At 65.4% G+C, this 53,530-nt stretch carries 60 protein-coding genes (2 of these 60 cut by a window edge); 34 read left to right on the top strand and 26 right to left on the bottom strand.

Going from position 1 to position 53,530, the window contains the following annotated elements; all coding sequences use genetic code 11:
• The 7 genes from G3572_RS15920 to G3572_RS15890 all read right to left on the bottom strand — a co-directional run.
• Window positions 1-130, bottom strand: the beginning of a protein-coding gene (locus G3572_RS15920; RefSeq protein ID WP_164613681.1) for an ABC transporter ATP-binding protein. 548 nt of this gene lie to the left of the window's left edge; 130 of the gene's 678 nt are visible here — the first part of the coding sequence; the start codon lies at window positions 128-130; its stop codon lies off the left edge, out of view.
• Window positions 123-1,406: a lipoprotein-releasing ABC transporter permease subunit gene (locus tag G3572_RS15915; RefSeq protein WP_164613679.1), complete on the bottom strand. Its 1,284-nt coding sequence runs from the start codon at window positions 1,404-1,406 to the stop codon at window positions 123-125. The genes G3572_RS15920 and G3572_RS15915 overlap by 8 nt, the downstream gene beginning before the upstream one ends.
• 97 nt (window positions 1,407-1,503) lie before the next feature.
• On the bottom strand, window positions 1,504-2,166 hold the full coding sequence (gene trhA, locus G3572_RS15910) for a PAQR family membrane homeostasis protein TrhA (RefSeq protein ID WP_164613677.1): 663 nt from the start codon (window positions 2,164-2,166) through the stop codon (window positions 1,504-1,506).
• A gap of 78 nt (window positions 2,167-2,244) precedes the next feature.
• Window positions 2,245-2,895, bottom strand: coding sequence for a ThuA domain-containing protein (locus tag G3572_RS15905; protein ID WP_164613675.1), 651 nt, complete (start codon window positions 2,893-2,895; stop codon window positions 2,245-2,247).
• A 70-nt stretch (window positions 2,896-2,965) separates the two neighbouring features.
• On the bottom strand, window positions 2,966-4,306 hold the full coding sequence (proS, locus tag G3572_RS15900; RefSeq protein ID WP_164613673.1) for a proline--tRNA ligase: 1,341 nt from the start codon (window positions 4,304-4,306) through the stop codon (window positions 2,966-2,968).
• An 867-nt stretch (window positions 4,307-5,173) separates the two neighbouring features.
• The gene (locus G3572_RS15895; protein WP_164613671.1) at window positions 5,174-6,514 is read right to left on the bottom strand and encodes an ABC1 kinase family protein; all 1,341 of its coding nucleotides are present in this window, start codon (window positions 6,512-6,514) and stop codon (window positions 5,174-5,176) included.
• Complete coding sequence (locus tag G3572_RS15890; protein ID WP_164613804.1) at window positions 6,514-6,906, bottom strand: thiol-disulfide oxidoreductase DCC family protein; 393 nt, start codon at window positions 6,904-6,906, stop codon at window positions 6,514-6,516. The genes G3572_RS15895 and G3572_RS15890 overlap by 1 nt, the downstream gene beginning before the upstream one ends.
• A gap of 111 nt (window positions 6,907-7,017) precedes the next feature.
• On the opposite strand from G3572_RS15890, the gene G3572_RS15885 reads away from it, so the two are divergent.
• Window positions 7,018-7,485: an OsmC family protein gene (locus tag G3572_RS15885; protein WP_164613669.1), complete on the top strand. Its 468-nt coding sequence runs from the start codon at window positions 7,018-7,020 to the stop codon at window positions 7,483-7,485.
• A 109-nt stretch (window positions 7,486-7,594) separates the two neighbouring features.
• A complete protein-coding gene (locus G3572_RS15880; protein WP_164613667.1) occupies window positions 7,595-9,208 on the top strand; it encodes a GMC family oxidoreductase in 1,614 nt (537 codons plus the stop codon).
• A 270-nt stretch (window positions 9,209-9,478) separates the two neighbouring features.
• Here G3572_RS15880 and betC read toward each other — a convergent pair whose 3' ends face one another.
• Window positions 9,479-11,020: a choline-sulfatase gene (gene betC / locus G3572_RS15875; RefSeq protein WP_164613665.1), complete on the bottom strand. Its 1,542-nt coding sequence runs from the start codon at window positions 11,018-11,020 to the stop codon at window positions 9,479-9,481.
• A gap of 110 nt (window positions 11,021-11,130) precedes the next feature.
• Between betC and G3572_RS15870 the strand changes: the two genes are divergently transcribed.
• From G3572_RS15870 to G3572_RS15850, 5 genes are all read left to right on the top strand, one after another.
• Window positions 11,131-13,131, top strand: coding sequence for a CocE/NonD family hydrolase (locus G3572_RS15870; protein WP_164613663.1), 2,001 nt, complete (start codon window positions 11,131-11,133; stop codon window positions 13,129-13,131).
• A gap of 119 nt (window positions 13,132-13,250) precedes the next feature.
• Entirely contained in the window at window positions 13,251-14,834 is a 1,584-nt protein-coding gene (locus G3572_RS15865; protein ID WP_164613661.1) for an ABC transporter substrate-binding protein, read from the top strand.
• 12 nt (window positions 14,835-14,846) lie between these two features.
• Window positions 14,847-15,803, top strand: a complete 957-nt coding sequence (locus G3572_RS15860) for an ABC transporter permease (RefSeq protein ID WP_164613659.1) — start codon at window positions 14,847-14,849, stop codon at window positions 15,801-15,803.
• Window positions 15,800-16,612 carry an ABC transporter permease gene (locus tag G3572_RS15855; protein ID WP_164613657.1) on the top strand — a complete coding sequence of 271 codons (813 nt, stop codon included), beginning with the start codon at window positions 15,800-15,802 and terminating at the stop codon, window positions 16,610-16,612. Before G3572_RS15860 ends, G3572_RS15855 begins: the two co-directional genes overlap by 4 nt.
• A gap of 96 nt (window positions 16,613-16,708) precedes the next feature.
• On the top strand, window positions 16,709-18,343 hold the full coding sequence (locus G3572_RS15850) for an ABC transporter ATP-binding protein (RefSeq protein ID WP_164613655.1): 1,635 nt from the start codon (window positions 16,709-16,711) through the stop codon (window positions 18,341-18,343).
• A gap of 74 nt (window positions 18,344-18,417) precedes the next feature.
• Here the strand turns inward: G3572_RS15850 and G3572_RS15845 are convergent, their stop codons facing one another.
• Both G3572_RS15845 and G3572_RS15840 read right to left on the bottom strand, forming a co-directional pair.
• A complete protein-coding gene (locus G3572_RS15845) occupies window positions 18,418-19,164 on the bottom strand; it encodes a class II aldolase and adducin N-terminal domain-containing protein (protein WP_164613653.1) in 747 nt (248 codons plus the stop codon).
• Complete coding sequence (locus tag G3572_RS15840; RefSeq protein WP_240335579.1) at window positions 19,164-20,087, bottom strand: alpha/beta hydrolase fold domain-containing protein; 924 nt, start codon at window positions 20,085-20,087, stop codon at window positions 19,164-19,166. Before G3572_RS15840 ends, G3572_RS15845 begins: the two co-directional genes overlap by 1 nt.
• Before the next feature lie 113 nt (window positions 20,088-20,200).
• Here G3572_RS15840 and G3572_RS15835 point away from each other — a divergent pair, with 113 nt between their 5' ends.
• Entirely contained in the window at window positions 20,201-20,626 is a 426-nt protein-coding gene (locus G3572_RS15835; protein ID WP_164613651.1) for a hypothetical protein, read from the top strand.
• Between the two features lie 121 nt (window positions 20,627-20,747).
• Here the strand turns inward: G3572_RS15835 and G3572_RS15830 are convergent, their stop codons facing one another.
• The 4 genes from G3572_RS15830 to G3572_RS15815 all read right to left on the bottom strand — a co-directional run bounded on the left by G3572_RS15830 (window position 20,748) and on the right by G3572_RS15815 (window position 23,221).
• Window positions 20,748-20,954: a cold-shock protein gene (locus G3572_RS15830; protein ID WP_108436549.1), complete on the bottom strand. Its 207-nt coding sequence runs from the start codon at window positions 20,952-20,954 to the stop codon at window positions 20,748-20,750.
• 174 nt (window positions 20,955-21,128) lie between these two features.
• Window positions 21,129-21,344: a hypothetical protein gene (locus tag G3572_RS15825; protein WP_164613649.1), complete on the bottom strand. Its 216-nt coding sequence runs from the start codon at window positions 21,342-21,344 to the stop codon at window positions 21,129-21,131.
• Window positions 21,345-21,438: 94 nt separating this feature from the next.
• Window positions 21,439-22,332 (bottom strand): DMT family transporter, encoded by an 894-nt coding sequence (locus tag G3572_RS15820; protein WP_240335578.1) that lies wholly within the window; start codon window positions 22,330-22,332, stop codon window positions 21,439-21,441.
• Between the two features lie 4 nt (window positions 22,333-22,336).
• Window positions 22,337-23,221 carry a LysR family transcriptional regulator gene (locus G3572_RS15815; RefSeq protein WP_164613647.1) on the bottom strand — a complete coding sequence of 295 codons (885 nt, stop codon included), beginning with the start codon at window positions 23,219-23,221 and terminating at the stop codon, window positions 22,337-22,339.
• A gap of 215 nt (window positions 23,222-23,436) precedes the next feature.
• Here G3572_RS15815 and G3572_RS15810 point away from each other — a divergent pair, with 215 nt between their 5' ends.
• The 8 genes from G3572_RS15810 (at window position 23,437) to trmD (ending at window position 29,085) form a co-directional block, all read left to right on the top strand.
• Window positions 23,437-23,949 carry a hypothetical protein gene (locus tag G3572_RS15810; protein WP_164613645.1) on the top strand — a complete coding sequence of 171 codons (513 nt, stop codon included), beginning with the start codon at window positions 23,437-23,439 and terminating at the stop codon, window positions 23,947-23,949.
• A 301-nt stretch (window positions 23,950-24,250) separates the two neighbouring features.
• On the top strand, window positions 24,251-25,747 hold the full coding sequence (gene ffh / locus G3572_RS15805) for a signal recognition particle protein (RefSeq protein WP_164613643.1): 1,497 nt from the start codon (window positions 24,251-24,253) through the stop codon (window positions 25,745-25,747).
• Window positions 25,744-26,250, top strand: a complete 507-nt coding sequence (locus tag G3572_RS15800) for a GNAT family N-acetyltransferase (RefSeq protein ID WP_164613641.1) — start codon at window positions 25,744-25,746, stop codon at window positions 26,248-26,250. The genes ffh and G3572_RS15800 overlap by 4 nt, the downstream gene beginning before the upstream one ends.
• Window positions 26,247-26,543, top strand: coding sequence for a chorismate mutase (locus G3572_RS15795; RefSeq protein ID WP_164613639.1), 297 nt, complete (start codon window positions 26,247-26,249; stop codon window positions 26,541-26,543). The genes G3572_RS15800 and G3572_RS15795 overlap by 4 nt, the downstream gene beginning before the upstream one ends.
• Before the next feature lie 57 nt (window positions 26,544-26,600).
• On the top strand, window positions 26,601-26,954 hold the full coding sequence (gene rpsP, locus G3572_RS15790; protein WP_164613637.1) for a 30S ribosomal protein S16: 354 nt from the start codon (window positions 26,601-26,603) through the stop codon (window positions 26,952-26,954).
• A gap of 55 nt (window positions 26,955-27,009) precedes the next feature.
• Window positions 27,010-27,522 (top strand): ribosome maturation factor RimM, encoded by a 513-nt coding sequence (rimM, locus tag G3572_RS15785; protein ID WP_164613635.1) that lies wholly within the window; start codon window positions 27,010-27,012, stop codon window positions 27,520-27,522.
• A gap of 52 nt (window positions 27,523-27,574) precedes the next feature.
• Entirely contained in the window at window positions 27,575-28,198 is a 624-nt protein-coding gene (locus G3572_RS15780) for a hypothetical protein (protein ID WP_164613633.1), read from the top strand.
• 56 nt (window positions 28,199-28,254) lie between these two features.
• Window positions 28,255-29,085, top strand: coding sequence for a tRNA (guanosine(37)-N1)-methyltransferase TrmD (gene trmD / locus G3572_RS15775; RefSeq protein ID WP_164613631.1), 831 nt, complete (start codon window positions 28,255-28,257; stop codon window positions 29,083-29,085).
• A 10-nt stretch (window positions 29,086-29,095) separates the two neighbouring features.
• Here the strand turns inward: trmD and G3572_RS15770 are convergent, their stop codons facing one another.
• A complete protein-coding gene (locus G3572_RS15770; protein ID WP_164613629.1) occupies window positions 29,096-29,971 on the bottom strand; it encodes a DMT family transporter in 876 nt (291 codons plus the stop codon).
• A gap of 313 nt (window positions 29,972-30,284) precedes the next feature.
• Here G3572_RS15770 and rplS point away from each other — a divergent pair, with 313 nt between their 5' ends.
• From rplS to G3572_RS15755, 3 genes are all read left to right on the top strand, one after another.
• Window positions 30,285-30,659, top strand: coding sequence for a 50S ribosomal protein L19 (gene rplS / locus G3572_RS15765; RefSeq protein ID WP_164613627.1), 375 nt, complete (start codon window positions 30,285-30,287; stop codon window positions 30,657-30,659).
• An 11-nt stretch (window positions 30,660-30,670) separates the two neighbouring features.
• The gene (gene rpmE / locus G3572_RS15760) at window positions 30,671-30,892 is read left to right on the top strand and encodes a 50S ribosomal protein L31 (protein ID WP_100197358.1); all 222 of its coding nucleotides are present in this window, start codon (window positions 30,671-30,673) and stop codon (window positions 30,890-30,892) included.
• Window positions 30,893-31,083: 191 nt separating this feature from the next.
• Window positions 31,084-31,893 carry a division plane positioning ATPase MipZ gene (locus G3572_RS15755; protein WP_164613625.1) on the top strand — a complete coding sequence of 270 codons (810 nt, stop codon included), beginning with the start codon at window positions 31,084-31,086 and terminating at the stop codon, window positions 31,891-31,893.
• Here G3572_RS15755 and G3572_RS15750 read toward each other — a convergent pair.
• Entirely contained in the window at window positions 31,877-32,029 is a 153-nt protein-coding gene (locus tag G3572_RS15750) for a hypothetical protein (RefSeq protein ID WP_164613623.1), read from the bottom strand. The two genes, G3572_RS15755 and G3572_RS15750, sit on opposite strands and share 17 nt — an antisense overlap.
• A 175-nt stretch (window positions 32,030-32,204) precedes the next feature.
• Between G3572_RS15750 and G3572_RS15745 the strand changes: the two genes are divergently transcribed.
• Window positions 32,205-33,725, top strand: a complete 1,521-nt coding sequence (locus tag G3572_RS15745) for a malonate--CoA ligase (RefSeq protein ID WP_164613622.1) — start codon at window positions 32,205-32,207, stop codon at window positions 33,723-33,725.
• Here the strand turns inward: G3572_RS15745 and G3572_RS15740 are convergent.
• Complete coding sequence (locus G3572_RS15740; protein WP_164613620.1) at window positions 33,713-34,090, bottom strand: ArsR/SmtB family transcription factor; 378 nt, start codon at window positions 34,088-34,090, stop codon at window positions 33,713-33,715. The two genes, G3572_RS15745 and G3572_RS15740, sit on opposite strands and share 13 nt — an antisense overlap.
• Before the next feature lie 261 nt (window positions 34,091-34,351).
• On the opposite strand from G3572_RS15740, the gene G3572_RS15735 reads away from it, so the two are divergent.
• The 5 genes from G3572_RS15735 (at window position 34,352) to G3572_RS15715 (ending at window position 36,945) form a co-directional block, all read left to right on the top strand.
• The gene (locus G3572_RS15735; RefSeq protein WP_435530984.1) at window positions 34,352-34,690 is read left to right on the top strand and encodes an AtpZ/AtpI family protein; all 339 of its coding nucleotides are present in this window, start codon (window positions 34,352-34,354) and stop codon (window positions 34,688-34,690) included.
• Complete coding sequence (locus tag G3572_RS15730) at window positions 34,683-35,441, top strand: F0F1 ATP synthase subunit A (RefSeq protein ID WP_164613616.1); 759 nt, start codon at window positions 34,683-34,685, stop codon at window positions 35,439-35,441. Before G3572_RS15735 ends, G3572_RS15730 begins: the two co-directional genes overlap by 8 nt.
• Before the next feature lie 49 nt (window positions 35,442-35,490).
• On the top strand, window positions 35,491-35,730 hold the full coding sequence (locus G3572_RS15725; protein ID WP_100197355.1) for a F0F1 ATP synthase subunit C: 240 nt from the start codon (window positions 35,491-35,493) through the stop codon (window positions 35,728-35,730).
• Window positions 35,731-35,813: 83 nt separating this feature from the next.
• The gene (locus G3572_RS15720; protein WP_164613614.1) at window positions 35,814-36,383 is read left to right on the top strand and encodes a F0F1 ATP synthase subunit B'; all 570 of its coding nucleotides are present in this window, start codon (window positions 35,814-35,816) and stop codon (window positions 36,381-36,383) included.
• Window positions 36,384-36,387: 4 nt separating this feature from the next.
• Entirely contained in the window at window positions 36,388-36,945 is a 558-nt protein-coding gene (locus G3572_RS15715) for a F0F1 ATP synthase subunit B (protein ID WP_164613612.1), read from the top strand.
• A gap of 60 nt (window positions 36,946-37,005) precedes the next feature.
• Here the strand turns inward: G3572_RS15715 and G3572_RS15710 are convergent, their stop codons facing one another.
• From G3572_RS15710 to G3572_RS15700, 3 genes are all read right to left on the bottom strand, one after another.
• Window positions 37,006-37,776, bottom strand: coding sequence for an FCD domain-containing protein (locus G3572_RS15710; protein ID WP_164613610.1), 771 nt, complete (start codon window positions 37,774-37,776; stop codon window positions 37,006-37,008).
• A 131-nt stretch (window positions 37,777-37,907) separates the two neighbouring features.
• A complete protein-coding gene (locus G3572_RS15705; protein WP_164613608.1) occupies window positions 37,908-38,561 on the bottom strand; it encodes a YiaD family glycine zipper/OmpA-like lipoprotein in 654 nt (217 codons plus the stop codon).
• Between the two features lie 116 nt (window positions 38,562-38,677).
• On the bottom strand, window positions 38,678-39,538 hold the full coding sequence (locus G3572_RS15700; protein WP_164613606.1) for a methylated-DNA--[protein]-cysteine S-methyltransferase: 861 nt from the start codon (window positions 39,536-39,538) through the stop codon (window positions 38,678-38,680).
• Window positions 39,539-39,644: 106 nt separating this feature from the next.
• Here G3572_RS15700 and nth point away from each other — a divergent pair, with 106 nt between their 5' ends.
• Both nth and G3572_RS15690 read left to right on the top strand, forming a co-directional pair.
• Window positions 39,645-40,289 carry an endonuclease III gene (nth, locus tag G3572_RS15695; protein WP_164613604.1) on the top strand — a complete coding sequence of 215 codons (645 nt, stop codon included), beginning with the start codon at window positions 39,645-39,647 and terminating at the stop codon, window positions 40,287-40,289.
• Entirely contained in the window at window positions 40,286-41,269 is a 984-nt protein-coding gene (locus tag G3572_RS15690) for an adenosine kinase (protein WP_164613602.1), read from the top strand. Before nth ends, G3572_RS15690 begins: the two co-directional genes overlap by 4 nt.
• Here G3572_RS15690 and G3572_RS15685 read toward each other — a convergent pair.
• Together G3572_RS15685 and G3572_RS15680 are read right to left on the bottom strand one after the other, a co-directional pair.
• Window positions 41,247-41,966: a hypothetical protein gene (locus tag G3572_RS15685; protein WP_164613600.1), complete on the bottom strand. Its 720-nt coding sequence runs from the start codon at window positions 41,964-41,966 to the stop codon at window positions 41,247-41,249. The two genes, G3572_RS15690 and G3572_RS15685, sit on opposite strands and share 23 nt — an antisense overlap.
• Before the next feature lie 63 nt (window positions 41,967-42,029).
• The gene (locus G3572_RS15680) at window positions 42,030-42,848 is read right to left on the bottom strand and encodes a sulfotransferase family protein (RefSeq protein ID WP_164613598.1); all 819 of its coding nucleotides are present in this window, start codon (window positions 42,846-42,848) and stop codon (window positions 42,030-42,032) included.
• A 141-nt stretch (window positions 42,849-42,989) separates the two neighbouring features.
• Between G3572_RS15680 and G3572_RS15675 the strand changes: the two genes are divergently transcribed.
• Together G3572_RS15675 and G3572_RS15670 are read left to right on the top strand one after the other, a co-directional pair.
• Window positions 42,990-44,567, top strand: a complete 1,578-nt coding sequence (locus G3572_RS15675) for a DUF5928 domain-containing protein (RefSeq protein ID WP_164613596.1) — start codon at window positions 42,990-42,992, stop codon at window positions 44,565-44,567.
• A gap of 5 nt (window positions 44,568-44,572) precedes the next feature.
• The gene (locus G3572_RS15670) at window positions 44,573-44,944 is read left to right on the top strand and encodes an HIT domain-containing protein (protein ID WP_164613594.1); all 372 of its coding nucleotides are present in this window, start codon (window positions 44,573-44,575) and stop codon (window positions 44,942-44,944) included.
• Window positions 44,945-44,962: 18 nt separating this feature from the next.
• On the opposite strand, the gene polA is transcribed toward G3572_RS15670, so the two are convergent.
• Window positions 44,963-47,773 (bottom strand): DNA polymerase I, encoded by a 2,811-nt coding sequence (gene polA / locus G3572_RS15665; protein WP_164613592.1) that lies wholly within the window; start codon window positions 47,771-47,773, stop codon window positions 44,963-44,965.
• Window positions 47,774-48,065: 292 nt separating this feature from the next.
• Here polA and G3572_RS15660 point away from each other — a divergent pair, with 292 nt between their 5' ends.
• On the top strand, window positions 48,066-48,560 hold the full coding sequence (locus tag G3572_RS15660) for a GNAT family N-acetyltransferase (protein ID WP_164613590.1): 495 nt from the start codon (window positions 48,066-48,068) through the stop codon (window positions 48,558-48,560).
• Between the two features lie 9 nt (window positions 48,561-48,569).
• On the opposite strand, the gene G3572_RS15655 is transcribed toward G3572_RS15660, so the two are convergent.
• The 3 genes from G3572_RS15655 to G3572_RS15645 all read right to left on the bottom strand — a co-directional run bounded on the left by G3572_RS15655 (window position 48,570) and on the right by G3572_RS15645 (window position 50,190).
• Window positions 48,570-48,755 carry a zinc-finger domain-containing protein gene (locus G3572_RS15655; RefSeq protein ID WP_164613588.1) on the bottom strand — a complete coding sequence of 62 codons (186 nt, stop codon included), beginning with the start codon at window positions 48,753-48,755 and terminating at the stop codon, window positions 48,570-48,572.
• A 70-nt stretch (window positions 48,756-48,825) separates the two neighbouring features.
• The gene (locus G3572_RS15650; RefSeq protein ID WP_164613586.1) at window positions 48,826-49,602 is read right to left on the bottom strand and encodes a hydroxypyruvate isomerase family protein; all 777 of its coding nucleotides are present in this window, start codon (window positions 49,600-49,602) and stop codon (window positions 48,826-48,828) included.
• Window positions 49,603-50,190 carry a DUF1285 domain-containing protein gene (locus tag G3572_RS15645; RefSeq protein ID WP_164613584.1) on the bottom strand — a complete coding sequence of 196 codons (588 nt, stop codon included), beginning with the start codon at window positions 50,188-50,190 and terminating at the stop codon, window positions 49,603-49,605.
• 150 nt (window positions 50,191-50,340) lie between these two features.
• Here G3572_RS15645 and rsgA point away from each other — a divergent pair, with 150 nt between their 5' ends.
• The 4 genes from rsgA to G3572_RS15625 form a co-directional block, all read left to right on the top strand.
• Entirely contained in the window at window positions 50,341-51,393 is a 1,053-nt protein-coding gene (rsgA, locus tag G3572_RS15640) for a ribosome small subunit-dependent GTPase A (RefSeq protein ID WP_164613582.1), read from the top strand.
• Between the two features lie 101 nt (window positions 51,394-51,494).
• On the top strand, window positions 51,495-51,971 hold the full coding sequence (locus G3572_RS15635; RefSeq protein WP_205518750.1) for a formate dehydrogenase subunit gamma: 477 nt from the start codon (window positions 51,495-51,497) through the stop codon (window positions 51,969-51,971).
• Window positions 51,968-53,485, top strand: a complete 1,518-nt coding sequence (locus G3572_RS15630; RefSeq protein ID WP_164613580.1) for a formate dehydrogenase beta subunit — start codon at window positions 51,968-51,970, stop codon at window positions 53,483-53,485. The genes G3572_RS15635 and G3572_RS15630 overlap by 4 nt, the downstream gene beginning before the upstream one ends.
• A protein-coding gene (locus G3572_RS15625) for a DUF4287 domain-containing protein (RefSeq protein WP_164613578.1) crosses the window boundary here: on the top strand, window positions 53,482-53,530 show its beginning. 167 nt of this gene lie beyond the right edge of the window; only the first 49 of its 216 coding nucleotides appear in the window; the start codon lies at window positions 53,482-53,484; the stop codon falls past the right edge of the window. Before G3572_RS15630 ends, G3572_RS15625 begins: the two co-directional genes overlap by 4 nt.

Raw genomic sequence — 53,530 nt, 5'->3', positions numbered from 1 at the left:
GCGCGACGAGGGCCACCACCTCTCCGGGCTTGACCGAAAGGGTCGCACCTCGCAGCACCATCACCTCTGACGGCTTGCCGCGATTGTAGGTCTTCTCGATCCCCGCCAGATCCAAGGCAAGATCACTCATAGCGCAGCGCCTCCACCGGGTTCATCCGCGCCGCCCGCCGCGCCGGGAAGATCGTCACGATGAACGACAGCCCCAAGGAAAGTGACACCGCCGAAAGCACATCGGCCCATTGCAGCTTGGCCGGAAGCGCGTAGATGCCCCGGATCGACGGATCCCAGACACCGCCTCCGGCAAGATAGTTGATCGCCGAGAACACCGGGTCGATATACAGCGCGAACAGGCACCCCAAGACGACCCCGAACACCGTGCCGACGATCCCCGTGAAGGCCCCGCACATGAAGAAGATGCGCAGCACCGACCCTTCGGTCAGCCCGATGGTGCGCAGGATGCCAATGTCGCGCCCCTTGTTCTTCACCAGCATGATCAGGCCGGAAATGATGTTCATCGTCGCGATCAGCACCAGTATCGACAGGATGACAAACATGATGTTGTCCTCCACGTCCAAGGCCCGCAGGAAGGCCCCCGAGGAATCCCGCCACGTCCACAAGATCGCCGTGTCCCCGCCCGCCTGCAGCAGTGGTCCGGCAAAGCGGTCTATGTCGTCGGGGCGGTCCACCATCACCTCGAACTCGTCCGCCATCCCTTCTCGGTTGAAATAGCTCTGTGCTTCGGCGAAGGGCATATAGAGCCGCGTCTTGTCGATGTCATATCGGCCGGCGGTGAAGATATAGACCACCTCATAGGCGTTGACGCGCGGGCTGCTGCCAAAGGCGGTCTTGACCCCGTCGGGAGAGATCACGCGCACGCGGTCGCCGACCGTGACCCCGAGGTCCCTTGCCAGCACCGATCCGATGGCCACGCCCTCTTCGAACCGCTCGATGTCGCCGAAGGCATCCGCTCCCAGACCGACACGCGGAATGGATTTCAGATCGGCCTCTGTCAGGCCGTATACCTCGGCCCCGTTGGTGGCACCCTGGCTTGACACCATCACCTGACCGCGGATCAGGGGGGCCGCCCGCGTCACGCCCGGCACGGCAGACAAGGCGGCCGAGCGCTCTTCGTAATCGGGAAAGCCCTTGACCAGATTGCCAAAGGCGTCAGCCTGTCCGGTGGAATACACCGTCACATGGGCATTGGCGCCAAGGATGGTATCGACGAACTCGGCCCTGAATCCGGCGCGCACGGCAAGTGTCGCGATCAGCGCGAACACGGCCAAGGTAATGCCGATCAGGCTGATCCAGGTCATCACGCTGACCCCGCCCTCGGCACGTTTTGCGCGCAAATAGCGCCAGGCGATCATCCGTTCGAAGCGGGAAAATGGGGCTGTCTGGGGCATGGCTGCTCTGTTATCTTTTCGCGCGGACAGTGTCGGTTGCGTCCGGCCGCGTCAAGTCATGCCCATATGCGCCGGCCTCACTTCGGCGGGATCACCCTTAGCTGACCGCAATCGCAATGGCGGCAAAGTGCAAACCGGCGGCGATCGCCACGCACAGGTGCCAGATGGCATTGTGAAACCGCAGCCGATGCCATTTGTAAAACGCAACGCCTCCCACGTAGGTGACGCCGCCCAATACGATCAGCCAGAGCGACACATCGGGCAGCGCGGCGCGCGCAGGGCCAATGGCCAGCACGCCGATCCAGCCAAGCGCGATATAGGCAATGACCGACAGACGGTCGTAGCGGCCGGGCAGCGCAAGCTTCACCACAACGCCCAAGACAGCGCCCGCCCACACGACAGCCCCAAGCGCCCAGACCGTCAGGCCCGGCTCGAACTGCGCCAGAATGGCGGTGTAAGTCCCCGCAATCATGACATAAATCGCCGAGTGGTCAAAGCGCCGAAGCATCCATTTCAGCGTCGAGGGCGGGGCCATGTTATAGGCGAGCGAAAAGCCGAACATCAGGAAGAAGCCGGCGGCATAGACCGCAAGCGCCACGAAAAGCCCGAACTCTGCCCGCGCCAGCACATGATAGAGCAAAGCCGAAAATGCGATCAGCCCGGCCAGCAGGGCAAGGGCATGTACAACCCCATCGGCCACAAGCTCTCCAAGCGTGAAGGGGCGCTTCATCAATCGGGGGTGGTCAACAGGCAGAGACATGGCAAATCCTGTGGCAAGACGCGCCATATGATGCTGCCCGCCGTCTCGGCGTCAATCGATCAGTGGTCTGACGTTGCGTCAGCGCGCAGCCCAGAGCAAACCGCGCCGCATCAGCTCGGCAGCCGGTCCGTGGTCGATCACATTGGCCTGATGCCCGAGCGCATTGTAATAGACGCGGCCCAGCCCCCAGCGCTTGGTGAACACCACCGGCATCTGCACCGGACCGTTGGGTGTATGGGGACCGTCCACCAGCGGGAAATCGCAAACGGCATGCACCTTCACGGCGGGGTCGATATGCAGGTAATACTGCTCGGTCTCCACCTCGAAATCGGCGATTCCGCTGACAAGCGGATCATCGCTCACCATCCGCACACGATAGCGCACCCCGTCATTGCCGGGGTGGGCGACCCATTGCGCGCCGGTCATGAACTGCCACTTCACATTGGCACGAAAGGCATCACACATGCCGCCGTGACAGCCTGCCAGCCCCACGCCGGCGGCGACGGCCGCTGCGGCATTCTCGGCTTGCTCCTTGCCGATCTCGGACATGGTCCAGACCGGGACGATCAGGCTCAGCCCTTCCAACGCGCCGGGATCGTCAAAGCAGGTCAGGCTGTCGGTGACCTGCACCTCCATACCTGCGTCCCGCAGCCAGCCGGCGAACAGGGCCGCGACCAGATCGGGCTGATGCCCGTCCCAGCCGCCCCAGGTAATCAATGCTCGCGTCATCCTCTGCCCCTGTTCCTCTGTTTCCAAGTATCCCGCGGGGTGCGGGGGCGCGCAGCCCCCGCCGGTTCCGCTAGCGATGGCCCGCGTAAACCTGCACGATCCGATCGACGGCGGCCTCTGCACTCATCTCCTCGGACTCGCCCGTGCGGCGGCTGGTCAGTTCCACGACGCCATTGGCAAGGCCGCGTGGCCCCACCGTGATCCGCCACGGCAGGCCGATCAGGTCCATGGTGGCAAACTTCGCACCGGCCCGTTCCTCGCGGTCATCATAGAGTGCCTCGAGACCCTTGGCGGCAAGCGCCTTGTAGAGTCCCTCGCAGGCCAGATCGGTGCTGGCATCACCCTGCTTGAGGTTGACGATCCCGACCGGGAAGGGTGTCACCCCCTCGGGCCAGATGATGCCCTTGTCGTCATGGCTTGCCTCGATGATCGCGCCCAGAAGGCGGCTGACGCCGATACCGTGGCTGCCCATCTCGACCGGAACCTTGGTGCCCTCGGGTGTCACCACCGTGGCCCCCATCGCCTCGGAATACTTGGTGCCGAAGTAAAAGATCTGGCCGACCTCGATGCCGCGGCCCACCTTGCGGCGGTCTTCCGGGATCTGGTCGAACAGGGCGGCGTCGTGGGTCTCATCGGTGCGGGCGTAGAGGGTGGTGAATTCCTGGCAGATGCCTGCCACCTCGTCGCGGTTGTCGAAATCGACCTCGCGGTCGCCCAGTTTCAACTCGGTGACGGCGGCATCGTAGAACACCTCGGACTCGCCGGTGCTGGCCAGCACGAGGAATTCATGGGTGTTGTCGCCCCCGATGGGCCCCGAGGCGGCGCGCATCGGAATGGCGGTGAGGCCCATCCGCTCATAGGTGCGCAGGTAGCTGACCATGTGGCGGTTGTAGGCGTGCAGCGCCGCGTCCTTGTCGAGGTCGAAGTTGTAGCCGTCCTTCATCAGGAACTCGCGCCCGCGCATCACGCCGAACCTTGGCCGCATCTCGTCGCGGAATTTCCACTGGATGTGGTAGAGGGTCAGCGGCAGGTCCTTGTAAGAGCCGACATGGGAGCGGAAGATGTCGGTGATCATCTCCTCATTGGTCGGGCCATAGAGCATGTCGCGCTCGTGGCGGTCCTTGATGCGGAGCATTTCCTGCCCGTAGTCGTCGTAACGGCCGCTTTCGCGCCAGAGGTCGGCGGGTTGCAGGGTGGGCATCAGGAGGGGGATGTGGCCGGCGCGGGCCTGTTCCTCGTGGACGATCTGCTCGATCCGCCGCAGGACCCGATACCCGAGGGGCAGCCAGGAATAGATGCCTGCCGCCTGCTGCTTGATCATGCCCGCCCGCAGCATGTAGCGGTGGCTGACGATCTGGGCCTCGGCGGGGTTTTCCTTGAGGACGGGGAGGAAGTATCGGGAGAGACGCATGCGGGCGGCCTATCGCTAAAGGGGGTCGGAAGGTTCCTAGCCGCTTCGGAAGGGTCAGGCAAGGCTGCTCACGGTTCCCCCTGTGTTACACAAGGGAGACTGTAATGATTCCAATGGCTTGACCTTACGGCATTAAGGGGGTGTTAATCTTTGCTCCCGATCTGCCCCCCGATCTGCCCCCGTCATGTCCGGAGGCTTGCCGATCGCACCGAGGGGTGCTGCCGCCTAGGTTCTTTGGCACCGGATGCCGCGCTGCGCTCGGGCAGGGTCGCGCAGGCACCCTGATCGCGCGTTTTGAAACCACTGCTCCTGATCCGCGCCGCTTACCGGCCCTTTCGGCTCGCCGTCAGGCGGCGCCCCCCTGTCACCCTTGGCCGCGCCCTCGCCGGACTGGTGCCGCGCCTGTCCTGACGGGCCTGCGGCGGTGTTGGAGGTGGATGCGCCTTGCGCGTGGAGTGTTTGCGAAAGGTGCAGCTAAAGTCCCGCCGCAGGACTTGCGCCTTTTCCAAATACCCGAAAGTCCGGCCAGAAACGGGGCTGCGGCCAGAGGGGGCAGGGCAGTCGCGCGCGCCGAGGGGCGGGCCGCGCCCGTTTGTCTTGGGGGGCTGTGGTGTTCGGGCCTCGGGACGATCCGCAGGCGGGCTCGGGCTGGCCTTGACGGGGGCCGGTGTCGGGCGCGCGTGCCTTGCCTCCTTGTTCACCGGCTTGGAGGAGGCGATTGCGGTTGAACGGGGGAGCTTTTCGCGCTTGCGCCGAAGGGCGCGTGGTGACGTCCGGCGGCTGCGGGCCGCCTGCGCGGTGCCTTTCCCCGTGGTTGCGAGAGGCTTTCGGCTGCCGCGCTTGCCAGAGGGGCATCGGCGCGGGCGGTCAGGCGGGGAGGCAGTAGCGTTCCACCATCGGGCGCAGGGCCACACGGGCGCGCAGTTTGGTCGCCATCAGATACATGCCGCCGATCTTGCGGTGCAGGAACAGCGTCGCTGCGGGTGGCACATGGGCGAGGTCGCGTTCATCGCCGATGGCGCGGCCCATGCGGTGCAGGCGGTCGAGCAGATCGCTGGCGGCGAAGTCGAAGGGCGTGGACTGCCGCAGCGGCGCCATCGCGGTGTCGAACATCGACCGGATCAGCGCCTGATGATGCGGGGCGGTGTCTGGCGCGAAATAGCCGATGCGCAGCATGGCGGCCTGAGTCGCCTCGGGCCCGCCGTCAAGGGCGGCTTGGGCGAGGGCGCGGAAATCGGCGGCCAGATCGGGCGAAATGGATTGCACCGCGCCGAAGTCGAGCAGCACGACACGCCGCGTCTTCGGGTCAAAGCGGTAGTTGGCAAGGTTCGGGTCGGTCTGCATGGCACCCAGCACGAAAAGCTCGCGCAGCACCAGATCGATGAGGGCTGCGGCCACCCTGTCGCGCAGGGCTTGCGGCGCGTCAGCCAGGCTGTCGAGCGGATCGCTTTGCACATAGGTCATCGCCAGAACGCGCGGCGTTGACAGGGGGGCGTGCAGGGCGGGCAGCAGGAAGTCTTCGGACCCTGCCAGCCTTTCGCCAAAATGCGACAGGTGCCGCGCCTCGGCGCTGTAATCGGCTTCGGCGTGCAACTGGCGTTTGGCCTCGGCCAGAAGGGGCGTGAGGTCCATTCCGCGCGGCAGCAGCCCCGGCAGGCGCAGGAGCGTTGCCACATTGTCGATGTCGCTGTCGATGCTGTCCCTTACGCCGGGGTATTGCACCTTGATGGCGAGTTCGGTGCCATCGCGCGTGACCGCGCGGTGGACCTGCCCGATGGAGGCGGCGGCGAAGGGGCGCACATCGAAACGGGCAAAGCGCCCATACCAGCCCGGCCCCCATTCGCCGTTCAGCACCGTCTGCACCTGTTTGGGCGGCATGTGGCGGGCGTCGTCGCGCAGGCGGGACAGGATGGCGGTGAGCTCGGGTGGCAGGATCACTCCGGTGTCGAGCGAGAGCATCTGCCCGAGTTTGAGCGCTGCGCCGCGCAGATGCGACAGCCCGTCGGTCAGTCTTTGCGTATTGGACGGGGTGAGCAGCAGGTGCGACAGGCGCGGGCGCTGGCCGCCCGCAAGGGCGCGCAGGCCGCCCGTTGCCACGCTGCCCGCGATGCCGCCCGCCATGCCGCCGAAATGCCACAGGCGCGCCGCGCGTCCGGTGGGGACGGCGGCGGCGGTGCTGTCGTCTTCGGGGAAATCGGGGGGGTGCATCAGCGGCGGTGTGCTGCCGCTTGCCTGCGCTGCCGCCGCAGGTGCCAGCGGTAGATCAGCGGGGCGAGCGCATGGTCATAGGCGAGGGTTGCCACCTGCCGTATGCCGGGCAGGCCGACGATACGCCCCAGGAGCCTGTAGCGCGGCATCTCCGCCCAGAGCACCAGAAAGGCCGGGATGCCCGAGGTCAACTCTCCCCTATGCAGCACATAGAGCCGCCGCGCTGCCGTATCGGCATCAAGCCCCCAATGCGCGCGTTGCGGCCCGTTCAGATCGTCAAACCGGATCGGCAGACCGGCCTGTTCGGCATAGCGCGCGTAATGGCTGATCTCGAAATTGCAGACCGGGCATTGCGCGTTGAAAAGGACCGAGGTGTCGGGTGTGTTTTCCATGCCGCGCAGGTAGGTCGCGCGCGGGGGAAGTCCAGTCGTGGAGCAGGGATAGGCGGGGGGGACGGAACGCGGCATAAGGGGCGCAGCGGCCATGCGGGGAAAGGAGCGGCGATGTCGGAACATGCCTATACGAGCCGGATTGTCTGGACGGGCAATACGGGGGAGGGGACGCGCAGCTATCGCGGTTATGCGCGCAGCTGGGATATCGCGGTGCCGGGCAAGCCGGTGGTGTCCTGTTCGAACGATCCTCTTCTGGGGGGCGATCCGGGCAAGATGAACCCGGAGGATCTGCTGCTTTCGGCGCTCTCGGCCTGCCATATGCTGTGGTATCTGCATTTCGCCGCAGATGCCGGGGTGGTGGTGATCGCCTATGAGGACAGCCCCTTGGGCATCGGCGAGGTGGAGCCGGGGGGCGCGGGGCGGTTCGTGTCGGTGCAGTTGCGCCCGCGGATCACGCTGGCGGCGGGGTCTGACCTGACGCTGGCGGAGGCGTTGCACGCGCGGATTTCGGCCGTGTGCTTCATCGCGCGGTCGGTGGCCTTTCCGGTGAGCCATGCGCCGCACCATGTGATCGTTTAGACGCGACACGGGATGTCGCAACAGGGCAAGTGGGCGGGGCGCGGCGCGCTAGGTTGACGCCTTGGCCCCTGCGCGGGCCGGTGCGGCGGGCGACAGGCAACGGGGCGGTATGGACGAGAGCGATTACATCATCGTGGGGGCAGGGTCGGCGGGCTGTGTGCTGGCCGAACGGCTGAGCGCCTCGGGCAGGCACAGGGTGACGCTGATCGAGGCCGGGGGCAGTGACCGGCGGTTCTATGTCCACCTGCCGCTGGGCTATGGCAAGCTGTTCTATGATCCGGCGGTGAACTGGATGTATCGGGCCGAGCCCGACCCGGGGCTCGCGGGCAATGCCGACCACTGGCCGCGCGGGCGGATCCTGGGGGGGTCTTCGTCGATCAATGCCATGGTGTGGATCCGGGGGCACCGCGCGGATTATGACGAGTGGGGGCAGGCCGCGCCCGGTTGGGGCTGGGATGACTGTCTGGGCGCCTACCGCCAGATCGAGGACAATGAGGCCGGTGCGGATGATTGGCGCGGGCAGGGCGGGCCGCTGTTCATCTCGGCCAACCGGCAGGGGCTGCACCCGCTGGTGCATGACTACATCGCCGCCTGCGGGCAGGCGGGGCTGCCCGAGACGCGCGATTTCAACGGCGCGTCGCAGGAGGGGGCCGGCGTCTACCAGATGACGATCAAGGGCGCGCGGCGCAATTCCACCGCGCGGGCGTTCTTGCGGCCGGCGATGAAGCGGCCGAACCTGCGGGTGGTGACCCATGCGCAGGTGACGCGGGTTCTGGTCGAGGCGGGGCGCGCCGTGGGGGTGGAACTGCGCCGGGGCGGACGGGTCGAGGTGCTGCGCGCGCGGCGCGAGGTGATCCTGTCGGGTGGCGCGGTGAACAGCCCGCAGCTGTTGCAGCTGTCGGGCATCGGGCCGGGGGCGCTGTTGCAGGGTCTGGGCCTGCCGGTGCTGGTCGACAACCCGAATGTGGGCGCGCATCTGAGCGATCATCAGGGCATCAACTACACCTGGTCGATGCGGGTGCCGACCTATAACGACGTGCTGCGCCCGTGGTGGGGCAAGGCATGGGCGGGGCTGCAATACCTCTTGGGCGGGCGCGGGCCGCTGGCCAAGTCGATCAACCATGCGGGCGGGTTCTTCCGCACCGATCCGGCGCTGGACCGGCCCAACATGCAGCTTTACATGCAGGCGTTTTCCACGCTGATCCCGCGCAACGGCGAGCGCCCGATCCTGTCGCCCGATCCGTGGTCGGGCCTGTCGCTGGGGCTGTCGAACTGCCGCCCGACCTCGCGCGGGGAGATCAGGCTTGTCAGCCCCGACCCGCTGGCGCATCCCAGGATCACCGCCAATGCCTTTGCCACCGCGCATGACGTGGCCGAGATGCTGGCGGCGGTGAAGATGCTGCGCCATATCGCGGCGCAGCCCGCGATGGCGCGGCTGATCCGCGAGGAATTGCGCCCGGGGCCGGAGGTCGTCTCGGACGAGGATCTGATCGCGGATTTCCGCGCGCGTTCCGGCACCGTCTATCACCCTTCCTGTACCTGCCGCATGGGCAGCGACCCTGCGACGAGCGTGCTGGACCCCCGGCTGCGGGTGCGCGGGGTGGAGGGGTTGAGGGTGATCGACGCGTCGAGTTTTCCCAACATCATCGCGGGCAACACCAATGCGCCTGCCATCCTGATGGGCTGGAGGGGCGCGGCAATGGTGCTAGAGGATGCGCCCTGAGCGTGGCGGCAAGACGGAGGGTGTTGCAGCACCGTGCCGTCGCAAGCGCGCGCCGCGGGAGGCCGGACCCCGCGAGGCCGGGGCCACCTCGGGGGGCATCGAGCCCCCGCTCGGCGGCGTTGCCAGCGCAGGCATGGGGCGGTCGCGGGCCCCGAGGCGTGGCGCGGCTTTCGCAGCGGACGCTTCGCGGGGAGTATTTTGAAAGCAGCAAGTCATTTGCAGCTTTCTGAAAACCTCCCGCGCGGAGCGCATCCGGCGCCGGCTCGGGCGCTACTCCCCGCGGGGGAAGCGCTTGTTTTCCTCCAGCACGTTCAGATCCATATGGTTGCGCATGTAGCGTTCGGAGGCGGCGCGGAGGGGTTGGTGATCCCACGGGTAATAGGCGCCGTTGCGCAAAGCCTCGTAGACCACCCAGCGGCGGGCCTGGCTTTCGCGCACGGCGGCGTCGAAGCGGGGCAGGTCCCAGCGGGCATCGGCGGCCTTGCGGAAATGCGCGAGGACGGGGGCGGCGCGCGGGTCTGTGGCGAGGTTCTCGCGCTCGGCCGGATCGGCGGCGAGGTCGAAGAGCTGTTCGGGGTCGGCGGGGCAGCGGATGTATTTCCACGCGCCCTCGCGCAGGGCGACCATCGGCGTGATGGTGCCTTCGGCGGCGTATTCCATCGCCACCATCGGGCGGGTGCCGCCCTGTGCCATCGGGGTCAGGTCGACGCCATCGGTCCAGGGCATCACCTCGGCAAGGTCGACTCCGGCGAGGGCGGCGAGGGTGGGCGTGAGGTCGATGGTGGACACCGGATCGGTGATCAGGCCCGGGGCAAGGCCGGGGGCCGAGATCATCAGGGGCACCCGGGCGGAGGCTTCGAAAAAGTTCATCTTGAACCAGAGCCCGCGTTCGCCCAGCATCTCGCCATGATCGGAGAGGAACACCACCACGGCTTCCTGCCGCGTCGCCTCGAGCACGGCGAAAAGCTCGCCGATCTTGGCGTCGACATAGGAGATGTTGGCGAAATAGCCCTGACGGGCGCGGCGGATCTGGTCGGGGGTGATGTCGAAGGCGCGCCAGTCGCAGGCATCCATCAGGCGTTGCGAATGGGGATCCTGGCTGTCGTAGGGAATGGCGGCGGGCGGCTCCAGTTCCGGCGCGCCTTCATACAGATCCCAGTATTTGCGGCGGGCGACGAAGGGATCATGCGGGTGGGTGAAGCTGACGGTGAGGCACCAGGGCCGCGGATCGGCACCGCGCGACAGGTCGTAAAGTTTCTGCACCGCCTGGAAGGCCACGTCGTCATCATATTCGAGCTGGTTCGTGATCTCGGCCACGCCTGCGCCGGTGACCGAGCCGAGGTTGTGATACCACCAGTCGATGCGCTCGCCGGGTTTGCGGTAATCGGGGGTCCAGCCGAAATCGGCGGGGTAGATGTCGGTGGTCAGCCGCTCCTCGAACCCGTGGAGCTGGTCGGGACCGACGAAGTGCATCTTGCCCGAGAGCGCGGTGTGATAGCCCGCGCGGCGCAGGTGATGGGCATAGGTGGGAATGTCGGAGGCGAATTCGGCGGCATTGTCATAGACCCGCGTGCGGCTGGGAAGCTGGCCCGACATGAAGGAGGCCCGCGCGGGCGCACAGAGCGGCGAGGCGGTGTAGCAGTTCCGGAAGCGCAGGGAATGCGCCGCAAGCCGCCGCAGGTTCGGCGCGTGCAGGAAAGGCGCGGGACCGTCGGGAAACAGGGTGCCGGTGAGCTGGTCCACCATGACGATCAGGATATTGGGGCGATCCTTGGCCGGGGCCGCGGCAGGGGCCTGTCGGGGGGCGTTCATCGGGCGGGTCCTTTTCACTTGGGCTGCGGGGCGAGCTTGCAAAGGGGCCCCGGACTTGTCTTGACTGCCTGCGACCAGCGCAGGCCAAATGCGCCACCAAGGGGGGCAGAGTGAGAACGCTAGCAGATTTTCCGCGCAAGATCATGGAATTCGAGGATATGGGCATCGTGATGCCCGACGGGGTGCGGCTGTCGGCGCGGGTCTGGATGCCCGAGGATGCCGAGGCGCAGCCGGTGCCTGCGGTGCTGGAATACATTCCCTATCGCAAGCGCGACGGCACCTTGCCGCGCGACGAGCTGATGCATCCCTATGTGGCGGGGCATGGCTATGCCTGTGTGCGGGTGGACATGCGCGGGAATGGCGACAGCGAAGGGCTGATGGCCGACGAATACACCGCGCAGGAGTTGCAGGACGCCTGTGACGTGATCGGCTGGCTGGCGGCGCAGCCGTGGTGCAATGGCGCGGTGGGGATGATGGGCAAGAGCTGGGGCGGGTTCAACTGCCTGCAGACCGCCTTCTTGCAGCCTGAAGCGCTGAAAGCGGTGATCTCGGTCTGTTCGACCACCGACCGGTTTGCTGATGACATCCATTTCAAGGGTGGCTGTCTTTTGGGCGAGAACTTCGGCTGGGGGGCGGTGATGCTGTCGTTTTCCAGCCGTCCGCCGGACCCGGCCTTGCGTCCGGACTGGCGGGAGGAGTGGTTGGCGCGGCTGGAGGCGGAGCCGTGGCTGGCGCCGCGCTGGGCCGCGCATCAGGCGCGGGATGACTATTGGCGGCACGGGTCGGTGTGCGAGGATTATGCGCGGATGCAGGTGCCGGTGTTGTCGATCGGCGGCTGGGCGGACAATTACATGAACACGGTGGATGCGCTGGTGCGCCATGTCGGGGCCAAGGGCATCGTGGGGCCTTGGGTGCATCAATACCCGCATACGGCGGTGCCGGGGCCGGCGATCGGCTTTCTGCAGGAGGCGCTGCGCTGGTGGGATCGCTGGCTGAAGGGGGTGGAGACCGGGGTGGAGGCGGACCCTGCAATGCGCGCCTACATGCTGCATTCGGCCCCGCCCGATGCCTCGGCCCGCCACCGCGCGGGGCATTGGGTTGTCGAGGCGGAATGGCCCAGCCCGAATGTGACGGTGGAGGAATTGCATCTGGACGGGAGCGGGGCGCTGGGGCGGGCGGGGCAAGGCAAACCGGCAGGTTTTGAGCGGATTGTGTCTACGGCGCAACATCTTGGCCTGTCGGCGGGCGAGTTCTTCCCGATGGGGCTGAATGCGGAAATGCCGGGGGATCAGGCGGCGGATGATGCGCTGAGCCTGTGCTTTGACGGGCCGGTGCTGGAGGCACCGCTGGCGCTTCTGGGCGCGGCGCGGCTGCGGCTGCGGCTGGCGTCGGACCAGCCCTTGGGCTTTGTGGTGGCGCGGCTGTGTGACGTGGCGCCGGACGGGTCTTCGGTGCGGATCGCGCATGGCATGTTGAACCTGTGCCACCGTCACAGCCGCGAGCAGCCCGAGCCGATGACGCCCGGAAGGGCGGAAGAGGTTTGCCTTGATCTTGACCAGATGGCTTACCGTCTTGCGGCGGGGCATCGGCTGCGGCTGGCGCTGTCGAACAGCTATTGGCCTTTCCTGTGGCCGTCACCCGCGCAGGGCCAACTGACATTGACCGAAGGCCGCCTTTCCCTGCCCGTGCATCAGGGGGGCGGCACATGGACCCCGCCCGAGCCGGAGGCGGCCCCGGCGTGGCGTCACCGCGTGCTGCGGGCGGGGCAATCGCGGCGGGTGGTCGAAACCGATCTGATCCGTGGCACGCGGGCGCTTTGCGTGCTGGAGGATGGTGGCGATGTGGAGAATCTGGACCACGGCCTGTGCTCGGGCGAGACGATGACCGAGCGCTGGGAGATCCACCCCGATGACCCGCTTTCGGCCCGCGCGACCCATGTGTGGGAGCAGCGGTTGTCGCGCGGGGACTGGCGGGTGCGCACCAAGGCGCGCGCCGTGATGACAGCGGACGCCGGGCATCTGCACATGGAGGCGGAACTGACCGCATGGGAAGGCGATCAGGTCGTCTTTTCACGGAAATACAACGAAAAAGTGAAACGGCTGTTTGTGTGAAAAATATCGGCCCTGCCAGCACGAATCGTTGCCCCGAGGGGAATCTGCCGTTTCTATTGATCCACCAGTCAACAAAACCGGCGCGGATCTAACCGCAGCCAAACAGGGAGACGACACGAATGACAGATCAGCTTGACCGTATGGTAGCCGCCGCCAAGGCGGGCCGTATCTCGCGCCGGGAGTTCGTCGGGCGCACCACGGCTTTGGGGGTTTCGGCCGCCTTGGCCTCGGCCTTGTTTACCAAGGCTGCGCATGCGCAGCCCAAGAAGGGCGGGCTGATCCGCATGGGGATGCAGGGGGGCGAGTCGACCAACAGCCTTGACCCCGCGCTAGCTGCCTCTCCGGTGCCGTTTGCCATCAACATGAGCTGGGGCGAAATGCTGGTGGATGTGGGGGCCACGGGCGAATTGCAGATGCGGCTTGCCGAGGAGGTGAGCGCCAATGCCGACGCGACCGAATGGCAGTTCAAGATCCGGCAGGGGGTGGAGTTCCACAACGGCAAGACCGTGACCGCCGAGGATGTGGTCGCGACCTTGCGCCGCCACACCGACGAGAAATCGCAATCGGGCGCGCTGGGCATCGTGCAGGGCATCACCGAGATGTCTGCCAGCGGTGATATGGTGACGCTGAAGCTGGCCAGCGGCAATGCCGACCTGCCTTTCCTGATGGCCGATTATCACCTTGTGATCCAGCCCAATGGCGGCGTGGACAATCCGACCGAAGGGGTCGGGGCCGGTCCCTACAAGGTGGTTGTGCATGAGCCGGGCATCCGCCACGGGTTTGAAAAGTTTGCCAATTACTGGGACCCCGACCTTGGTCACGCAGATCAGACCGAGATTCTGGTGATCAATGACGGCACCGCCCGCACCTCGGCGGTGCAGTCGGGGCAGGTTCACATGATCAACCGCGTGGACCCGAAGATTGCCGAGCTTTTGACGCGGGCTCCGGGGGTGCAGGTCAAGAACGTGCCGTCGCGCGGGCATTATGTGTTCATCATGCATTGCGACAAGGCGCCGTTTGACAACAACGATCTGCGGATGGCGCTGAAGCTGTCGATCAACCGGCAAGAGATGGTCGACAAGATCCTGAACGGTCTGGGCAGCATCGGGAATGACTTCCCGATCAACGCGGCCTATCCGCTGTTCGATGACAGCATTCCGCAGCGCGAATATGACCCTGCCGCCGCTGCCGAGCATTACAAGAAGTCGGGCCATGACGGCAGCCCGATCATCCTGCGGGTGGCACAGGGGGCGTTCCCCGGCGCGGTCGAGGCGGCGCAGCTGTTCCAGCAATCGGCGATGGCCGCCGGTATTCCGCTGGAGATCAAGCGCGAGCCCGATGACGGCTATTGGTCGAACGTCTGGAACGTGGAGCCGTTCTGCGCCAGCTATTGGGGCGGTCGCCCTGTGCAGGACCAGATGTATTCGACGGCCTATCTGTCCAGCTCGGACTGGAACGACACCCGCTTCAAGAACGCGCGTTTCGACGAGTTGCTGCTGGCGGCGCGTGCCGAGTTGAACGGCGATACCCGCAAGGCCAATTATGCCGAGATGGCCAATATCCTGCGCGACGAAGGCGGGCTGATCCTGCCGATGTTCAACGATTTCGTCGAGGCGGTGCGCGACGAGATCCAGGGCTGGGAGGCCGACCCTGTACAGGAGATGATGAACGGCCGCGCCCATGCCCGCTGCTGGCTGGCATAAGGGCCGGGTCGCGTGCATCCGGTTCTGACCCTGGTGGTCCAGCGCATTGCGCTGGGCCTCCTGCTGCTGTTCGCGGTGTCGGCGGTGATCTTCCTCGGGGTGGCGGCGCTGCCCGGAGATACGGCGCAGGCCATTCTGGGCCAGTCCGCCACGCCGCAGGCCCTTGCCAACCTGCGCGCCGAGATGGGCCTCGATCAGCCCGCGCTGACGCGCTATTTCAACTGGCTGGGCGGTATCCTGACCGGCGATCTTGGCACATCCCTGTCAAACCGCACCGATATTGCGACCGCCATCGGCCAGCGGCTGGGCAATACGCTGTTTCTGGCGGCATGGGCGGCGGTGATTTCGGTGCCTTTGGCCATCCTGCTGGGGCTGGTCGCGGCGCGCTATAACGGGCGCTGGCCCGACAAGCTGATTTCCGGCGTCACCCTGTCGACCATCAGCCTGCCGGAATTCGTGGTGGGCTATCTGGTGCTGTATTTCCTCGCGGTGAAATGGCAGCTTTTCCCCTCGGTCGCGATGGTGTTTCCCGGCATGGGGATCATGGAGCGGCTGAACGCGGTGATCCTGCCGGTGATCGTTCTGGTGCTGGTGGTGCTGGCGCATATGATGCGCATGACGCGGGCGGCGATCCTGAACGTGATGCAATCGGCCTATATCGAGACGGCGGAGCTCAAGGGCCTGTCGCCGATGCGGGTGATCTGGCGCCATGCCTTTCCCAATGCCGTCGCCCCTGTCGTCAATGTGGTGATGCTGAACCTGGCCTATCTGGTGGTGGGCGTGGTCGTGGTCGAGGTGGTGTTCGTCTATCCCGGCATGGGGCAATATCTGGTGGACCATGTGGCCAAGCGTGACCTGCCGGTGGTGCAGGCGGTGGGGCTGATCTTTGCCGCCGTCTATATCGGGCTGAACATCATGGCGGATGTGATCTCGATCCTTGCCAATCCAAGGCTGAGGCACCCCAAATGAGGATACCGATTTCCGCCCTTGTGGGCATGGTGTTTACCGGGGCCTTCTTTCTGGCCGCCATCTTCGCGCCGCTGATTGCGCCCTATGGCATGGCCGAGATCGTGGGCGGGGTCTGGGACCCGGCATCGGAGGCGCATTGGCTTGGCACCGATGCCATTGGCCGCGATCTTCTCAGCCGGATGATCTATGGCGGGCAGACGACGATCTTCGTCGCCTCGGCGGCGACGGTGCTGAGCTTCACGCTGGGCTCGGTGCTGGGGTTTTCGGCGGCGGTGGCGGGCGGATGGACGGATCAGGGGCTGAGCCGTCTGGTCGATCTGGTGATGGCGATTCCGGCGCTGATCCTTGCGCTGGTGGTGCTGTCGGTGCTGCCGGTCACGCTGACGGTGCTGATCCTCGTGATGGGCCTGCTGGATTCGACGCGGGTGTTCCGTCTGGCCCGTGCGGTGGCGGTGGACATCACGGTGATGGATTATGTCGAGGCCGCGCGCCTGCGCGGCGAAGGCTGGGGCTGGATCATCTTCCGCGAGATCCTGCCCAATGCGCTGTCGCCGCTGGTGGCGGAACTGGGGCTCCGCTTCATCTTTGCGGTGCTGTTCATCTCGACGCTGTCTTTCCTCGGGCTGGGCGTGCAGCCGCCCTTGGCCGATTGGGGCGGCATCGTGAAGGAAAACGCCTCGGGGCTGGTTTACGGCATTCCGGCGGCGCTGATCCCGGCCTTTGCCATCGCGGCGCTGGCGATTTCGGTCAATCTGGTGGCCGACTGGGTGTTGTCGCGCACGACCAGCCTGAAAGGCGGGCGCGGATGATCCTGAAGCCTTTTGCCACCGGCACCCCCGGGGGGCTTCGCGCCCCCCGGACCCCCCGCGGAGTATTTGGAAAAGCTGCAAGTCAGGAGGCCGGGCATGGCTGACACCCTGTTGGACATTCGCAACCTGCGGATCGAGGCCACCTCTTATCCGCCGGGAGAGCCGCCGCGGGATGTGGTGCTGGTCGAGGATGTCTCGGTCTCGGTCGGCAAGGGCCGCGTGCTGGGGCTGATCGGGGAATCGGGGGCGGGCAAATCGACCATCGGCCTGTCGTCGATGGCTTACGGGCGGGGCGGGGTGCGTCTGACGGGGGGCACGATTTCGCTGAACGGGCGCGACATCAGGCTGGCCAATGCCAAGGCGCTGCGGGCCTTGCGCGGGCGCGAGGTGACCTATGTGGCGCAATCGGCGGCGGCGGCCTTCAATCCGGCGATTCCGCTGATGGATCAGGTGATCGAGACCTGCCTGCTGCACAAGGTGATGGGGCGGGCCGAGGCGGAGGCGCGGGCGGTGATGCTGTTTGGCAAGCTGGGCCTGCCCAACCCCGAGAGCTTTGGCCGGCGCTATCCGCATCAGGTGTCGGGCGGGCAGTTGCAGCGGGCCATGACGGCGATGGCGCTGTGCCCGAAACCCGATCTGGTGATCTTTGACGAGCCGACCACGGCGCTGGACGTGACCACCCAGATCGAGGTGCTGGCCGCGATCAAGGAAGCCATCCGCGATACCGGGGTGGCGGCGCTGTATATCACCCATGATCTGGCGGTGGTGGCGCAGGTGGCGGATGACATTCTGGTGCTGCGCCACGGCAAGCGGGTGGAGTATGGCACCACCGCGCAGATCATCACCGCGCCGGTGGAGCCCTATACCAAGGCGCTCGTCTCGGTTCGGTCGATCGAGCATGTGGAAAAGGCCGATGCGCCACCTGTCCTGCAGATCGAGTCGGTCACGGCGCGCTATCAGGGCACGCCCTTTGACGTGCTCAAGTCCATCACGCTGGATTTGCCGGCGGGGCAGACGCTGGCGGTGGTGGGGGAAAGCGGGTCGGGCAAGTCGACGCTGGCGCGGGTGATCACCGGTCTGTTGCCGCCGCGGCAGGGGCAGATCCGTTTTGCCGGGCGCGTCCTGTCGCCGGCGCTGGCAGCACGCAGCCGCGATGATCTGCGCGAGGTGCAGATGATCTATCAGATGGCCGACACCGCGATGAACCCGCGCCAGACCGTCGGCACCATCATCGGGCGGCCGCTGGAGTTCTACTTTGGCCTGAAGGGCGAGGCGAAGCGGCAGCGGGTGCAGGAATTGCTGGACCAGATCGAGATGGGAAAGGGGTTCATCGACCGCTATCCGGCGGAATTGTCGGGCGGGCAGAAGCAGCGCGTCTGCATCGCACGGGCGCTGGCGGCCAAGCCGAGGCTGATCATCTGCGACGAGGTCACCTCGGCCCTCGACCCGCTGGTGGCGGATGGCATCCTGAAGCTCTTGCTGGCCCTGCAGGCGGCGGAGGGCGTGGCCTATCTGTTCATCACGCATGATCTGGCCACGGTGCGCGCCATCGCCGACCGGATCGCGGTGATGTATCGCGGCGAGGTCAGGCGCTATGGCAGCAAGACCGACGTGCTGGCGCCGCCCTATGACGACTATACCGAACTGTTGCTCTCATCGGTGCCGGAGATGAAGCTGGGCTGGCTGGAAGGCGTGCTCGAGAGCCGCAAGATGGCGGCGGCCGGGAACTGAGCGCCGCCCCGGTCCTTGCAGTTTTCTGAACCACGCCCGCGCGGGGGCTTTCAGGATGCGCCCTGCCGCCTGTGTCAGCTGGCGTAATCGGGGGCCTCGGCGTCGAGGATGGCCCTGATCTCGCGCAGGTGGTCGTCGGCGAAGCCGGGGTAGCTGTCCCATTCGCGGGCGGTCTTCTCGGCCACCTCTTCCGGCAGGTGGCGCAGGGGTTGGCCGGTTTGCAGGGCGCGGATATAGGTTTCGGCGGCGCGTTCAAAGTAATAGAGCCGGTTGAAGGTTTCCGCGACGGTGCGGCCGATCACCAGAACGCCGTGGTTGCCCATGATGAGCGTGGTGATCTTCGGGTCTGACAGAAGCTGGACGCAGCGCGCCGCCTCGTCCTCGAAGGCCATGCCGCCGTAATGGTCGTCGACCACGGTGCGGTTGTGGAACATCGCGCTGTTCTGGTCGATGGCTGGCAGGCGGCTGTCGGCAAGGCTGGCCAGCACGGTGGCATGGATGGAATGGACATGCATGGCGCAGACCGCGTGCGGGCAGGCGCGGTGCAGGCTGCCGTGCAGGCCCCATGCGGTGGGGTCGGGCGCATCGGGGCGGTCCATCGTGGCGGGGTCGTTGGCGTCGATCTCGATCAGGCTGCTGGCGGTGATGCGGCTGAAGTGCCGCCCCGCCGGATTGATGAGGAAGCGGCTGCCGTCGGGGCTGACCGCGAGGCTGAAATGGTTGGCCACCGATTCATGCATGTTCAGCCGCGCGGTCCAGCGGAAGGCGGCGGCCATGTCGCGGCGCTGGGTCCAGTGGGTCTGGTTCGGCAGGTCGGTCATCAGGTGTCTCCAAACGGCCAATGGCCTGCGGCAAAGGCCGCGAGGGTGGATGTGACGCGGGCAAAACTGGCCCGCGCGCGGGGCACGGAGTGGCGGGCGCGCAGATGCCCGTGGACCAGTCCGGGTTCGACAAAGGCTGCGGCGCGTCCGCCTGCCGCGGTGATGCGGGCGGCATAGGCGGGGGCATCATCTGCCAGCGGATCACATTCTGCGCCCAGCACGAGGGTAGGGGGCAGCCCGGTGAAATCATGCCCCGCCAGCGGTGCGGCGGTGGCATCCTGCGGGCCTGCGCCGCGCAGGCGGGCGTAATAGGCGACATCTTCGGCCGTCAGCATCGGGGCCTGCGCATGGCGGCGGTAACTGTCGCCCGATCCGCCGAGGCCGGGGTAGATCAGGACCTGACCCAGCAGGCGCGGGCCGCGCAGCGCGGCCGCGACGGCGGCGGCAAGCGCGCCGCCTGCGCTGTCTCCGGCCAGAAGGATCGGGCCGGGGGTGGCACGGGCGACGGCGAGGCAATCATCATAGGCGGCGGGGTGCGGGTGTTCGGGGCAGAGCCGGTAGTCGACCGCCAGCACGCCGAGGCCGGTGGCGGCGGCGAGTTCGGCGCAGACATCGTCATGGCTGTGCAGCCCGCCCACCACGAAGCCGCCGCCGTGGAAATAAAGCACCGCCGGTCCCGCTCCGGCATAGCGGCGGCAGGGAACGCCCGCGACGGCTTCATCGGTGACGTGCAGGCCCGGCGGGCGGCCTGCGTGAAAGGCGCGGCACATCGCATCATAGGCGCGGCGCTGGTCGGCGATGTCGGGGCCGGGGGACTGAGCCGCATAGGCGGCTTCCGTGGCGCGGATGAAGGCCCATGTCGGGGCGTCGATAAGGCTTTGGTAATCCGGGGCGGGCATGCTGGGAGGCGGGTTGCTGTGCATGGGGCAACTGTGGCGCGGCGCCGGACCTGTCACAAGGGAAAAGTCCGCTTTCGGCGGGGTCGGGCCGCGCGCGTTTGACCGCGCCTTTGGACAATAAGAAGGAGGAGCGCTGGATGGAGATGTTCCGGCCCGTCGCATTGGATCGTGGGGGGCTGGCCGGTTGGGGCCTGTCGGCGGCGCTGGTTTGCCCGCTGGAGGGCGGGGGGCTGGCGGGGCGGCGTCTGGCGGGGCTGGGCGCGCGTGTCACGCTCTGGGCGGGGCTCGATGCCGCGCTGGAGGCGGTGCTGCGGGGGGAGGCGGGCTGTGACCTGCTGATGGTCGATTGCGATCACGCGGGGGGCATGGCCTTGGCCGTGCAGGGATACAGGCGGCTGCGGGCGGCGGGAATTTGTCTGCCGGTGATGCTGGTGTCGTCGACCTGCAAAGAGCAGATCTTTCCGGTCCGGTTGGCGGGCCCGTTCCATTTGCGCGCGCCCGTGTCTGCCGTGGCGCTGCAAATCGGGTTGGAACTGGCCTTTGCGCCCCCCGTTCGGGATTGAAGGGGGCGGGATTGAAGGGGGCGGGATTGAAGGGGCGGAATGAAAAAGGGCGCGGCCGGGATGGCGCGCCCTTTGCGTGGCCAGCCTTGGCGTCCGGGGCGGATGCCGCCCGAAGCCCGGCTTAGGCCAGCGAGAGGTTGGTCGCGGATTCGCGGCCATCGCGGCCGGCTTCGATGTCGAAGGTCACAGCCTGACCATCTTTCAGCCCGCGCAGGCCCGCACGTTCCAGCGCAGTGATGTGGACGAATACGTCTTTCTTGCCGCCTTCGGGCGCAATGAAGCCATAGCCTTTAGTTTCGTTGAACCATTTCACGGTGCCCTTGGCCATCGTGAAGTCTCCTGTAGTATCGCCGCCCGCGGGATTGCGGCGGCCCGGCGCAGTCAGCTGATCGTCGATTGCTGTGGCCGTGAGGCGAAGGCAGTGGTCGAGTTAGATAACGTCGCGGCGCAAGTATGGGGTCAGTTGGCCCGCAAGGCAAGAATATTTGCTGAAAATGCTGGATCAGGCCGAGTGTGCATCGGCGCCAAGCGACTTGGCCTGCGCCGTGCCGGCCTGACCGACAAGGGCCGCCATGCCAAGGCCAAGGATCACGACCGCAAGACCCGCGCCGGACCAGATGGCGAGCGCCAGCAGCAGGCTGGCATCCAGCAGGACAAGAGAGGCCATCGCGCTGAGAAAGCCGAACACGCCGCCCGCCAGAATGAAGATCGCTGCCATAGAGCCCTCCTGTCTTTGCTTGGGCAGGATTGCGCCAGATTTGGGCGCAATTGTGGCCAGATGCGAACATTATCGCGATGGTTGTTTTCGCCCGTCAGCGCCCGGGGGCGTCCTCGAGCAAAAGCCACAGCGCGGCGGCAATCAGGACCAGCCCCGCAAGGGTAAGCGCCGACGGCCCCTGATGGCCGAGGCCGAGTTCCCACAGAATCACCCATGCGGGGGTGAGATAGGTATAGGCCATGACCTTGGCTGCGGGCAGGCGCAGGCTGGCGTATTGCAGCAGCACGAAACTGGCCGCGCTGGCGGCGATTGCAAGATAGAACAGCGTGATCCAGACGATGGGGGGCAGCGCCGCCCAGTCGGTCGCGCGGATGGGGGCGGCGGCCCAGATTGTCAGCAGGAGCCAGCCTGCCACCATCGTAAAGAAGGTGAAGGCCACCGCAGGCTCGCCCCGGTTGAACTTGCGCACCAGCGGCGCATAAAGCGCGTGGGCAACGCAGCCCAGAAAGTAGATCGCCTCGCCCCGCCCCAGATCGAGGCGCAGCACCGCCTGCCAATCGGCGCGGAAGATGACCCACAGCGCCCCGAGCCCGCCAAGGGCGAGCGCGAGCGCCATGCGCGTGGTCAGGCGCTGGCGCAGCAAAAGCCAGCCGAAGCCTGCCGCCATCAGCGGGGTGAGCGTGAACACCGCCGCCGCCGAGACCGGCGGCGCGGACCGCAGCCCGTAGAACATGAGCACGAAATAGGCGGCCAGAAGCCCGCCCAGCACCGCGTAGCGCCACGGCGCATCAAGGGTGGCGCGGCGGATGGTGCCGCGGGCCAAGGCAACGCCCCCGACGAGGGCTCCGGCCAGCAGGAACCGCAGGGCGGTCAGCGCGCCGGGGTCGATCAGTGGGGCGGCAAGCGCGCCAAGGCTGAACGATCCGGCGACGAGCGCCGAAAAGGACAGCATGGCCAGATGGCCGCGCAGCGCCTCGGGGCCAGGCATCCTGTCACACGGGCCAGCTTTTCGCGGCCTCCTTGAGATGGGTCAGGAAGGCCTGCACCTTGCGGGTTCGGTGCAAGTCGACATGGGTGACGATCCACAACGGTGCGTCCCAATCCTGGCGGGGTGGCAAGATTTCCACCAGATCGGGATTGGCCGAAGCCTTGTAGGCGGCCAGAAAGCCGATGCCCGCGCCGCGCAGCAGCGCCTCTTCCAGCGCGGCGGCTTCGGTGCCGCGAAAGCTGATCGCCGAAGCCGGAACGGTGGAGCGCAGCCAGCGGTAGAACGGGGCGCGGCTGGTCTCGCTGTCGACGCAGACAAAGCGGTGATTGGCAAATTCGCTTTCATCGCGCGGCTGGCCGTGCCGGGCAATGTAATCGCGCGAGGCATAGAGCCCGGTGCGGATCGGGGGCAGGGGCTGGGCCACATTGTCGGGCTCTTCGGGTGCCGCGCCCGCGCGGATGGCGACATGCGCCTCGCCGTAGTCGAGGCGGAACACCCGCATGTCGGTCAGGAAGCGGACCTGCACCATCGGGTAAAGGTCCTGGAATTCGGTCAGCAGCGGCACCAGCAGATCGGCGATTCCGGCGATGGAGGTGACCGTCAACTCTCCGGCCACGACTTCGCCCTGACCTTTGATGCGGCTGGAAAGCTGGGCGAATTGCTCTTCGGTGGTTTGCGCGACGGTCAACAGGTCGCGCCCGGCCTCGGTGGGGGTATAGCCGCGCGCATGACGCTGAAACAGGCGTGTGCCAAGCGTTTTTTCCAGCGCGTCGATGTGCCGTATCACCGTGGCGTGATGAACGCCCAGCACCTCTGCGGCCCCCGAAACGGTGCCTAAACGCGCGACCTGAAAGGCAGTTCTGATCTCATCCCAGGCGGGTTGTGCCATGTCTCGGACCCCATTCTGATAACGGAAATTCACAAAAGTTTGCTGTGCATTGGCGCACAGAGTGACGCCAAAGATTTGTAATGTAAAGGAAAATTGTAGGGCCTATCTCCGTTTCACAGACAAACGAGACGTGGTGTCCGGAGCCGGACTGCCCGGCCTCTCAACCCGTTAACTACCTGCTGCAGCTTGCAGCTTTTCGATAAAGGAAGATGAAAATGCGTACTCTGATGATCTCTGCTGCCGCTCTCGCGCTGACCGCCGGCATCGCTGCCGCCAACCCGGGTGTTGCACAGCTTGCCGCCATTGCCGGTGTGTCGCCGAATGCCTTCACCCAGGCCCAGCTGATCCAGCTGATCGAAGCCCAGCGTGACAATGACGATATCACCGTCGACTTCATCTTGTCGCAAGCCGCCGGTGCCGACGTGACCCGCAGCGACATGGGGACGGTGTCGGCCTCGGGCGATGCACAGCTTGCCGCTTCGGCAGGTGTGGAGCCGGGCCGCTTTACCGCAAACGAGCTGCAGCTGCTGATCGAAGCCCGCCAGCAGAATGACAACGAGATGGTGGATTTCATCCTGTCCGGTGCAAACCGCGCCCAGTCGGGCACGTCCGTTGTGACGCCGGGTCAGGCGCAACTGGCGGCATCGCTGGGTGTGGACGCCTCGCAATACACTTTCAGCGAGCTGACCGCGCTTTACGCCGAGCGTTATGACGCCGAGCGTTCGTAATTTGCCGAGCGTATGAGTGCAGGGGCTGGACCGGACGAGTCTGGCCCCCCGTTCAAGGCGGCCCGCACCCCGAGGGGAGGCGGGCCGTTTTGTTTTGCGGGGTCCGGGCCCTGGTTGCCGACGGGGCGGGTGGGCTTGCGCTATGGGTTGACTCGGCCAGCGTTGCGGCCTAAGGGTCGCGCAATTCCCCGGAGGCTGCCGCTTCCGGTCCCTTGGCATATGCCGGGATCGCCATCTGCCAGCGCGTTGCGCCCGCAGGTGCCCTTGGCCATTGCCGTAACGCCCTCTGCGGGAGACGCGCATGTTTGAGAGCCTATCAGATCGCCTTGGCAGCGTCTTTGATCGCCTGACCAAACAGGGCGCGCTGTCCGAGGCGGATGTGATCGCCGCGCTGCGCGAGGTGCGGGTCGCCCTGCTGGAGGCGGATGTGTCGCTGCCGGTGGCGCGCGATTTCATCAAGCGGGTGCAGGACAAGGCGACCGGCGCGGCGGTGACGAAGTCGATCACGCCGGGGCAGATGGTCGTCAAGATCGTGCATGACGAGCTGATCCGCGTGCTGGAAGGCGACGGGCCTGCCGATGCGTTGAAGATCGACAATCCGCCTGCGGCGATCCTGATGGTGGGTCTGCAGGGGTCGGGCAAGACGACGACCACCGCAAAGCTGGCCAAGCGGCTGAAGGACCGGAACAACAAGCGGGTGCTGCTGGCGTCCTTGGACACCAACCGCCCTGCGGCGATGGAGCAGCTGGCGATTCTGGCGGGACAGATCGGCGTGGACAGCCTGCCGATCGTCAAGGGCGAGTCGGCGGTGCAGATCGCGCGGCGGGCCAAGACGCAGGCCGCGATGGGCGGTTATGACGTGCTGTTCCTTGACACCGCGGGCCGTCTGCACATCGACGAAGTGCTTATGGACGAAGTGCAGGCGGTGCGCGACATTGCGCAGCCGCGCGAGACGCTTCTGGTGGTCGACGGTCTGACCGGGCAGGACGCGGTGAACGTGGCCGCCGAGTTTGACGGCAAGGTCGGCATTTCGGGCGTCGTGCTGACGCGGATGGACGGCGACGGGCGCGGCGGTGCGGCGCTGTCGATGCGGGCGGTGACGGGCAAGCCGATCCGTTTCGTCGGCCTTGGCGAGAAGATGGACGCGCTGGAGACCTTCGAGGCCGGTCGTGTGGCGGGCCGCATCCTTGGCATGGGCGACATCGTGGCGCTGGTCGAGAAGGCGCAGGAGACATTCGAGGCCGAGCAGGCCGAGCGGATGGCAAAGCGCTTTGCCAAGGGGTTGTTCAACATGAACGACCTGAAGGGCCAGCTTGAGCAGATGATTAAGATGGGCGGCATGCAGGGCCTGATGGGCATGCTGCCAGGCATGGGCAAGATGGCAAAACAGGCCGAGGAAGCCGGTTTTGACGACAAGATGCTGCGCCGGCAGATCGCGCTCATCAACTCGATGACCAAGAAGGAGCGCGCCAACCCCGATCTGCTGGCCGCCAGCCGCAAGAAGCGGATCGCGGCGGGCGCCGGGCTTGAGGTGTCGGAGTTGAACCGTCTGCTGAAGCAGCACAAGCAGATGGCCGAGATGATGAAGAAGATGGGCAAGGGTGGCGGCATGAAGCAGGCCATCCGGCAGATGATGGGCAAGGGCGGGATGCCCGACCCCAGCAAGATGTCGCCTGCCGAGCTGGAAGCGGCGGCCAAGGGGATGAAAGAGTCCCTCGGCCAAGGCGGCGGCTTTCCGGGCATGCCGCGCGGGCTGAGCCTGCCTTCGGGCCTGTCGGGGCTGATGAAGAAGAAATGACCCCGCCCACCCTGCATACGCAGCGCCTGACGCTTCGCGCCCCCGTCATGGCCGATTTTCCGGCCTATGCGGCGTTCTGGGCGTCGGAGCGGGCCGTGCATATGGGCGGGCCGAAGGATGTGGCGGGCGCGTGGTTCTGGTTCTGCCATGAGGTCGCGCAATGGCCGCTGCTGGGGCATGGCAGCCTGATGGTCGACCATACGGCCGGCGGGCAGACCGTGGGGCTGGTCGGCCTGAACGGCGGACCGAAATTTCCCGAGGTGGAACTGGGCTGGCTGGTCTATGAGGGCCATGCCGGACAGGGCTATGCCACCGAGGCGGCAGGCGCGCTGCGGGACTGGGCGTTTGACAACTTGGGCGTGGAGTCTTTGGTCAGCTATACGGACGCCGATAACACGGCCTCGATCCGCGTGGCGCAGCGGTTGGGTGCGGTGCTGGATGCAAGCGCCGTGCGCTCCGATCCGCAGGATCTGGTGTGGCGACATGCCCGGAGGATGCAATGACCGATACCACCCGCCGCGCCGCCGAGGTGCTGAAAGAGCACCGCGAGTCGATCGACCGGCTGGACGCCATTCTGGTCTATACGCTGGCCGAGCGGTTCAAGCACACGCAGGCCGTGGGACGGCTGAAGGCCGAGCACGCGCTGCCGCCGAGTGATCCCGCACGCGAGGCCCGCCAGATCGCGCGGCTGGAGCAACTGGCGCAGGACGCCAATCTTGACCCGGAATTCGCCAAGAAATTCCTGACCTTCATCATTTCCGAAGTCATCAGGCATCACGAAAAACTGCAAAAATAACCCAAACAGGGGTGCGTGAGATCACGCACCCTACACATACCCTGAAGGAGACTACCCATGGCTGTTAAAATTCGTCTGGCCCGTGGCGGCTCGAAAAAGCGCCCGCACTATTCGATCGTTCTGACCGACTCGCGCAACCCGCGCGATGGCCGTTTTCTGGAAAAGCTGGGCGTCTATGACCCGATGCTGGCCAAGGACAATGAAAAGCGCGTCGTGATGAACATCGACCGCATCAAGGAAGTGCTGGCAACCGGCGCGCAGCCGACCGACCGCGTGGCCCGTTTCCTTGAAGCGGCTGGCGTTCTGGAGAAGAAGGCCCGCAACAACCCGAAATCGGCGGTTCCCGGCAAGCAGATGGCTGAGCGCGCTGCCAAGAAGGCCGCACGCGCCGCCGCGCCTGCCGAAGAGTGATCTGTTCCTGCATGGCCCCCCTGCGGGGGGGCCGTGCAGCCTTTTGGGATCGGCCATGACCACACACCCCGAACGTATCTGTGTCGGCTCTATCGCGGGCGCTTTTGGCGTGCAGGGCGAGGTGCGGCTGAAATCCTTTTGCGCTGACCCCGAGGCGATTGCGGATTACGGCCCGCTTTACACCGCCGATGGCAGCCGCAGTTTCATCATCAAGCTGACCCGTCCGGTGGCGGGTGGCCTTGGCGCGCGCATTGCGGGCGTGGCGACAAAGGAGCAGGCCGATGCCTTGCGCGGCACCGATCTCTATGTCGACCGGGCGCGTCTGCCGTCTTTGCCCGATGACGAGTTCTATCATTCGGACCTGATCGGGCTTGAGGTTTTCGACACCGGCGGGGTGCGGCTTGGCACCTTGCGGGCGGTGCACAATCACGGGGCGGGCGACCTGCTGGAGGTCTATGCGCCGACCCGCAAGCAGCCCCTCTTGATCCCCTTTACCAAGGCGGCGGTGCCGACCGTCGATCTGGCGGCACGGCGCGTTGTGGCCGATCTGCCGGAAGGGCTGGACTAAAAGCCCGAGATTCGCCACCCTGTCGCAAAAAACCAAGATGAGGGTGGGGCAGATGGAGCGGAACAAACGGATTTTGGGAGTGGCCACGCTGCCGCTGTATATCGGCCCGCTTCTGGCGGGTCTTTCCGGTTCCGGCTGGGCGGCGGTTCCGGTGTTTGTCGCGCTGATGACGCTGTGGCTGGTCGTGATGCGGCCGCAGCACTGGCCGCGCCAGATGGCGCTGTGGACGGGGCAGGTGGCGGTTGCAGGTGCGGCGCAGGTGGCGGTTCATGCGCTGATTGTGGTGGCGCTGTTCGCGATTGGCCGGGGCATCGGCGGGGTGGCGGGGGTTGTGCTGCCGCTGTCGCCTTTGGTGCCGGTGGCGCTGGCGTTTTTCGCCATACCGCTGTCGCGGCTGGTCTGGACGCCCGAGGCGGGGCGGCGGGTTGCGGCGGCAGAGCCCGATCCGATGCTGGCGGCGCTGCTGGACCTGCCCGACGATGCCGACCCTGTGCTGGTGGCCGATGCGATTGCGGCGGCGGTGAGCGCGCCGGGCGGTGCGGCGCGGCTCGCGCGGTTGCAGGCCGTGCTGGCTGCGGAGGGTGACGGCCATGCGGGGCTGCGCCAGGGGCTTGCGCTTTGGGCCGAGGATGCGGCGCGGCGCGGGGCGGGCCGCGAGGCGGCGGCTGTCGGCTGAGGGCGCAGGTGGTTATTCCCTTTGCACGGCGACGGCGGCTTGGGTAAGAGCAGGCCATGTCTGATGAAACACCTGATGAAGCCGGTCTGACCAAGGCCCCCTCGCGCTCGCACGGGCGGTTGTCGGCGCGGCCTGTGTTGCGGCCGCGCGATCTGTTTGACGATGCCCGCGCGGTGCGCGGCGCGTGGCTGGCGCGGGTGATTACCCTGTTTCCGCAGGCCTTTCCGGGGGTGCTGGAGCAATCGTTGACCGGCAAGGCGATGGATCTGGGGCTGTGGCGGCTGGAAACCTATGACCTGCGGCAGTTCGGGATCGGCAAGCACCGCAATGTCGATGATACGCCTGCGGGGGGCGGTGCGGGCATGGTGCTGCGCGCCGATGTGGTGGATGCGGCCTTCAACGCGGCCAGTGCGGGGGCCAGCCCCGACCGCGCGCGCTGGCCGGTGGTCTATCTGTCGCCGCGCGGCAAGCCGTTCGATCAGGCGATGGCGCGGCGCTTTGCGGCTTGCGAGGGGCTGACGCTGCTGTGCGGGCGGTTCGAAGGGGTGGACCAGCGGGTGCTGGACCATCACGCGGTCGAGGAAGTGTCGCTGGGGGATTTCGTGCTGACCGGGGGCGAGATTGCGGCGCAGGCGGTGCTGGATGCCACGGTGCGGCTGTTGCCCGGCGTGATCGGCAATGCCGAGAGTCTGGAAGAGGAAAGCCATTCCAACGGCTTGCTGGAGCATCCGCAATACACGCGCCCGCCGGAGTGGGAGGGGCGGGAGATTCCGCCCGTGCTCTTGTCCGGCGATCATGCCAAGATTGCCAGATGGCGGCGCGCGCAATCCGAGGCGCTGACCGCCGAGCGGCGGCCCGACCTGTGGGCGCGGCGCACGCAGGTGTAGGGGCGGGCGCCTAGTCGGCGCGGCCCGCGCGCACGGCGACCGCGACCCCCGCGACCAGAACGAGGGCCATGCCCAGAATGCTGAGCGTGTCGGGGATGTGGTCGAAAGCCAGCCAGCCCAGCAGCCCCGCCCAGACGAGGTGCAGGTAGTTGACCGGAGCGAGCAGGGCCGGAGGGCCTTCGCGGTAGGCGATGGTGAACAGGAAATGCCCCGCCGTGGCGATCACCCCCATCGCGGCGATCAGCGCAAGATCGGTGGTGGTGGGGAGCACGGACGGCAGCGCGGCAACCGCCGTGGCCCCGAAGGCGACCGTGCCGACCAGTGCCACATGGAACAGCATCGACATGGTGGTTTCCGTGCGGGCCAGAACGCGGGTCATCAGGTGATAGGCGGTGCCGAGTGCGGCGTTCAGCAGGGCAAAGACCACGCCCCATGTGTCCAGCCCGCCCCCCGGCCGCATGACCAGAATGACACCGCCAAAGGCCAGAAGCGCGCCGAACCATGCCGCGGGATGCACCTTTTCGTGCAGGAGCGGCCCCGAGAGCAGCATCACCATGATGGGCGCCAGATAGATGATGGCAACGGTTTCCCCCACCGGCATCCGCTGGAGCGCAAGGCTCATCGTCAGGGTTGCCAGCGCCAGAATGATGCCGCGCATCACCACCCAGCCGGTGCGCTGTGTGCGCCAGAGGCCGGTGCCGTGACGGGGCAGCATGATGACCAGCAGCAAGAGCACGTTCACCAGATACCGCCCCGCCTGCACGAGGCTGATCGGGTGACGTTCGACCAGATACTTGTTCATTGCATCCGCGACAGCGAACAGGAAAACGGCTGTGGTCACAAACAGCACGCCTTTCAGCGCGCTTCCTCCGGCGGTCTTGTCCATGCGGCGGGAAACTCCTTCGTTGGGGGTGTTTTCTGCGCAATTCGGGGGCAGCGCAACCCCGAGGGTCTTGACCGTCCGTCCGGCTTGGCCCTATACGCGCCTGTCCGGGGCCGGAATGGTCCAGCGGACCCGATTCCTGTTTGTCGTTTCGCCGGGTTTCTTCCCCGGCGCGCAGGCAAACCGGGCGGCTGACATGAAAAGCTGGCCTGAACTCTGGCGGGCTCATCTGCGGATGGGGACTCGGTGAGGACCAAGAGCTCTGAGGCAGGCATCACCTCTGCGGACCCACCGCAGGTTTTGAAAGGACCAGGGCATGAACCTGATCGCCCAACTCGAAGCCGAGCAGATCGCTGCGCTTGGCAAGACCATTCCGGACTTCAAGGCCGGAGACACCGTGCGCGTCGGCTACAAGGTGACCGAAGGCACCCGTTCGCGGATCCAGAACTACGAAGGCGTCTGCATCGCCCGTCAGGGTGGCGCCACGATCTCTGCCTCGTTCACCGTGCGCAAGATTTCGTTCGGCGAAGGCGTGGAGCGTGTGTTCCCGCTGTATTCGACCAACATCGACTCGATCGACGTTGTGCGTCGCGGCAAGGTGCGTCGCGCCAAGCTGTATTATCTGCGCAGCCGCCGCGGCAAGTCGGCGCGTATCGCAGAAGACGCGACCTACAAAGCAAAAGCTGAATAAGGATCGGACCGATGAAAGAAGGCATTCACCCCGACTATCACTTCATCACCGTGAAGATGACCGACGGTTCGACCTATCAGACCCGCTCGACCTACGGCAAGGAAGGCGACAGCCTCGCGCTGGACATCGACCCGCTGGCGCATCCGGCGTGGACCGGCGGCAACGCCAAGCTGATGGACACCGGCGGCCGCGTGTCGAAGTTCAAGAACAAATACGCCGGTCTGGGCTTCTGATCCGGACGACACCGTTTTGCGAAAGCCCCGCTTCGGCGGGGCTTTTTCATGACTGCCTGCGCAGTGGAGCCGTGTCTGACGCGGCGCCGACACAATGTCCCCGCCGCGCAAGGGGGGGCTTTGCCTTCCCGCTTCCCCTTGCGCGGGAACCCGCCTAAAAGGGCGGCCAGACCGATGCAAAGGGACAGGGCATGGCGCATATCATCGTCGTGGGCAACGAAAAGGGCGGCAGTGGCAAATCGACCACCTGCATGCATGTGGCGACTGCCCTTGTCCGCCAAGGGTTTCGGGTGGGCGGGCTTGACCTTGACCTGCGGCAGAAATCCTTCGGGCGGTATGTCGAGAACCGCCGCGCCTATATGGCCCGCGCGGGGCTGAACCTGCCCACACCCGATTACCGCGACTTGCCCGAGGTGGACGAGGCAACGCTGGCCCCCGGCGAGAACCCGTTCGATGCGCGGCTTTCTGCGGCGGTGGCCGCGCTGGACCCGGTTTCGGATTTCATCATCATAGACTGCCCCGGCAGCCATACGCGGCTGTCGCAGGTGGCGCATTCGCTTGCCGATACGCTGATCACGCCGCTGAACGACAGTTTCATCGATTTCGATCTGCTGGCGCGGACCGATCCCGAGACGGGCAAGGTCAAGGGCCCGTCGATCTATTCCGAAATGGTGTGGAACGCGCGGCAACTGCGCGCGCAGGCAGGGCTGAAGCCGATTGACTGGATCGTGCTGCGCAACCGTCTGGGGGCGCAGCAGATGCACAACAAGAAGAAGGTCGGGGCCGCGCTGGAGGAACTTTCGCGCCGGATCGGCTTTCGGGTGGCGCCCGGCTTCTCGGAGCGGGTGATTTTCCGCGAATTGTTTCCGCGGGGCATCACGCTGCTGGATCTGAAGGATACCGGCGTGGACCAGCTCAACATCTCGAACATCGCGGCGCGGCAGGAAGTGCGCGACCTGATGCGCGAATTGCACCTTCCGGGGGTTACGCCGGAGTTCTGATGAACACCGCCGCCCGCACCTCGCGCCGCGACTCTCGCGTTCCGATCCGGCTGAGCCGATGCGCGAAGGCATCGCTGGTATCGGCTTTCGGGGCAAACAGCCCGAACCTTTGAAGAAGCGCGCGTGCGAAGGACATGGCCTGCTCCTGTTGTTCCGTGTGGGTCACCTGATGCTGTCAGGTTGGCTGCGGGTTGCGGCAAAATCACGGCGCTCTGTGGTCGGGTAAATGGCATTGTCGAAACGATGTGTTGCCGGGCTTGAGCCAAGGGGCGGGGGATGGCACAACACGGTGCTGCCAGAGGAGGAGTGCCATGCCCAACCCGCTGTTTGACGCGCTGTTCGCCCCGCTGCGGGGGCAGGACCGCCCGCTGCTGCATCTGGCCGGAGGGGGGCAGGTGACGGCAGCGGAGTTTGCGGAATGTGTCGGGCGGATCGCTGCGGCCCTGAAGGCGCTGGGAGTGGAGCCGGGGGACCGGGTGGCGGCACAGGTCGCCAAATCGCCCGAGGCGCTGGCGCTCTATGGCGCGACCGTTGCGGTGGGGGCGGTGTTCCTGCCGCTGAACACCGGTTATACGGCGGCGGAACTGGACTATTTCATCGGCAATGCCACGCCGCGGGTGGCCGTGGTTGACCCGGCGCAGGCCGAAGCGCTGGGGCCGGTCTGCGCGGCACATGCTGCGCAGATCGTCAGCCTGTCCGCGACAGGCACGGGCAGCCTGATGGACCTTGCGTCGGCGCAGGAGCCGCTGCGCGTGCCGGTGGACCGCGCGGGCGATGATCTGGCGGCGATCCTCTACACCTCGGGGACGACGGGGCGGTCCAAGGGGGCGATGCTGAGCCATGACAACCTGTTGTCGAATGCCGAGGTGCTGGCCGATCTGTGGCGGTTCACCAAGGAGGATGTTCTGCTGCACGCCCTGCCGATCTTTCACACGCACGGGCTGTTCGTGGCCTCGAACGTCAGCTTGCTGACCGGCGGGCAGATGGTGTTCCTGCCGGGGTTCGATCTGGATGCGGTGGTGGAGGCGCTGGGGCAGTCCACCGTGATGATGGGGGTGCCGACCTTTTACACGCGGCTGCTGGATGACCCGCGCCTGACCCGTGAGGGGGTGGCGCATATGCGGCTGTTCATCTCCGGCTCGGCGCCGCTCTTGTCGGAAACGCACATCGCCTTCGAAGCGCGCACCGGACTGCGGATTCTGGAACGCTATGGCATGACGGAAACGAACATGAACACCTCCAACCCCTATGACGGGGAGCGGCGGGCGGGCACGGTGGGCCTGCCGCTTCCGGGGGTGGAGCTGCGCCTGATGGCCGAGGGGCGGCCGGTGGCCGAAGGCGAGGTTGGCGTGATCGAGGTGCGCGGCCCGAATGTGTTTCGGGGCTATTGGCAGATGCCGGACAAGACCGCCGAAGACCTGCGCCCCGATGGCTGGTTCATCACCGGCGATCTGGCGACGCGCGATGCCGATGGCTATGTCACCATCGTGGGCCGCGCCAAGGATCTGGTGATCACCGGCGGTTTCAACGTCTATCCCAAAGAGGTGGAGGAGGTGCTCGACAGCTTGCCCGGCGTGGCCGAGTCCGCCGTGATCGGGGTGCCGCATCCGGATTTCGGCGAGGCGGTCTTTGCCGTGCTGGCGCGGGGGCGCGACGGGGGGCCTGATCTGGACGCGGTGCGCGCGGCGGTGGCGCAAAGGCTGGCCAAGTTCAAGCACCCCAAGGGCTATGCTGTTGTCGACGCGCTGCCCCGCAACACGATGGGAAAGGTGCAGAAGGCGGCGCTGCGCCAGAGCCATGCGGATGCCTTCAGGGGCGATCAGCCGTCCTGAGCGGGCGCGGGTTCATCGGTAGCCGTGTCGTCTGCGGGCAGATCGCCCGACAATTCGCGCGCCAGAAACCGCTCGAAGGCGTCGAGATCCACGGCTTCGAACTGGCCGAACCCCTGCATCCAGACGCTTGCGGCGCGCAGGGCGTCCGGCTCCAGCTTGCACCAGATCACCCGCCCGCGCTTTTCGCGGCTGACCAGCCCCGCCTCTGTCAGCACGGTGAGGTGTTTCGAGATGGCGGCAAGGCTCATCTGGAATGGCTCTGCCACATCTGTCACCGCCATGTCGTCTTCCAGCAGCATTGACAGGATCGCCCGACGGGTCGGGTCGGCGAGGGCTGCGAAGACAGAGGAAAGCGCGTCGGTCATGGCGTAAACCTTGGTCATCCTTTGGCAAAAAGGTCAACCGGCGGGTTGAGGGTTGGCGCGCTCTGGCAGCGGCAAAGAGAAAATCAACTGATCAGTTGAATATGGAAATCGGGGGTGCGGCCCGGCTTTGCGGCGGTGCGTGGTGGAGCGTGACAGCGTAAGCGACTGATTTTTCTTCAAAACTGGGTGCTGCCTGTCTGCTTGACTCGGCGCGGCTGTGCCATTAGCACCGCGCCAACACTCTTCATGGGGGCAAGGCTGGTGTCCGACCCGCAGAATCCGTCCGAAGCCGCCCGGTTAAAGGCGCTGGAGGCCCGGATCGCAGCGGCAAAAGCAGCCGGCGCGCCGACGCCCCATGTGAAGAAAGACTATTCGCAGGCCCAGGTGGCATGGCGCATGGTCATCGAGCTTGTGGCCGGTCTGGTGATCGGCTTCGGCATCGGATACGGGCTGGATACCCTCTTGGGGACCATGCCGATATTTCTGGTGCTGTTCATCGGGTTCGGTCTGGCCGCGGGGGTGAAAACCATGCTGCGGTCGGCCAATGAAGTGCAGGAACGCCGGCAGGCCGAAGACGCCGCCGAAAAGAGGGATGACTGACGTGGCAACGGAAGCAGAAGGCACAGGCTTGGTGTTCCATCCGATGGACCAGTTCATCGTGAAGCCGCTGTTCGGCGAAGGTCCGGTGATGTGGTACACGCCGACCAATGCGACGCTGTGGATGCTGATCGCGGTGCTGTGCGTTGTGGCCCTGTTCGTGCTTGGCACCCGTGGCCGCGCCGTCATTCCGAGCCGCCTGCAGTCGGTGGCCGAAGTGTTCTACGGCTTCATCTACAAGATGGTCGAGGATGTGACGGGCCATGACGGCGTGAAATACTTCCCGTGGATCATGACGCTGTTCCTGTTCATCTTCTTCTCGAACATGCTGGCGCTGATCCCGATGTCCTTCTCGCCGACCTCGCAGATCGCCGTGACCGCGGTTCTGGGCTTCGGTGTGTTCTTTGCGGTGACCATCATCGGTTTCGTCAAGAACGGCACGCATTTCCTCGGGCTGTTCTGGATGAAGGATGCGCCTCTCTTCCTGCGTCCGATCATCGCCGTGATCGAAGTGATTTCCTACTTCGTCCGTCCGGTGAGCCATTCCATCCGTCTTGCGGGCAACATCACCGCCGGTCACGCCGTGCTCAAGGTCTTCGCCGCATTTGCGGGGATCGCCCTGATTGCCCCGGCCTCCATCCTTGCGATCACCGCGATCTACGCCCTCGAGGTGCTGGTGGCCGTGATCCAGGCCTACGTCTTTACCATCCTGACCTGTGTCTACCTCAAGGATGCCCTGCATCCGGCGCACTGATACCGGTCGTCTCGTCCAGAAATCCAAATTCCATCGTAAGGAGCATCACATGGAACTCGCAGCAGCAGCCGCACTTGGCAAATTCATCGGCGCCGGCATTGCAGCCATCGGTGCGGGCATCGCCGCAGTCGGTGTGGGCAACGTGGCCGCGAACTACCTCGCTGGCGCATTGCGCAACCCGTCGGCAGCCGCTTCGCAGACCGCGACCCTGTTCATCGGCTTGGCCTTCGCCGAAGCTCTGGGCATCTTCGCCTTCCTCGTCGCCCTCCTGCTGATGTTCGCAGCCTGATCACCCTTTGACGTCTTGCGAAACGAGGGTGCAGCGCGCTTGCGTTGCCCCCTTGAGTTTCAAAGGGTCCGATGGAGGACATGATGGCTACTGAAACACTCGCAGAAGGTGTTGCGCATGGCGGGGCTGCGCTCAGTTCCTGCCTTGGAGCGAACGGCAGTGCCATTGGCATGCCCCAGCTCTGCGTCGACTGGATGCCAAACCAGATTTTCTGGCTTCTGGTTGCCCTGACCGCGATCTACTTCTTCCTGTCGCGCATTGGTCTGCCGCGGATCGGTGCCGTTCTGGCCGAACGTCAGGGCACGATCACCAATGATCTGGCCGCTGCCGAGGAAATGAAACTGCAGGCGGTTGCCGCCGAACAGGCCTATGTGGCGGCTCTGGCGCAGGCCCGTGCCGATGCAAACCGCATCGTGGCCGAGGCGAAGGCCGAGATCCAGAAAGACCTGGATGCGGCGCTTGCCAAGGCGGATGCCGAGATTTCGGCGAAATCCGCCGAGTCGGAGGGCCGGATTGCAGAAATCCGCGCCGGTGCAATGGATGCCGTGGCACAGGTGGCCAAGGATACCGCACAGGAACTGGTGCTTGCCCTGGGCGGCTCGCGCGATGCCCGTGCTGTGACGGCGGCGGTTTCCGCCCGGTTGAAGGGGTAAGGCAATGACCAGAGTTATGACCATTGCCCTTGCGCTTGCAGCCAGCCCGGCCTTTGCGGCCAGCGGCCCGTTTTTCAGCCTGCGCAATTCCGACTTCGTGGTGTCGATCGCGTTTCTGGTGTTCATCGGTATCCTGATCTACTTCAAGGTGCCGTCGAAGATCACCGGCATGCTCGACGCCCGCGCCGCCCAGATCAAAGCCGATCTGGAAGAAGCGCGCGCGCTGCGGGAAGAGGCCAAGGCCCTGCTGGCGTCCTATGAGCGCAAGCAGAAAGAGGTCAAGGAACAGTCGGAGCGGATCGTTGCCGCGGCCAAGGCCGAGGCAGAGGCCGCTGCGGCGCAAGCCAAGGCCGATATGCACCAGTCGATTGCCCGCCGGATGGCCGCTGCCGAAGAGCAGATCCAGGCCGCCGAGAACTCGGCTGTGCGGGCCGTGCGCGAAGAGGCGGTTTCGGTCGCTGTTGCCGCTGCGGGTGCCGTTCTGGCCAAGCAGATGACGGCAGAGTCGGCGCAAGCCTCGATCGACGCGGCGATCAAGCAGGTCGATGCCAAGCTGCACTGAGCGGCGTGCACCAGGATGATACGGAAAAACCGGCGCTTGCGCCGGTTTTTTCATGCGGTGTCAGCCACGCGTGCGTTCGTGTTCGAAACGCTGCTGGGCAATCGCCTCGTTCTTTTCGGCCTTGATCTGGTCGGACAGCGCCTGTTCCACATAGGACAGATGCGCCTCTACCGCGGCACGGGCGGCGGCGGGGTCGCGTGATTGCAGGCCGACATTGATGGCGCGATGCTGGTCGAGCAGCACATCGCGGGTGGTGCGGTTGCGGAACATCATCTGGCGGTTGTAGAACACGCCCTGCCGCAGCAGATCATACATCGAGCGCATCATGTGCAGCATCACGACGTTATGGCTGGCCTCGATGATTGCCAGATGGAAGGCGGCATCGAGCGCGGCTTCATCGGTGGGATCGCGTTTGAGATGCGCGGCCTCCATCTTCTGGAACACGGCATCAACGACCTTGAGATCGGTGTCCGAGCCAAGACGCGCCGCCCGCTCGGCGGCCAGCCCCTCCATATCACGGCGAAAGGCGATGTAGTCGAACACCGCCTCGTCATGGGTGGCAAAGAGTTGCACCAGCGCGCCGGAGAAGGCGGAACCCAGCACCTCGGCCACATAGATGCCCGCACCGGCCTTGCTGACCAGAAGCCCGCGCGCCTGCAGGTCGGCCACCGCATCGCGCAACGAGGGGCGGGAGACCCCCAGACGGTCTGACAACTCTCGCTCGGAGGGCAGGCGTTCACCGGGGCGCAGGATGCCGCGCAGGATCAACTGCTCGATCTGGCGCACGACGGATTGCGAGAGCTTTTCGGTGTGGATTTTTGTAAAAGGCATGAACACGGGCACCTGATTGGATTGGTCAAAATCTATGACCACAGCGGTCCGCGCTCAAGGCAAAACTCTGTCGCCCCGCCGCAACAAAAAGGCCGCCCCCGAAGGAGCGGCCTTGTCGATGTAAGGGTGGCTTACTGCGTCGGGCGGATGATGATTTCCACGCGGCGGTTCTGGGCGCGGCCCTGCGGGGTCGCGTTGGAGGCGACCGGCTGATCGAAGCCGCGCCCGATGTTGGTGATGCGGCTGAACGGCACGCCGTTCTGCGTCAGCACGTTCGACACGGCCACGGCGCGGCGCTGCGACAGATCGTAGTTATAGGCTGCCGAGCCGGTGTTGTCGGTGTGGCCGATGACTTCGATCCGGCTGTTGGGATAGCGGATCAGGCTTTGCGCGACCGAGGCAAGGTCAGCCCGCAGGTCGGGGCGCAGCGCGGTGCTGTCGACTGCAAAGAGCAGGTCTTGCGGGAGGTTCACCACAAGGAATTGGCCGTTGTTGGTGACGGTCACGTTCGGGTTGTTGATCGAGCCGCGCAGTTCGGCAGCCTGACGGTCCAGCGTGGCGCCGATGGCACCGCCCGCGATTGCGCCGACTGCGCCGCCCAGAACGGCCCGGCCCAGACGGTCCTCGCCCGAGCTGGCACCGGCAGCCGCACCGACCAGACCGCCGAGGATTGCGCCTTGTTGCGCGCGCGCGTTCGGATTGTCGGGGAATGCGTTGGGGTCGACACATGCGGTCAACGCGAGAAGCGATGCTGCCGAGAGAAGAAGGGGGGTCTTGAAGGTCATGTCTGCCGCCTCATGAATATTGTGCGCTGCGGACAGAGCCCGCAAGCTGATTGCGCTTATACCAACGCAAGCGCAGGCCAAACAGTTCCCTGTGAGGTTGCGCAAGTTTTCGCGCATCACATTGCGGTGTTGGCGGCGTCGGCGCGGGCGGATTCATGGGCGAGGATCGCGCGTTTGACCGGCAGGCCCCAGTGATAGCCGCCCAAGGCCCCGCTTTTTCGCAGGGCGCGGTGGCAGGGGATCAGCAGGCTGATCGGGTTGCGCCCCACGGCGGTGCCGACCGCGCGCACCGCCTTGGGGTGGCCGATGACGGTGGCGATGTCGCTGTAGGTGGTCACATGGCCGGAGGGGATGCGCAACAGCGCTTCCCAGACCTTGATCTGGAACGGCGCGCCGATGAGAAAGAGCGGCGTGCTGGCGTTCTGGCCGTGGCGCGCACCGAAGGCCTGAAGCGCCCAGTGCCGCAGGAAATCGGGGTCTTCGACGAAATGCGCCTTGGGCCAGCGGCCCAGCAGATCGTCGCGCGCGGCCTGCTCGCCGGTTTCGGCGGCAAAGCCGATGCCGCAGATGCCCTTTTCGGTTCCGGTCACAAGGGCGGGGCCAAAGGGGCTGTCGAACCAGCCGCAGCGGATGGTGAGCCCTTCGCCCGCGCGGGCGAAATCGCCCGGTGTCATCGCTTCCCATGTCAGGAACAAATCATGCAGGCGGCCGCTGCCAGACAGGCCCGCCGCATCGGCGGTGGCAAGGGTTGTGTGGCGGGTGGCCAGCAGCGACTTGGCGTGATCGAGCGCCAGATATTGCTGGTAGCGCTTCGGGCTGACGCCCACCCAAGCGGAGAACAGGCGCTGGAAATGTGCCGCGCTCATCCCCATGCGGGCGGCAAGCGCCTCGAGCGTCAGGCCCGGCCCGCCGCTGTCGATCTCGCGCAGGGCACGGCCAATGACGTTGTAATGGTAGTCGGGGGACAGGTCGGACATCGGGCTTCTCCTTGCGGGCAGTCTAGGACGCGCGATGCGGCATTGCGACCCGTTTCCTGCGGGTTTGACTGCTTGCGATGCCCCGCGATGTGTGGTGCAAAAGCGCATGGTCAGACAGCTCGATTTTCACGCGATGCAGGCGGTTTTCTCACGGTTTCAGGCGCTGGAGCCGGAGCCGAAGGGAGAGCTTGAGCATGTGAACGCCTTTACGCTGGTGGTGGCTGTGGCCCTGTCGGCGCAGGCGACCGATGTGGGGGTGAACAAGGCCACGCGCGCCCTGTTCGCCGTTGCCGACACGCCGGAAAAGATGCTTGCCTTGGGCGAGGAACGGCTGATTGACCATATCAAGACCATCGGCCTTTACCGCAACAAGGCCAAGAATGTCATGCGGCTGAGCCAGATTTTGGTCGATCGGTATGGCGGGCAGGTGCCGTCGAGCCGTGCCGCGCTGCAATCCTTGCCGGGGGTGGGGCGCAAGACGGCCAATGTGGTGTTGCAGATGTGGTTCGGCCATCCGGCCCATGCGGTCGATACGCATGTGTTTCGCGTCGGCAATCGCACCGGCATTGCGCCGGGGCGGGACGAGCTGGCGGTGGAGCGCGCGCTGGAAGATCATGTGCCGGTCGCCTTCCAGCAGCATTCGCATCACTGGCTTATTCTGCATGGCCGGTATATCTGCGTCGCGCGCAAACCCAAATGCGGTATCTGCCCGATCCGGGACTGGTGCCTTTACGAGGATAAGACCGAATGAAAACGTATCAGGTTGTCGGGATCGGCAATGCCATCGTGGATGTTTTTGCCCAGTCCGATGACAGTTTTCTGGAGCTGATGGGCATCGAGAAGGGCATCATGCAGCTGGTCGAGCGTGAGCGGGGCGAGTTGCTTTACGCCGCGATGAAAGACCGCAAGCAGGCGCCGGGCGGGTCGGTGGCAAACACGCTGGCGGGACTTGGCAATCTGGGCCTGACGACGGGGTTCATCGGCCGCGTGCATGATGATGCGCTGGGGCGGTTCTATGCCAAGTCGATGGATGACAACGGCACCAGCTTTGTGAACCCGCCCGTGCCGGGGGGCGAATTGCCGACCTCGCGGTCGATGATCTTCGTCTCGCCCGATGGCGAGCGGTCGATGAACACCTATCTGGGCATCTCGTCCGAGCTTGGCCCCGATGACGTGTCCGATGACGTGGCGGGGCAGGCCGAGATCCTGTTCCTCGAAGGGTATCTTTACGACAAGCCCAAGGGCAAGCAGGCGTTCGAGCGCGCGGCGCAGCTGTGCCGGAGCAATGGCGGCAAGGCAGGCATCGCGCTGTCGGACCCGTTCTGCGTGGATCGTCACCGCGAGAGCTTCCGCCGCCTTGTGCGCGACCTCGACTATGTGATCGGGAACGAGCACGAATGGGAATCGCTCTACCAGACCGATCTGGACACGGCATTGGCGCAGGCGGCACAGGATTGCGGTCTGGTGGTCTGCACCCGTTCGGGGCGCGACGTGATCTTGCTGCGCGGCGAGGAGCGGGCGCAGGCGCCGGTCAAGCGGATCGTTCCGGTGGATGCGACGGGCGCGGGGGACCAGTTCGCGGCGGGGTTCATCTATGGCATGGCGACGGGGCAGGCGCTTGGCACCTGTGGCCGCATGGGCTGCGTGGCCGCCGCCGAGGTCATCAGCCATTTCGGCGCGCGCCCCGAGACCGACCTCAAGGCGTTGTTCAGGCGGGAAGGCTTGATCTGACCGCGCAGACTTCAAGCCACATCGCATCGAGACGGTCGATTTGGGCCGGATCGAAGCGATGCGCCTCTTTCCAGTATTTGCCCGAGGGGACCATGTAGCCAAGCTCTGCCTCGCGCTGCAGGACGGCGTGAAGGTGCGGTGATGGCATCTGCGGGCGTTGACGGGACAGATCGGCGCGCGCCGCGCGGGGAAAGACCAGCCGCGAGTCTGCCGCATCGGAAAGGTTGACCACCGCGCAGCCTTCGCGCGCGGCCAGCGCCATGAAACGGGCCGACTTGGCTTCAAGAGAGCGCAGGGAAATGTCGGGGCGCAGCGGGTCGGCGGTGCCGGTGCCGTAGAAATGGGTGTTGCCGCGGGCGGGATAGACCATGTCGCAACCGATGAAGCCGATCACCTGCGGGCGCAGCGCCGCAAGCGCCCAATAGGCCGCCGTAAAGGCCATCGTGCCGCCCGCATAGACAAAGCCGCCAAAGTCGTTCTGCAGCGGCACATATTCGGCCGAGGTCACGATGCGCTGTCCGGTGCCAAGCTGCACGGGCCGCCGGTCAACCGGAAAATCATCGGGGTGGATCAGCACATCCCAATCGGGCCTGACCTGCCATGCGTTGTTGATGGCAACCAGCGTGGCCCCGTCCTTGGCCCAAGCCTTTGAGGCCAGAACGCCGGGGCCAGAGCCCATGATGATCACCGTCCGCATGTACCGCCCCCGTCTATGCCTGACGGCAAGGTAGAGCAGCCCCCTGACAAAGCCAGAAGAAATTCAGTCGCCCAGTTTGGCGTGAACCTCGTCCAGATCGATCTGGCCGATGGGCAGCTTGTTCGCCGGATTGTCGAAATCATATTTGAAAAGCTGGAAGTCGCGTTTGTAGATTTCCCACACCAGATGGCGCGACAGATCGTCGAAGTAATCCTCGACCGGATGCGCGCGTTTGGGGCCGTGGCCCTCGCTTTCGTTGAAGCGGGGAATTTTCTTCAGGTCTACCGGGTGTTTGAGGGTGGTCTTGTTCAACACCTCTTGCATCCCGTCGTTGAACATCTCGGTGAAGAAGATGTGGTCATAGCGCCCGCCGTTGACGATGAAGGTCGAGATATGTCCTGACATGGCCGACCAGTGGATGTCAGGCTCCATCGGTTTGCGCCAGCGGATGGTGTCGCGCGCAAAGAGCAGAAAGCGGCGGAAGCTCTTGATCTGGTCGAAGTCGAAATTGTCTTCGGGGCTGCCCACCTCGACCCCGTATTTCTGCGCCAGTTGCGGCACCAGATTGCCGCGATAGCGTTTGCCGTTGCGCTGGATGCCGCAGATCTTGTCGAAGAACGAGGACAGGATGCGCTGATAGGGGTTGCGCACACAGGTGAAGGCAAAGGACTTGTGCGCCTTCACATTCTGTTCGATCAGCGGCTGGCTTTCGTCCTGCGCCCATTTGTGCAGGCCGGTCTTCGAATCGTGGATATCGCCGTCAAAGAACTTGCCATGATCGGAATAGAACATGATCTGGCCGATGGTCGAGCAGGCGCATTTGGGCACCACCCGATAGACCATGCTTTCGCTTTCCGTCATCCACGTTCCGGGAAACCCCATGTTCGCCTGCTCCATTCCTGCCGGGCTTGGCCGCCCGATGCATTCTTGCCCCATGAATCGCAAATAAACGCTGTCGTTTCAACGTGTGTTAAAGCTATTTAGGGAAACAGTGACTCAGCCGCCTCGGGGAACGTCGCCAGCATGGCAAGAATAGCCTACATCCTTCTGACGCATAAGGACCCGGAGGGCGTGATCGCGCAGGCGGAGCGGCTGACGGCGGCTGGCGATTTCGTGGCGATCCACTTCGACGCCAACGCAAATCCGGCGGATTTCGACAAGATCCGAACCGTGCTGGCCTCTAACGCCTCGGTCGTCTTTGCCAAGCGCCGCGTCAAATGTGGCTGGGGCGAGTGGAGCCTTGTCGAAGCGTCCTTGCTGGCCGTGCGCGCGGCGGTGGAGGCGTTTCCGAGGGCCACGCATTTCTACATGCTGTCGGGCGACTGCATGCCGATCAAATCGGCGGAATATGCGCATGACTTTCTGGACCGCGAGGATATCGACTACATCGAGGCGGTGGATTTCTTCAACTCGGACTGGATCAAGACCGGCATCCGCGAAGAGCGGCTGATCTACCGCCACTACTTCAACGAGCGCACCCAGAAAGAGTGGTTCTACCGCTCGATGAACCTGCAGCGCCGCCTCGGGCTGTCGCGCAAGGTGCCGGCCGATATCCAGATGCAGATCGGCTCGCAATGGTGGTGCCTGCGCCGTCGGACGATCGAGCAATTGCTGAACTTCTGCGACCGGCGCGGCGATGTGATGCGGTTCTTCCGCACCACATGGATTCCGGATGAGACGTTTTTCCAGACGCTGGTGCGCCATCTGGTGCCGGAGGCCGAAATCCGCTGCCGCACGCTGACATTCCTGATGTTCACCGATTACGGGATGCCGGTGACCTTCTACAACGATCATTACGATCTGTTGCTCAGTCAGGATTTCATCTTTGCCCGCAAGATCAGCCCGCAGGCAAAAGAGCTCAAGGCGCGTCTGGGTGCGCTCTACACAAGTCATAACGTGCGCTTCCAGATCTCGAACGAGGGGCGCAGCCTGTTCAAGTTCCTGACTGGGCGGGGCCGGATCGGGCGGCGGTTCGCGCCAAGGTTCTGGGAAAAGGAAAGCACGCTGGGCCGCGAGCGGCAGTTGATGATGGTCACCTGCAAGAAATGGCATGTGGCCAAGCGCTTGGTGGAAAGGGTGCGGCAGGTTACCAACATGCCAGCCATCGAATACCTTTTCAACGAGGACAGCACGCCTTTGCCCGATCTGGGCGGTATCCAGAACACGCTGGAAAAGCGCACCCGCCACCGGCGCGCGCTGGTGCGGATGCTGTTCGATTACTGGCAGACCGACAAGCTGGTGCTGTGCATTGATCCGGCAAATGTCGATCTGATGCAGGATTTTTACAATGACAAGGCCACCGTGCGTCTGCTGGAGATCGAATGCGATTTCAGTGACGACTATCTGATCGGCCATGCGCGGCGGGTGGGTCTGGCGGGTGACCGCACGCCGCAGGCCACGATTGACCGCCTGCTGCCCACGATCCGCTATGACGTGAAGTTTGAATCCGACCGTATCCGCGATGCGGGGTTCCGGAACCTGCACCGGATCAGGCAATCCGCGAGTGTCGATGAAAACACCCTTCCGCTGGCCGAGTTTCTTGATATTCCGGTCGAGAACGCCCGCGAGATCGCGGCCACCGAATATCTCTTTGTGGACTGACCCCGATGACAAAAACCTATGATCCGACCAATATCTTTGCCCGCATCCTGCGCGGAGAGATTCCGAACAAGACGGTTCTGGAAACGCCGCACAGCCTTGCCTTTCACGACATCAATCCGCAGGCCCCCGTGCATGTGCTGGTGATCCCCAAGGGGGCCTATGTCGATTTCGCGGCTTTCGCGGCGCAGGCTTCGGCAGAGGAACTGGTCGATTTCCACCGCGCCTGCGCGCAGGTCTGCGAGATGCTGGGCCTGACGGGCGCAGACGGCTACCGCGCGATCACCAATGCAGGCGCCCACGGCATGCAAGAGGTGCCGCATTACCATCTGCATATCCTGGGCGGCCGCGTCTTGGGCCGTCTGGTCGAACGGGCCTGACCCCGAGCGGGGGCGGGGCTAGTGGGCTGCGGCCCAGTTCTGGCCTTGCCCCGCCTCGACCGTCAGCGGCACCTTGAGGCTGAGCACCGGATGATGGGCGTTTTCCATCACCGCCTTGGCGATGCGCGTCAGTTCTGCGGCATCTTCCTCGGCCACGTCGAACAGCAATTCGTCATGCACCTGTAGCAGCATCTTGGCATCCAGCCCTGCGATGGCCTCGGGCATGCGGATCATGGCGCGGCGGATCACATCGGCGGCGGTGCCCTGAATGGGCGCGTTGATGGCGGCGCGTTTGGCAAAGCCGGCGGTCGGACCCTTGGCGTTGATCTCGGGCGTATGAATTTTGCGACCGAACAGGGTCTGAACATAGCCCGTGGCCTGCGCCGATTTGACAGTTTCCGACATATACTCCCTGATACCGGGAAACCGCTCGAAATAGCGGTCGATAAAGCCCTGCGCCTCGGCGCGCGGGATACGCAGGTTGCGTGCGAGGCCAAAGCCCGAAATGCCGTAGATGACGCCGAAGTTGATCGCCTTGGCGCGGCGGCGGATTTCGCCGGTCATCTGGTCGAGCGGCACGCTGAACATCTCGGATGCGGTGAGCGCGTGGATGTCGATGCCCTCGCGGAAGGCCTGTTGCAGCGCGGGGATGTCGGCCACATGGGCGAGGATGCGCAGTTCGATCTGGCTGTAGTCGAGCGACACCAGCACGCGCCCCTTGGGGGCAACAAACGCCTCGCGGATGCGGCGGCCTTCCTCGGTGCGGATCGGGATGTTCTGCAGGTTCGGGTCGGTGGAGGACAGCCGCCCCGTGACCGCACCGACCAGCGAGTAGGACGTATGCACCCGCCCGGTTTCGGGGTTGATGTGGTCTTGCAGGGCGTCGGTATAGGTGGATTTCAGCTTGGAAAGCTGCCGCCAGTCCAGCACCCGTGCCGCCAGTTGCGCGCCCTGCGGGTGGCTGTCTTCCAGCGTGGTGATGTCCTCGAGCACATCGGCGCCGGTGGCATAAGCCCCCGTCTTGCCCTTCACGCCGCCGGGGAGGCCAAGGCGGTCAAACAGGATTTCGCCAAGCTGCTTGGGGGAGCCCACGTTGAACGGCTCTCCCGCGAGGGTCTGGATCTCGTCTTCCAGCCCCGCCATTTTCTGCGCGAAAGCGTTGGACATGCGCGAGAGCGTGTCACGGTCTACCTGGATGCCGTGCATTTCCATCCGCGCCAGCACCGGCACCAGCGGGCGTTCCAGCGTTTCATAAACGGTGGTGACGCGGGCGCGGTGCAGGTTGGGGCGGAAGGTCTGCCACAGGCGCAGGGTGATGTCGGCATCCTCGGCGGCATATTTTACAGCATCGTCAATCGCCACGCGGTCAAAGGTGATCGCCGATTTGCCCGTGCCCAGCAGCGGCTTAATCGGAATGGGTGTGTGGCCCAGATAGGTTTCCGACAGCACATCCATGCCGTGATTGTGCAGGCCCGCATACATGGCCGAGGACATCAGCATGGTATCTTCGATTGGGGCCACGGTGATGCCGAGGCGGGCGAGGATCTTCCAGTCATATTTCATGTTCTGGCCGATCTTGAGGATCGCGGGGTCTTCCAGAACGGGCTTGAGCACCGCCAGAACGTCGCCGAGCGGCAGTTGCCCCGGCACCAGATCGCTTGCGCCGAACAGATCGCCGCCGCCCTGTTTGTGGCCGATGGGGATATAGCAGGCGCGGCCCGCATCGACGGCAAGGGAAATGCCGACCAGATCGGCGCGCATTTCATCAAGGCTGGTGGTTTCGGTGTCCACCGCGACATGCCCCACCTCGCGGATGCGGGCGGCCCAGGCCTCGAGCGCGGGCAGGCTGTCGACCTTTTCATAGCTGGCGGGGTCAAAGGGCAGGCGTTCGGGCGCGGCGGCCTGTGGTGCCGGCGCTTCGGGCACGGCAGGCGCGTCGACCTTGAGCCGTTCGGACACACGGCGGGTGAGGGTGCGGAACTCCATCTCTTGCAGGAAGCCCAGCAGCTTTTCGGGGTCCGGCTCCTGCACCGCCAGATCGTCGATGCCAAAGTCCAGCGGCACCTGCGCATCGAGCGAGACAAGGCGCTTGGAAATGCGGATCAGCTCGGCATTCTCGATCAGCGCCTCGCGGCGTTTGGGCTGCTTGATCTCGCCCGCACGCTCCAGCAGGGTTTCAAGATCACCGTATTCGTTGATCAGGAGGGCAGCGGTCTTTAATCCGATGCCCGGGGCCCCCGGCACGTTATCGACCGAATCCCCCGCGAGTGCCTGCACATCGACCACGCGCTCGGGACCGACGCCGAACTTCTCGAACACCTCGTCGCGGTCGATGGTCCGGTCCTTCATCGGGTCGCGCATCAGCACGCCATTGCCGACCAGTTGCATCAGGTCCTTGTCCGAGGAGATGATGGTGCAGGCCCCGCCCGCCTCGACCGCCTGACGGGCAAGGGTGGCGATGATGTCATCGGCCTCATAGCCGTCAATCTCGATGCAGGCGACGTTGAAGGCGCGGGTGGCGTCACGGGTGAGCGGGAATTGCGGGCGCAGGTCTTCGGGCGGCTCGGGGCGGTTGGCCTTGTAGAGCGGGTAGATGTCGTTGCGGAAGGTCTTGGACGAAAAGTCGAAGATCACAGCGATATGGGTCGGCACCTCGCGGCCCGATTTGGTCAGCTCGCCCCACAGGATGTTGCAGAAGCCGGCAACCGCGCCGACCGGAAGCCCGTCGGATTTGCGCGTCAGCGGCGGCAGGGCGTGATAGGCGCGGAAGATATAGGCCGATCCGTCGATCAGATGCAGGTGGTGACCTTTTCCGAAACCGTCACTCATGGCCAATCTCCTTGCCGAACCGTCGCGGCCAGTCTTGCCATGTTCCGCCGCATGCTGCCACCCTTTGCACGGCAGAATATGCGCGCGGCCCAAGGGGGCAGAGGGTTGACAGGAGGGGCAATCCGCCGCAGTTTGCGCGGCATGCTGCACCTGAACGCCATAAAGACCGCTCCTGCGTCGTTTTATTGGACCTGCGCCACATAGGCGGCAGGGCAGTTTCGCATGAAACCCCCATCAGCCGCCCGCAAGGGTCAGGCCGATGAAGATGGTTCCTCCCGCGCGGGCCCCTCGCGTGAGAGAGACCAAGATCGTGATCCCGAACCATCCCCCTGTTGAAATCCGCCCGCTGGCGGCGGCGCACCTGCCCGAGGTGCATCGCATGCTGATCGACCTTGCCGCCCATCATGGCGATGTGGCCACCATCACGCCGCCGATGCTGCGCGCGCTGGTGCTGGATGCACCGGACCTGCGCGGGCTGGTCGCCTTTCCGGCAGACCGTCCGTCCCGTCTTCCGGTCGGCTATGCGCTGCTGACGCGGCGCACCGACCTGATCACCGGGCGGTCGGGCTATGACATCACGCATCTGTTCGTGCAGGATGTGTTTCGCGGCCGGGGGATCGGGCGCGCGCTGGTCGCGGCGGCGCGCGATCTTGCGCAGGCGGAAGGCTGCAAGCGGCTGACCATCGGCACCCATCCGCGCAATGCAGGGGCGGCGCTGGCCTATCGCGCGATGGGGCTGGTGGAACGCCCGATGCCGGGGCCGTCCTTTGCGGTGCCGCTGGGCTAGGCGCGGGCCTTAGTGATCGCCGTGCGCATGCTCGCGGTCGATCACATAGCGCTTGTCGCAATAGCCGCATTCGACATAGCCCAGATCCTCGGGGATCGTGAGCCAGACGCGCGGGTGGCCCAAGGCGCCTTCGCCGCCGTCGCAGGCGACTTTCCAGGTGGTGACGATCTGGGTTTCCGGCGCGTCGATGCTCATGGCTGTGATCCTTGGTCTTGCTGCGCCCGCATCATACGGAAAACCGCTGCTGGGGCAAGGGCGCGGCGCGTCAATCGCCGATCTTGCGATGGCGCGATTTGAGCGCCTGCAGCCACATCAGCCCGTGCACCGTGGCGCGGGCCGGACGGTATTCGCCCGAGACCCAGATGTCGCGGTCTGCGGCATCAAGCTCGGCGCAAAGCGCGGGCAGATCGAAGCCGCCGCCGCCCGGTTCGTTGCGCGACGGAAAACCCGCGATCTGGACATGGGAAACGCGTTCGCGGTGGCTGGCCCAGACCGCGCTGGCATTGCCGTGGATGCGCGCGGCGTGCCAGACATCGAATTGGAGGCCGATCTGCGGCGCGTTCAGGTCTTCCAGAATACGGGCCGCCTGATCGAAATCGTTCAGGAAATAGCCGGGCATGTCATCGGAATTGATCGGCTCTATCGTGAGGCCCAGATCGGGTGCCTGATGCACAGCCCATGTCAGATTTTCGCGGTAGGTCTGTTCGGCCTGCGGGCCGCGCGCGACCCCCGCCATCACATGCACCCGTTTGGCGCCAAGGCGGCTGGCAAGGCTGGCCGCGCGCAGAAAGCCGCTGCGAAACCGCTCTTCCTCGCCCGGCACGGCGGCAAAACCGCGGTCTCCGGCTGACCAGTTGCCCGGGGGCGTGTTGATGAGTGCAAGCGGCAGACCGGCCAGCGCCTTTTCCCATTCCGTTTCGGAGTGGTCATAGGGGAACAGGATTTCGGCCCCGTCGAAGCCTGCCTGCGCGGCAAGGTCCGGCCGGTGCAGGCTGGGCACCTCGGTGAACAGCATGGTCAGATTGGCGGCAAATCGGGGCATTCAGGGCAGGTCGGCCGATGGGATCATGGGAAAAAACGCGCCCGCAGACCAGACGCCGAACCAGGGGGTGCCGTCAACCTCTTCCTGCGTGCCAAGATCGACAAGGCGGTAGAAAGTCTTGCGGTCGATGCGCGCCTCCATCCCGCCGCGCACATGCAGATAGGGCGACGGCTCTCCCGTTTGCGGATCGATGGTGACGCGGATGGCATGGTCGGGGCCGGCCAGCACCTCATCCTCGGTCTTGGTCAGAAAGGTAAGGGTCTGGTCGCGCCCTGTGCCGGTGCGGGTAACATCGATGGCAAGAAAGGGGGTGTCATCTACCGTGATCCCCACCTTTTCCACCGGTGTCACCAGAAAATACCGGTCTCCCTCGCGTTTCAGGATGGTCGAGAACAGCCGCACCATCCGCGCCCGCCCGATCGGGGTGCCTTCGTGGAACCATGTGCCATCGCGGGCGATGCGCATGTCCAGATCGCCGCAATAGGGCGGGTTCCACAGATGCACGGGGGGCAGGCCCTTTTGGGGCAGGGCCGCGAGCGAGGCGGTGAGCCCTTCGGCAGAGACTGCTGCGCGTGTGTCGTTCGACATGACGGGGCCTTTCGGTTTCGGCACAAGTGGCGCGCCGCTGGCCTTTCTATGTAAGCATCCCGCGCGGGTTTGACCACTGCCACGCAAAATCCGCTGCCTTTGCGGGCGCTGGCCCTTGCATCAAACCGAGGGGCCGCGCATGCAAGGGGGATGACACATGCCGACGATCCGAACCCCGCCAAGGCCGAGGCCCGCCTGACCGCAGAGGCGCTGGGCTGGACCCCGTTTTTCGAGGCGCAACTGACGCCCGCCGATGCCGCGCTGCTGCCGATGCGCGTGGCGACGGTCCACCGCGCGCGGATGAGCGCCGAGGGCGCGGCAGGGCCGGTGCGCCTGCAAATCGCGCCGCTGACCAATACCGCCGATTACGCCGTGGGCGATTGGGTTCTGGTGGAACCCGAAACCGATTTGCTGGTGCGCAGGCTGGAGCGTCAGACGCTGATCCAGCGCCGTACCGAAGGCGGGCGGGTGCCGCAACTGATGGCGGCCAATGTGGATACGCTGTTCATCGTCTCGTCCTGCAACGACGATCTGAACCCGGCGCGGCTGGAGCGGTATCTGGCGCTGGCAAACGAGGTTGGCACTGCGCCGGTGATCGTGCTGACCAAGGCCGATCAGGTCGCGGATGTGGCGCCCTTTGTTGCGCAGGTGATCGGGTTGCAGCGCGATTTGCCGGTGGTGGCGCTGAATGCCAATGCGCCCGAGGCGGCGCTGACGCTTGCGCCGTGGTGCGGGCATGGGCAGACGGTGGCGCTGGTTGGCTCTTCGGGGGTGGGAAAGTCATCCTTGCTCAATACGCTGGCAGCCAAGACCGGGGCAGAGGCGCAGTTGACGGGCAGCATCCGCGAGGATGATGCCAGGGGGCGGCATACCACCACAGCGCGGTCCTTGCACCGGATCGTGGGGGGTGGCTGGGTCATCGATACGCCGGGGATCCGCAGCCTGCAGGTCAGCGACCTGTCGGTGGGCCTTGACGTGCTTTTCGCCGAGATCGCGGAACTTGCCCCCGCCTGCCGCTTTCGCGACTGCACCCATGCGCATGAGCCGGGTTGCGCCGTGCAGGCCGCCGTTGCCGCAGGCGATCTGGACCCGGCGCGGCTGGAGCGTTGGCGCAAGTTGATGGAGGAGAACCGCGCCAACACCCCCGTGGCGACCGGACCGCGTGGAAACAAGACCACCAAGCCCTATGGCAAGCACCGCTAGGGCGGATTGATAGGCTGCGTCTATCGCTTGACGGATTTCCGATATTGATTGCAGGGGCATCAGCAGGGTAGCCTTTGGCGCACGCAAGCCAAAGGTCAGCCATGCACACAAGACTGCCCGTCCCCTCGGATGCCGAAATCTCTGCGCTGATTGCGCCGCATCTTGCGCTCGAGGGGCCGCTTTTGCCGATCTTGCATGACATTCAGGCGCGCTTTGGCCATGTGCCCGATCGCGCGCAGCCGCTGATTGCCGAGGCGCTGAATATCAGCAAGGCCGAGGTGCATGGCGTGGTGTCGTTCTATCACGATTTCCGCGAGGTGCCTGCGGGGCGGCATGTGGTCAAGATCTGTCGCGCCGAGGCCTGTCAGGCGATGGGCGGCGCGGCCTTGGCCGAGCAGACCTTGGCCAGGCTGGGAATCGGCTGGCATGGCACCACGGCGAATGGCGCGGTGACGGTCGAGCCTGTGTATTGCCTTGGCCTGTGTGCCTGCGCCCCTGCGGCGATGGTGGATGACAAGGTGGTGGGCCGTGTGGATGCCGCCCGGATGGATGCTTTGCTGCGCGAGGTGGGGGCATGAAGATTTACGTTCCCCTCGACAGTGCCGCCAAGGCGCTGGGCGCGGACGAGGTGGCCGAGGCGATTGTGGCCGAGGTCGCGCGCCGCGGGCTGGCGGTGGAACTGGTGCGCAACGGCTCGCGCGGGATGGTCTGGCTGGAGCCGCTGGTGGAGATCGACAGCGGCAGCGGGCGTCTGGCCTATGGCCCTGTCACGCCGCAGGATGTGCCGGCACTGCTCGATGGCACGCTTGCAGGGCTGGGTCCGGTCGAGGCGATCCCGTTCTTTGCGCGGCAGACGCGGCTGACCTTTGCGCGCTGCGGCGTAATCGACCCGCTGAACCTGCGCGACTACGAGGCGCATGGCGGGCTTGCGGGCCTGCGGCGCGCGCTGGAAATGACCCCAGCGCAGATCGTGCAGGAAGTGACCGACAGCGGCCTGCGTGGGCGGGGCGGCGCGGGCTTTCCCACCGGCATCAAGTGGAACACGGTTCTGGGGGCGAAGGCCCCGCAAAAGTATATCGTCTGCAATGCAGATGAAGGCGACAGCGGCACCTTCGCCGATCGCATGATCATGGAAGGCGACCCCTTTACCGTGATCGAAGGCATGGTGATTGCGGGGCTTGGCGTGGGCGCGACGCGGGGCTTTGTGTTTTTGCGCTCGGAATATCCTGACGCCATAAAAGTGATGAACGCCGCCGTGCAGATCGCGCGGGGCGCGGGGCTGCTCGGGGCCGATGTGCTGGGGTCGGGCCGTGCCTTTGACCTTGAGGTGCGCGTCGGGGCGGGGGCCTATGTCTGCGGCGAGGAAACCTCGCTCTTGAACGCGCTGGAGGGCAAGCGCGGCGTGGTGCGGGCCAAGCCGCCGCTGCCCGCGCTGGAAGGTTTCATGGGCCGCCCGACCGTGGTGAACAACGTGATCTCGCTGGCGACGGTGCCGGTGATCTTCGAAAAGGGCGCGACGCATTATGCCAACTTCGGGCTGGGGCGGTCGCGCGGGACGGTGACGCTGCAGATCGCGGGCAATGTGGCGCGGGGCGGGTTGTTTGAAACCGCCTTCGGGATGCGGCTTGGCGAACTGGTGAACGAGGTCGCGGGCGGCACCGCCACGGGCCGCCCTGTCAAGGCGGTGCAGGTGGGCGGGCCGCTGGGGGCCTATATGCCGGTGTCGAAGTTCGACACGCCCTTGGGCTATGAAGACTTTGACGCGGCGGGCGGTCTGATCGGCCATGCCGGACTGGTGGTGTTTGACGACACCACCGACATGCTGGGCATGGCGCGCTTTGCGATGGAATTCTGCGCGGTGGAATCCTGCGGCAAATGCACCCCCTGCCGTGTGGGCGCGGTGCGCGGCATGGAAACCATCGACCGGATTGCGCGCGGCGATGCGGCGGCGGTGCCGATCCTGACCGACCTGTGCGAGACGATGAAGCTTGGCTCGCTTTGTGCCTTGGGCGGCTTCACGCCGTTTCCGGTGATGTCGGCGCTGACCCATTTCCCCGATGACTTCGCGACGCGGAAAGAGGCTGCGGAATGACCGAAAAGGTGCAGGGCCCCGGGTCCTATTTCCCCGCCATCGAAA

The sequence above is a fragment of the Pseudotabrizicola algicola genome (genome assembly GCF_010915705.1).
GTDB classification, from domain to species: Bacteria; Pseudomonadota; Alphaproteobacteria; order Rhodobacterales; family Rhodobacteraceae; genus Pseudotabrizicola; species Pseudotabrizicola algicola.
The sequence above is the reverse complement of the archived record's forward strand: the minus strand, read 5'-3'. Positions and strand labels throughout refer to the sequence as shown.

What these genes read in the sequence shown, in the direction of transcription:
- G3572_RS15915 (WP_164613679.1), bottom strand. Translation starts at nt 1,406, where the DNA reads ATGCCCCAGACAGCCCCATTTTCCCGCTTCGAACGGATGATCGCCTGG.
- trhA (WP_164613677.1), bottom strand. Translation starts at nt 2,166, where the DNA reads ATGTCTCTGCCTGTTGACCACCCCCGATTGATGAAGCGCCCCTTCACG.
- G3572_RS15905 (WP_164613675.1), bottom strand. Translation starts at nt 2,895, where the DNA reads ATGACGCGAGCATTGATTACCTGGGGCGGCTGGGACGGGCATCAGCCC.
- proS (WP_164613673.1), bottom strand. Translation starts at nt 4,306, where the DNA reads ATGCGTCTCTCCCGATACTTCCTCCCCGTCCTCAAGGAAAACCCCGCC.
- G3572_RS15895 (WP_164613671.1), bottom strand. Translation starts at nt 6,514, where the DNA reads ATGCACCCCCCCGATTTCCCCGAAGACGACAGCACCGCCGCCGCCGTC.
- G3572_RS15890 (WP_164613804.1), bottom strand. Translation starts at nt 6,906, where the DNA reads ATGGAAAACACACCCGACACCTCGGTCCTTTTCAACGCGCAATGCCCG.
- G3572_RS15885 (WP_164613669.1), top strand. Translation starts at nt 7,018, where the DNA reads ATGTCGGAACATGCCTATACGAGCCGGATTGTCTGGACGGGCAATACG.
- G3572_RS15880 (WP_164613667.1), top strand. Translation starts at nt 7,595, where the DNA reads ATGGACGAGAGCGATTACATCATCGTGGGGGCAGGGTCGGCGGGCTGT.
- betC (WP_164613665.1), bottom strand. Translation starts at nt 11,020, where the DNA reads ATGAACGCCCCCCGACAGGCCCCTGCCGCGGCCCCGGCCAAGGATCGC.
- G3572_RS15865 (WP_164613661.1), top strand. Translation starts at nt 13,251, where the DNA reads ATGACAGATCAGCTTGACCGTATGGTAGCCGCCGCCAAGGCGGGCCGT.
- G3572_RS15855 (WP_164613657.1), top strand. Translation starts at nt 15,800, where the DNA reads ATGAGGATACCGATTTCCGCCCTTGTGGGCATGGTGTTTACCGGGGCC.
- G3572_RS15850 (WP_164613655.1), top strand. Translation starts at nt 16,709, where the DNA reads ATGGCTGACACCCTGTTGGACATTCGCAACCTGCGGATCGAGGCCACC.
- G3572_RS15845 (WP_164613653.1), bottom strand. Translation starts at nt 19,164, where the DNA reads ATGACCGACCTGCCGAACCAGACCCACTGGACCCAGCGCCGCGACATG.
- G3572_RS15840 (WP_240335579.1), bottom strand. Translation starts at nt 20,087, where the DNA reads ATGCACAGCAACCCGCCTCCCAGCATGCCCGCCCCGGATTACCAAAGC.
- G3572_RS15835 (WP_164613651.1), top strand. Translation starts at nt 20,201, where the DNA reads ATGGAGATGTTCCGGCCCGTCGCATTGGATCGTGGGGGGCTGGCCGGT.
- G3572_RS15830 (WP_108436549.1), bottom strand. Translation starts at nt 20,954, where the DNA reads ATGGCCAAGGGCACCGTGAAATGGTTCAACGAAACTAAAGGCTATGGC.
- G3572_RS15825 (WP_164613649.1), bottom strand. Translation starts at nt 21,344, where the DNA reads ATGGCAGCGATCTTCATTCTGGCGGGCGGCGTGTTCGGCTTTCTCAGC.
- G3572_RS15820 (WP_240335578.1), bottom strand. Translation starts at nt 22,332, where the DNA reads ATGCCTGGCCCCGAGGCGCTGCGCGGCCATCTGGCCATGCTGTCCTTT.
- G3572_RS15815 (WP_164613647.1), bottom strand. Translation starts at nt 23,221, where the DNA reads ATGGCACAACCCGCCTGGGATGAGATCAGAACTGCCTTTCAGGTCGCG.
- G3572_RS15810 (WP_164613645.1), top strand. Translation starts at nt 23,437, where the DNA reads ATGCGTACTCTGATGATCTCTGCTGCCGCTCTCGCGCTGACCGCCGGC.
- ffh (WP_164613643.1), top strand. Translation starts at nt 24,251, where the DNA reads ATGTTTGAGAGCCTATCAGATCGCCTTGGCAGCGTCTTTGATCGCCTG.
- G3572_RS15800 (WP_164613641.1), top strand. Translation starts at nt 25,744, where the DNA reads ATGACCCCGCCCACCCTGCATACGCAGCGCCTGACGCTTCGCGCCCCC.
- G3572_RS15795 (WP_164613639.1), top strand. Translation starts at nt 26,247, where the DNA reads ATGACCGATACCACCCGCCGCGCCGCCGAGGTGCTGAAAGAGCACCGC.
- rpsP (WP_164613637.1), top strand. Translation starts at nt 26,601, where the DNA reads ATGGCTGTTAAAATTCGTCTGGCCCGTGGCGGCTCGAAAAAGCGCCCG.
- rimM (WP_164613635.1), top strand. Translation starts at nt 27,010, where the DNA reads ATGACCACACACCCCGAACGTATCTGTGTCGGCTCTATCGCGGGCGCT.
- G3572_RS15780 (WP_164613633.1), top strand. Translation starts at nt 27,575, where the DNA reads ATGGAGCGGAACAAACGGATTTTGGGAGTGGCCACGCTGCCGCTGTAT.
- trmD (WP_164613631.1), top strand. Translation starts at nt 28,255, where the DNA reads ATGTCTGATGAAACACCTGATGAAGCCGGTCTGACCAAGGCCCCCTCG.
- G3572_RS15770 (WP_164613629.1), bottom strand. Translation starts at nt 29,971, where the DNA reads ATGGACAAGACCGCCGGAGGAAGCGCGCTGAAAGGCGTGCTGTTTGTG.
- rplS (WP_164613627.1), top strand. Translation starts at nt 30,285, where the DNA reads ATGAACCTGATCGCCCAACTCGAAGCCGAGCAGATCGCTGCGCTTGGC.
- rpmE (WP_100197358.1), top strand. Translation starts at nt 30,671, where the DNA reads ATGAAAGAAGGCATTCACCCCGACTATCACTTCATCACCGTGAAGATG.
- G3572_RS15755 (WP_164613625.1), top strand. Translation starts at nt 31,084, where the DNA reads ATGGCGCATATCATCGTCGTGGGCAACGAAAAGGGCGGCAGTGGCAAA.
- G3572_RS15750 (WP_164613623.1), bottom strand. Translation starts at nt 32,029, where the DNA reads ATGTCCTTCGCACGCGCGCTTCTTCAAAGGTTCGGGCTGTTTGCCCCG.
- G3572_RS15745 (WP_164613622.1), top strand. Translation starts at nt 32,205, where the DNA reads ATGCCCAACCCGCTGTTTGACGCGCTGTTCGCCCCGCTGCGGGGGCAG.
- G3572_RS15740 (WP_164613620.1), bottom strand. Translation starts at nt 34,090, where the DNA reads ATGACCGACGCGCTTTCCTCTGTCTTCGCAGCCCTCGCCGACCCGACC.
- G3572_RS15730 (WP_164613616.1), top strand. Translation starts at nt 34,683, where the DNA reads ATGACTGACGTGGCAACGGAAGCAGAAGGCACAGGCTTGGTGTTCCAT.
- G3572_RS15725 (WP_100197355.1), top strand. Translation starts at nt 35,491, where the DNA reads ATGGAACTCGCAGCAGCAGCCGCACTTGGCAAATTCATCGGCGCCGGC.
- G3572_RS15720 (WP_164613614.1), top strand. Translation starts at nt 35,814, where the DNA reads ATGGCTACTGAAACACTCGCAGAAGGTGTTGCGCATGGCGGGGCTGCG.
- G3572_RS15715 (WP_164613612.1), top strand. Translation starts at nt 36,388, where the DNA reads ATGACCAGAGTTATGACCATTGCCCTTGCGCTTGCAGCCAGCCCGGCC.
- G3572_RS15710 (WP_164613610.1), bottom strand. Translation starts at nt 37,776, where the DNA reads ATGCCTTTTACAAAAATCCACACCGAAAAGCTCTCGCAATCCGTCGTG.
- G3572_RS15705 (WP_164613608.1), bottom strand. Translation starts at nt 38,561, where the DNA reads ATGACCTTCAAGACCCCCCTTCTTCTCTCGGCAGCATCGCTTCTCGCG.
- G3572_RS15700 (WP_164613606.1), bottom strand. Translation starts at nt 39,538, where the DNA reads ATGTCCGACCTGTCCCCCGACTACCATTACAACGTCATTGGCCGTGCC.
- nth (WP_164613604.1), top strand. Translation starts at nt 39,645, where the DNA reads ATGGTCAGACAGCTCGATTTTCACGCGATGCAGGCGGTTTTCTCACGG.
- G3572_RS15690 (WP_164613602.1), top strand. Translation starts at nt 40,286, where the DNA reads ATGAAAACGTATCAGGTTGTCGGGATCGGCAATGCCATCGTGGATGTT.
- G3572_RS15685 (WP_164613600.1), bottom strand. Translation starts at nt 41,966, where the DNA reads ATGCGGACGGTGATCATCATGGGCTCTGGCCCCGGCGTTCTGGCCTCA.
- G3572_RS15680 (WP_164613598.1), bottom strand. Translation starts at nt 42,848, where the DNA reads ATGGGGTTTCCCGGAACGTGGATGACGGAAAGCGAAAGCATGGTCTAT.
- G3572_RS15675 (WP_164613596.1), top strand. Translation starts at nt 42,990, where the DNA reads ATGGCAAGAATAGCCTACATCCTTCTGACGCATAAGGACCCGGAGGGC.
- G3572_RS15670 (WP_164613594.1), top strand. Translation starts at nt 44,573, where the DNA reads ATGACAAAAACCTATGATCCGACCAATATCTTTGCCCGCATCCTGCGC.
- polA (WP_164613592.1), bottom strand. Translation starts at nt 47,773, where the DNA reads ATGAGTGACGGTTTCGGAAAAGGTCACCACCTGCATCTGATCGACGGA.
- G3572_RS15655 (WP_164613588.1), bottom strand. Translation starts at nt 48,755, where the DNA reads ATGAGCATCGACGCGCCGGAAACCCAGATCGTCACCACCTGGAAAGTC.
- G3572_RS15650 (WP_164613586.1), bottom strand. Translation starts at nt 49,602, where the DNA reads ATGCCCCGATTTGCCGCCAATCTGACCATGCTGTTCACCGAGGTGCCC.
- G3572_RS15645 (WP_164613584.1), bottom strand. Translation starts at nt 50,190, where the DNA reads ATGTCGAACGACACACGCGCAGCAGTCTCTGCCGAAGGGCTCACCGCC.
- rsgA (WP_164613582.1), top strand. Translation starts at nt 50,341, where the DNA reads ATGACACATGCCGACGATCCGAACCCCGCCAAGGCCGAGGCCCGCCTG.
- G3572_RS15635 (WP_205518750.1), top strand. Translation starts at nt 51,495, where the DNA reads ATGCACACAAGACTGCCCGTCCCCTCGGATGCCGAAATCTCTGCGCTG.
- G3572_RS15630 (WP_164613580.1), top strand. Translation starts at nt 51,968, where the DNA reads ATGAAGATTTACGTTCCCCTCGACAGTGCCGCCAAGGCGCTGGGCGCG.